Source organism: Streptomyces ficellus, from assembly GCF_030406405.1.
In the GTDB taxonomy this organism is placed as follows: Bacteria; Actinomycetota; Actinomycetes; order Streptomycetales; family Streptomycetaceae; genus Streptomyces; species Streptomyces ficellus_B.
Genome location: NZ_JAUEPL010000026.1, coordinates 1 through 57504, shown reverse-complemented (window position 1 = coordinate 57504; position 57504 = coordinate 1). Strand labels below are relative to the sequence as shown.

Genomic DNA, 57504 nt, shown 5'->3' with positions numbered 1-57504 from the left:
GTCACGTACCTGGAGGAAAACAACGGCGCCAAGACCGCATACTGCTACGACACGAAGACCGGCTACCCGCTGTGGCAGCGCGACGCCGAGAACAACAAGGCGGGCGTGCCCCCGGCGAGCGACTGCGCGCCCGGCAGCTACCCAACGAACGCGCAGAAGTTCGAGTACCAGACGAGGCTGGACGGTTTTTCGGCCGATCTGTACCGCAAGACTTCGCCTGAGGGCCGTACATGGCAATTCGGCTATGACTCGTTCGGCAACCTGAAGACGGTCACTGATCCGAAGGGTGTAGCCACCACCGGCACGGCCGGTGACTACACGACGTCGTACGAGTACGACGCCTACGGTCATATGACCAAGGCGATCGATGCCAATGGCAACGCAACGACGAACAGCGGCTTCGGTCCGACCGGCTACCCGGCGACCATCACCGACGCGCTGAACAAGTCCACGTCGTACGTGTATGACGCGCGCGGCCAGGTCACCGAGGTCACGGACGCGCTGGGCAAGAAGATCACCCAGACGTACGACACCTTCGGGCGTCCGCTCGTCCGCACCGTGCCGAAGGATCAGGCCGCGGGCGTCCTGATCACGGCGCCGGCACCGGAGTATGACGCCAACGACAACGTGACCAAGACGACCGCCCCCAACGGAGCGGTCTCGACGGCCGTCTACGACAGCGCGGACGAGGTCGTCTCGGCGACCGCGCCCGCAGACACGGCCACGTCGGGCGAGCGGAAGACGACCTACACCTACGACAAGGTCGGCAACCTCAAGACCACTACGCAGCCCAAGGGCTCGCTGACAACGACGGACGCCACCGATTACGTCACGACCAACAACTACGACGAGATCTACCAGCTGACGTCTGTGGTCAACGCGGTCGGCGACAAGGTCTCGTACGTGTACGACAGCGTCGGCAACGTCATCAAGGCGGTGGATCCGAAGAAGAACGCCACGGCCGACCCGGAGGACTTCACGACCAAGACGGATTACGACCTGAATCACCGACCCACGGTCTCTACCGATGCCGCCGGAAAGGTCACCAAGCGCTCCTACGACAAGGACTCGCTGGTCGTCTCGGCCACGGACGCGGAGAACAACACCACGCTCATCACCTATGACGAGCGGGGCAAGCAGGCCGAGATCAGGGCCCCGCACGACGGTACGTCCACGGTCCTCTACCGCTCGACGAAGTTCGAGTACGACCAGGTGGGCAATGTCACCAAGGTGACCACCCCACGGGGTACTCAGACGGCAGCCACGGACGACTTCGCTGCACGCACGGAGTACGACGTACTGAACCGTCCGGTCAAGCAGTACCAGCCGTACGACCCGGCGGACGTCCGCTACAACAAGGCCGATGTCTACAGCGAGACGCTCTACGACGCGGTGGGACGGGTCTCCAAGACCTCACTGCCGCCGTCGGACGGGCAGACAGTACGCAACGACACCTCCTACGCTTACTTCGACAACGGCTGGGTCAAGTCGACCACTGACCCCTGGGACATCGTCGCCTCGTACGACTACAACGAGCTCGGTCGGCAAACAGCCCGCACGCTCACCTCCGCCGGCGGTTCTTCCGACCGCACCATGGCCTGGACGTACTACCCGGACGGAAAGCTGAGGTCGAAGTCCGACGACGGCGTACCTGTGGGCAAGAGCGTGGTGCTCGTCGACAACTCCGACACCCAGCACACCTCCTCGACCGGCACCTGGTCGAGCGGCACCATCGCCGGGCAGCAGGGCTACGACCACCGGACCCATGTATCGGGTATCGGCACGGACGCATTCACCTGGACGCTCAACATTCCCAAGGACGGCACCTACACCGCGTACGTGAAGTACCCGAAGGTGACGGGGGCCGCGACAGCGGCGACGTACACGCTCACGCACGGCATCACCACCGAGCCACCGGTGACCAAGGACCAGAATGCCGGCACCGGAACGTGGGTGAGCCTCGGCTCGTACAGCCTCAAGCAGGGCAACAACGCGCAACTCAAGCTGGAGCAGAGCGGCACGGGCGCGGTCGTGGCAGACGGCGTCAAGCTGGTGCGTGACACGACTGGCGAGACGGACTCGGAGAAGAAAAGCTTCGCCTACGTCTATGACGTCAACGGCAACGTGACGACGATCGACGACACCTCGTCCGGTGCGAAGATCGACAAGTACACGATCGCCTACACCGGCCTTAACCAGGTTCAGACCATGTCCGAGGCGCTTACCGGCCAGGAGAAGAAGACCACCAGCTACACCTATGACGCGAACGGCCAGCCGGAGACGGTCACGCACCCCGATCAGTTCTCCCGGTATACCTACGACCTACGTGAGCTGGTCAAAACGGTCTCGGTCGGCAAGACGGCATCCGACCCCTCCCCGAAGGTGACGTCCTACACGTATACCGACCGGGGACAGAAGCTGAAGGAGACCAAGGCCAACGGGAACAGCGTCGACTACACCTATTTCCACGACGGTGCGCTGAAATCAACGGGGGAGGTGAAGGGAAACGGAACGTTGGTCGCCTCGCACACCTACGCCTACGACCCAAACGGCAACAAGGCGCAGGATGTCGCCAAGAAGATGAGCGCGGACGACCACTCGGCGTATCTCTCGTCGACCACCGACTACACCTACGACCCGGCTGACCGGCTGGCGAAGTCGGTGAAGACCGGTAACGGGGCGGCGACGGAGACGTATGTCCACGATGACAACGCAAACGTCATCAGCCAGTCGGTCCAGGGGAAGACCACCACGTATTCCTATGACCGCAACCGCCTGCTGTCATCGACGACGTCGGGAACGACGTTCTCCTACAACTACGACCCGTTCGGGCGGCAGGAGTCGGTCACCGGGGGTGGAAAGGTCCTCGAACGAAGCGTCTATGACGGCTTCGACCACGTCGTGGAGTCCATCAAACTGACCGACACTGGCGCTACCAGCACGACGAAGTACACCTACGATCCGCTGGATCGCACGTCGCAGAAGATCGTGGACGGCAAGGCCACCACGTTCAACTACCTCGGCATGACCAGTGAGGTCCTGGGAGAGGAAGTAGCGGGCACGCTGACGAAGTCGTATCAGTACAGCCCGTGGGGCGAGCGGCTGTCGCAGGTCAAGCACAACGGCGACGGAACGACGGAGGAGGGCTACTACGGCTACAACAGCCATACCGACGTCGAGACGCTGACGGGTGCAGACGGCGACACGAGAGCCACGTACGGCTACACCGCCTTCGGCAAGGATGACGAGTCGGAGTTCACCGGTATCGACAAGCCGAACGGCGTCGACCCGACGAAGGAGTCCTACAACCCGTACCGCTTCAACGCGAAGCGCTGGGATGCACAGTCCGGTACATACGACATGGGATTCCGCGACTACAGCCCGGGCCTGAACCGCTTCACCACTCGCGACATGTACAACGGCGCTCTCGCCGACATGAGCCTGGGCACGGACCCTCTCACGAGCAACCGGTACGCGTTCACCGGCGGCAACCCGACCAGCTTCATTGAGCTCGATGGTCATGCGCCATGCGCCGAGGGCATCCGCGACGTGTGTGGTGGCGGTTCGACCACCTCCGGGGCGTTCTGCTTCGTCTGCGCGACGAACTACAACCCGGGAATGGCCAAGCCCCGGGCGCACATGCCGAAGGTCGAGAGCGAGGGCCTAAGGAACATCATCAAGGAGCTCTACGCCAGGGACATCGTCGCCGACTCCGATGTCACCGGAGACGGCCGGACCGCCACGGCCCTGATCCACGAGTACAACACCGGCAAGCCGGTTGGTACGTGGCACGTGGAGAAGGCCTCCAATAAAATGGCCGGTCTCGCGAGCCTTCTCGAAAAGGACAGAAAGGCGAGGCTCGACGGCGGCAACGGTCTTCTTTCGGAGGCCGACCTCAAGGTGGCCAGGGCTGAGGCGACAGACCTCTGGAATGCGCTCAACTCGCGTGACGTTGCGGGTACGGTGACCGCTCATGTCCAGAACACCCCGGAAACTCTGAAGGCCGTGACGAGGAACAGGGAATCCATCCTCAAGTCGCAGGCCGTCTCGGATCTTACGGGGCAAGCATTCGAACAGCACCATCCCAAGGCTGCCCCGCGTGCGACCGGAGAGCCGACCAAGCTCAGCGGCGGTTTCAAGACGTTCGGAATCGGAATTGTCGGCGGCATCGGATCCGTGGCACAGGCCCCCAGCTACGTACGTGAGTATGGCTGGAAGCAAGGTGCCTGGGAGATGTTCAAGGACGCCTTCGACCCGTACGGCTTCACCGACCCGCCCGAGCCTCAGATAGCCTGACACAGCGTTTCGGGGCCGGGCGCAACGGCGTCCGGCCCCTCGTGCTCCCCAATGGAGGCATCAAGTGGAAAAGATCGAATTCAAGGACATCGTCCGTGTCTATCTGAGGACCGTACCTGGAGCCAAAAATGTGCTCCGGGGGCTGGATGACCCACCCAGGTCCAGCTTCGAAGTCTGGCCCGAAGAAGAAGCGGATCTTTTCGAGTTTCTCTCCCGGGCATTCACGAAGCCGATCCTCATCCCCAAGATGTGCGAAGAGCCCCTCGATCGCGAGGTCCTGACGGCGTGCTTCGACTTCGTTGAAGGGCTGGCGAAGAATCCGAATCCCTATGTACAGAACGCGTTGTACTTCGAGGTTTATGAGCAGTTCCTCGACGCATACGATCTCCTGTTGACGGCCCAAAAGTTCAGCGGTCCTGTCGCGCGTGCGAGTCTCCAGCAGATGCTGGCCGAGAATTATCCAGCAACGTGGAAGAGGCTGAAGGGCCAGGCGGACAGCTGACGTGTGCGTGTAATATGCGATCTTTTCTTCCGTGACGCGGCGGGGAGGAATATTAAACGGCACCAGTAAGCGCTAGCCGGGCTCGTCCCGGTACGCGGCGATCAGCGGCACCGGTCAATCAGCCGTCGGCTCCATGACCGGACTGTGCGCACAGGATCAATCCCCTCATGTTCAGCGCTGATCAATTTGCCGCCGGCTCGTCCGGCGGGCCGCGACGTGCGTCCGGGACTGATCCCCGACCGGCGTGTCGGCAAGGCTTCTTCCGTACCTGCTGCACCCGGTTGGGGACCACCGCACACCCGGGGCAGGCCACCCCGGCCTCCCGGGTTCTCGTCATCAGATGAATCGCTCCGCACTCGAGGAACATGTGCTCCACCAGCAACGCGCTGAGGAAGGAAACAAGTTGCCGAAGAGCTCATCACACCGAGCCACGGTCCCAGATGACGCAAGGTCGCCGAGACGGAACCCCGTTGATCGCAATCACGGAATTTGTGCCTGATCCTACTTCTGCTCGACAAAGCCAACTCGGCCACTGACAAGACCCTGCCTGCTTGGGCACGACTCCAGTGTCACAGCCGGGTGGTATCCATGGGCCCCATGAACGCCGAGCGCGCCGACCCTGCTGGCCTCGCCGCTCTTCGCGCGGCCTCGCTGTGGACGACGGCGGTAAATCCGCCCTGGGCTGGCAGGCCGGGCACGCCTTCGAGGCGGAACACGGCATCGTGCTGACCGAGCCGTACCGGACGTTCGTCGCCGAGATGACCGAAGGGTCCTACGCCGGGCCGCCGGACTACGGGCTTGGGCGGAGAATGCGGGGGAGCGGCGGCTGAACGGTCACGTCGGTCGCAACCCGGAATCGTCAGTCGGGTATGCCCTGGACGTCGCCGGGTGGTGTGACGTTTTTTGATCTCTCCACGCTCCTCTTGATGGGTCGGGAATCCCGGCTATCGATCGAAGAAGGAGCTCAAGTGCGTCTTTCGCACGTAGCGTTGTCCCTTGGAACCGCTTTTGTGATGAGTCTGCCGGTGGCGGGCACCGCACAGGCGGACGAAGCCGTGGGCACCGGCGGGTTGACCGTCACCGATCACAGTGCCGCTGCCCCGGCCATGCGGGTCATGGACCCGGTGACCGGCGCGGTCTCCGGCGTTCTCGCCGAAGGGGTGGATGGCGTTCTGTCCACCAAGACCGGCCAGGTCGCCTACATCCGCTACCGCGACGAGTGCGTGCAGGAGACCGAGGGTTGCGTGCGCATCCCGGATCTCGTGACAGCGGCTGTCGACGGCACCAACCAGCGCGTCCTCGTGGAGAGCGTCCAGGACGAGGGCGGTGACTACTACATCGGCCGCCCGGACTGGTCGCCCAACGGCAAGCGGGTGCTGTACGACACTCCGCGCGGCCTGGAGTGGATCGGGGCGGACGGCAGCGGGTCCGAGATTCTCGCGTCCGGGCGTGCCGGCACCTTCTCGCCCGACGGCAGCAGCATCGCCTTCATGGCCACCACCCAGTACGAGTCGTGGGACGGCTGGGAGTACAGCCAGGACGTGCACGTCATGGATCTCGCCACCCGCCAGGTCCGCCCCCTGACCAGGCAGCAGCACGCCACGGAGGCGCCCGACTGGTCCCCCGACGGGCAGCGCATCGTCTACGTCGCCGAGTACGGCGTACGTGTGGTCGAGGTGGCGACCGGCACCGTCACGGAGATCCCCACCCCCGGACTCTCGAACTTCCGGACCCCGGTCTTCTCCCCCGACGGCAGCGCGATCGCCTTCCACGCCCTCGACGACTCCACCGGTACGGGCGCCGTCTACGTCGTGGACGCCGATGGCGCGAACCTGCACGTGCTGACGGACCGGGCCGTGACCCTCACGGACTGGATCAGCAAGTAGAACGAAAGGGGCCGCCCGCCGATCCGGGCGGGCGGCCCTTCGTTCGCCGGGGGCAGGGCAGGCCGGGGTCATCGAGAAGAAGCTCTTGGAGGCCCCGCGCCCTGACCTGCCTGATCCGGCCTGAGCGGGGGACCCGGGTCGCAGGAGGGTGCAGGCCCGGGACGGTGGGAGGTCGGCGATGGTGAGGGGTCGGCGAGTGGATCCCGTGCAGATCCTCGCCCGGGTCGGCGACACCGACCCGGACGTCGGGGGGAACGAGGAGGCGTACCAGGAGTGGGTGTACCTGGCGCGCAAGGCCGGGTGGGAGGTGGTCGAGAGCCCGGGGTTCCAGGAGCCGAGGGATGGCGGTCCGGAGTGCGGGCTCGTGGAGATCGAGGGGCTCGCGTACCGCATTCACTACGGGCTCAGGGCCCGGCTCGACATGACGGACGGCGACTCGACGGTTCTCGCGTACGCCGCCTGGGCGGAGCCCGTACAGTGAGTAACTGTACGGGTGCGGAGGGTGGACGGTACGCGCGACCGCCTGTGAGCATGGGTGACTCGATAAACGGGGTGGACCACGAACGACCCGGGGGTCACCGGCATGACAGAAAGCATCATCGAACCCGAACGGTCCGAGAGCCTCAAGACCTTCGGCGCCGTGCTCCAGGCGTTCCGCGAGAACGCGCGGTACACGCAGGAGGAACTGGCGACGGAGCTGGGGTACTCGGTCCATTACCTCGCCTCCGTGGAGCAGGGCCGGCGTTTTCCCACACGGGAGTTCGTCGAGCGGGTGGAGGAGAAGCTCCAGGCCTTCGGCGCGCTGCGGAAGGCGTCACAGCACCTGACCCGGAAGCCGGGGCTGGCGGTGTGGTTCCGGAAGTGGGCGCTGCTGGAGGCGTCGGCGATCAGCCTGGACACGTACGAAACCCGGGTGGTCCCTGGGCTGTTGCAGACGGAGGCGTATGCGCGGGTGCTGTTCCGGGGCCAGTTGCCGCCGCTGAGCGACGAGCAGGTGGACGCGCAGTTGGTGGCGCGGCTGGAGCGGCAGAAGTTGCTGCGGGAGCGGCCGAACACGGCGTACAGCTTCGTCATTGAGGAGCACCTGTTCCACCATCAAGTGGGCGGGGTGGAGGTGACGCGGGAGCTGCTGGATCATGTGCTGGACGTGATGGAGCTGCGGAACGTCTCCGTGCAGGTGCTGCCGTTGGAGCGGGGGCAACATGCCGCCTTGGATGGGCCCATTCAGTTGGCGGAGACGCCGGAGCATCAGTGGCTCGGGTACTGCGAGGGGCAGCGGACCGGGCTGTTCATCGTCGACCCGAAAGAGATCAGCGTGCTTCATATGCGCTATGGGAAACTGCGAGCGCAGGCCCTCACTCCGGAGGACTCCAAGGGCCTGCTGTCGCGACTGCGAGGAGCGCTATGAGCACCAACGAACTGGCCTGGTTCAAGAGCAGCTACAGCGGAGGCGACGGCGACAGCTGCGTCGAAGTCGCCCTCTCCTGGCACAAGTCCAGCTACAGCGGCGGCGATGGTGACGACTGCGTCGAGGTCGCCACCTGCCCCTCCACCATCCACGTCCGCGACTCCAAGGTCCCCTCCGGTCCCCAGCTCGCGCTGACGCCCGCCGCCTGGTCCTCCTTCGTCCAGTTCACGGTGGCTCGTTGACCACCGCCCCCGTCAACGCCGATGACGTCCTGTCCGCCGTCCGCCTCGCAGCGTCCACCCTCCGCCTGGCGGACGGCGACGCCGACTGGGACGCGAAGGCCGGTCGCCTGGCCGACCCTTCTGTGGGCCACCGGCCGGGGCGAGATCCCCGGCCGTGAGCGGCTCACTGCGGGCTGGCGCTAGTACGGAGCCGTCGCAGACGACTGAGTCGTGCGAATGGTTGTACGGGTGGCGTGAAGTCGCCGTATGAGAAGCGACACGCTCCGTTTCGCGTGACGGTTGTGACGCGTGCGTCGCTGGGTCATGCATGGATGGGGACTTCAGAACACTGCCGGGCGCGCGGAACGTCCGCGCCTATGTGACGCAGTTCGTGGCGCGGGTGACCGAGCGGAACCGGTTGCCGCTCGACTACAGCGTCGCCAGCCTGCGACTCGTCGACCTCGTGGTGGACGGGCTCCGGCGTGACCAGCCCGAACGGTCGCGGGTCGAGCCGTTCCTGTGCGGGCTCGGTGCGTACACCGGCGAGGTGATCGTGCGGCGCGCCGGGGCGCAGTGGGTGGACTTCGACGCCGAGCAGCGGGCGTTCTTCGGGCAGCCCGTCGGCATCCGGATGCCGGACGGGCGCGCATGGAACCCGCTCGGCAAGGTCGTCAACCGGTTCGAGGCCGGGTCGGAGGAGTCCGTACAGCACTTCTACCTGATGCTGCACGGGCGGGCGGGACGCCAGGTGCTCCTGTGACGTTTTCGCGTGGGCGCACGCAGAACTGGTTGGGGGAACCGTGATGGGCGGCACGAAGAGGGAAACGTGGGGGCGTACGACGCGGAGCTCGGCGCTGCCGTCGAGCGCGCCCAGCAAGGTGACGAGGACGCGTTCGCGCGGGCGTACCGGCTGGTCCACCCGGGGCTGCTCGGCTACGTACGCGGGCTCGTCGGCGACGACGCCGAGGACGTGGCCGCCGAGGCGTGGCTGGAGATCGCCCGTGACCTGGGGCGGTTCCGGGGCGACGGCGCCGGTTTCCGCGGGTGGACGGCGACGATTGCCCGCCACCGGGCGCTGGACCATCTGCGCCGGCAGAAGCGGAGCCCCCGTACCTCTTTAATCGAACAGGACGTACTTGACCTGCCGGGCGGCCAGGACACGGCTGCCGCCGCGCTGGAGAGCCTGTCGACGGAACAGGCGCTCGCGATGATCCGCGGGCTGCCGCGTGAGCAGGCCGAAGCGGTGCTGCTGCGGGTGGTCGTGGGGCTGGACGGCCCCGCGACCGCCCGGGTGCTGGGCAAACGGCCAGGCGCGGTGCGCAGCGCCGCGCACCGAGGACTGAGGAAACTTGCCGGGCGACTGGCGCAGGGCGGAGCGAGGGGATGAGAAGGGACAGCGAGCCGCGAGATTCGCAGGGTCCACGGGACCCGGAGGGTCGGCGGGATTCGCAGAGTTCGCGGCAATCGCAGGGTGCGCGGGATTCGCGGGGCGCGCGGCAGTCGCGGGATCTGCCGGGGGCGCAGGGTCTGCGGGGATCGCGGGGTCTGTTGCATGCGCGAGGCGCCCCTGATCCGCAGGATTCGCGTGGGGCGCGGGATTCGCGGTCGGCGCGCGGCGGTGACCGTGGCGAGTCGGCGGCTGTCGTGTGGCGTGGTGAGATCGCCGTGCCCGCCGCGCTGCTGGCGGCGGCCGTGCGGGGCGGCGAGGTCGACCCGGTGGGCGAGGAGCGGGCGGTGGCGGCCTTCCGGGCGGCCCGTGACGAGGGCGCGCTCGCCGTACGCGGCACCCGGCGGCGCGACGACTGGCGGCCGGCCCGCGAGCGGCGTCGCAGGCGTTCGCTGCGGGCCGCGGCGATGGGGTTGGCGGCGACCGTGCTGCTCGGCGGTGTCGCGGTGGCGGCGCAGAGCGGCGCGATTCGCTCGCCGTTCGGCGGCGGCAACGGCGGTGGTGACGGCGGCGGCGCGGTTCCGAAGCCCGGCGTCTCGACGGCGGCCACGCCGTCCCGCGCCGTGCCCGCGGCGCCCCTCGCGGAGCGGCCGCGCGGCAAGCAGCACCGCCCCACGGCCCGGCCGACGCACTCGGTGCGCCCCTCCGATACGGGCACCAAGACGGTTGGGCGCCCGGAGGGGAAGCCGACGCCGAACACGCCGAACACGCCGAAGCAGGGCCCGAAGAGCGGTGGCCGGAAGGCGGGTACGGCGGGCGGTTCGGGCGCGCCCGGCGCGAAGCGGGGAGCGGAGCCTGGCGCCGGCGGCAACTCGGGCACGGGCGCGGGCGGTGGCGCGGCCACGGGCGCGGGCACCGGCGGGCATGCGGGCACCGGGAGGATGACGCCGGGCCCGAAGACCGGTAACGCCGGCATGAACCCGCCGCACACCAATGGCAACGGCGACGGCAAGGCAGAGGCAACGGCGCGGTGAAGGTCGACGACATGGGCCGGAACCACCGGGGCGGCACGCCATGAGCACCCGCGTGCGGGGCGGAGGACGACCGGGGCCGCCACCCCCCACAGGAGAGGCCCCGGTCGCCGTCCACGGGTCCGCGGTACGGCCCCGTACTCTTATCAGCGCCGCGCCTGCGTTTTCTGTCACACCGCACCCCGTCACCGTGATGTTGCAGCTTGTACAGGACATGGACGTGACGCCGGATGACCACGTAGCGTGCTCCTGCCCGCCGGGCGGAGCGACGGCGGTGACCAGCCGCGATGACGAACAGGTAGTGGGAGTGCTGGGGGACGACGCGGAGCTGACCACCGCGGTGCTCGCGGCTCAGGACGGGGACGAGAACGCGTTCCGTGCTGTGTACCGTGCCGTGCATCCGCGGTTGCTCGGCTACATACGCACGCTGGTCGGCGACGCCGACGCGGAGGACGTCGCGTCGGAGGCCTGGCTGCAGATCTCCCGCGACCTCGACCGGTTCAGCGGGGACGCCGACCGGTTCCGGGGCTGGGCGGCGCGCATAGCCCGCAACCGCGCCCTCGACCACTTGCGTATGCGGGGCAGGCGCCCCGCCATCGGGGGAGACGAGACCGAACTCACCGACAAACCGGCCGAGTCCGACACCGCGGACGAGGCCATGGAAGCGCTGGCCACCGGCCGCACCATGGATCTGATCGCACAACTGCCGCAGGACCAGGCCGAGGCCGTCATCCTGCGCGTCGTCGTCGGGCTGGACGCGAAGAGCGCCGCCAAGACGCTGGGCAAGCGGCCCGGCGCCGTACGCACCGCCGCCCACCGCGGACTGAAGCGGCTCGCTGAGCTGCTCGGCGCCGAGGACGCCGCGGGCCTGGATGGCCCGGGCGCGGACGGCGCCGGCGTGGACGGCGCGGGTGCCGATGGCGAGACCGCGCCCGGCGCGGGCGGCGTCGGCCGCACCGGCGAAACCGCGCCCGGCGCACTGGGTGGCGTACCGCCGCAGCCCAAGCGCCGCGTGGGTTCCGTGGCACGTACCGGTGTGACGCAATGGCGCTCGCGGACGCAGAAGGACATGTGATGGCCGACGAGCGGGATGAATGGCTCGACCAGGACGCGGCGGAGAGACTGCTGCGGGGTGAACCTGTCGGCCCTGTCGACGATCACGCGCGGGAGCAGGCCCGGCGGGTCGCGCGTGCGCTGGAGGCCATGCGCGCCTCCGTGGACCCCGCCGCGGGCGAACTGCCCGGTGAGGCGGCGGCGCTGGCGGCGTTCCGCGAGGCGCGCGCCGCGAAGGGCACCGGGCCGCGCGCGGCGAACGGTGCCGGGCCGCGGGGCGCGGTGACGGCCCCGGGCGCGTCGTCGGATCTCGGCACGGTGCGGATTCAGGGGGTGCCCCGCCGCCGTGCGCGCTGGGCGCGGCCCGTGCGCTGGGGCCTGGCCGCGTCGGTCGCCGGACTGGCGGTCGGGGGCGTGGCCGTTGCCGCCGGTACGGGTGTGCTGCCCGTCCTGGGCGGTGACCGCGAGCCGGTGCCCGCCTCGTCGGTGACCGCCGCCGCCACACCCACGTCGGGTGGTCAAACCGGCGGGACGGATTCCGCCACACCGGGGACGCCCAGCGCGCCGGGGAGCGTGGCGCCGTCCACGTCGGCGGGACAGGGTGCGGACGCGGGCGGTACGGAGCGCGTTCCGGGGCGGCCGGACCCCGAGCGGACCGGGAACGGCGACGACGGCTCGGGGCGGCCCGGGAGCGGCACGGGTGCCACCGATGGCGGCGCGCCGGGCTCGGACGACAGCGCCGTTACCGTACGGGCCTGCCGCGACTACCGCGCCGGCCGCCTCGACCGTGAGCGCCGCCGGCAGTTGGAGGCGCAGGCCCGGGGCGCGGCCAACGTCAAGAGCTTCTGCGACCGGGTGCTGGCGGGCGCCACCCGGCCGGGCACGGGCGGCGGCGCCGACACCGGGACGGGCACCGGGACCGGGACCGGCGGCAAGGGAACCGGTGGCAAGGGCGCCGATGGCGGCAAGGGCACCGGCGGCCAGGGTGACGACGGTGGCGGCGACAGCGGCGAGGACGGTGCGAAGAACGGCGGTGACCCCGCCGACTGGGACGCCACGCAGCCGTCCGCCTCCTGGAGCCTGGCCCCCGCCCTCTCCGTACCGCAGCCCGCCGCGGCCTCCTGAGCCCCCGGCTCCCTCTGCGGCCTGCCGGGCCCGCCCTTCCCTCTGCGGCCCCGCCGGACCCGCCCTTCCCTCTGCGCCCTCCTGGGCACGCCGGGCTCCCACTGCGCCCCTGCTCGCCCTTCCCGCCGCGTCCTCCTGGGCCCGCCGCCTCCCTCTGCGGTTTGCCGGGGCCGCCCCCTCCGCGGCGTTCCGAGCCCGCCCCTTCCTCCGCACGTGTGCGGCCCCCGGCACCCCCCGGCCCCCCCGCACCCCTCCCACCTGCGGAATCCAAATTTCTTCCGCAGGGGTGTGACGTTTTTCCACCCCGTGGCGCAGTAATGAGTGAGCCGACTGGTCATCGGCAGCGCGAAGAGCCGGGGTTCCCCCCGTACCTACGGCTCAGCGCACATGGCGCGGGCGGGACACGTTCCCCCGGTCCCGCCCGCGCCCTCTCCCCACCCATGAGCGCCGATGAGCGCCATGAGCGCCCTACCAGTGGACGACGACCTTGTCGCCGAGCTTCACCTGGTCGAAGAGCGCCGCGACCCTCCCCTTGTCCCGGACGTTGACGCAGCCGTGCGAGGCGCCGTTGTAGCCTCGGGCCGCGAAGTCGGACGAGTAGTGCACCGCCTGACCGCCGCTGAAGAACATCGCGTACGGCATCGGCGTGTCGTAGAGCGTCGACACGTGGTCACGGCTCTTGGAGTCGACCTTGAACGTCCCTTCGCGGGTCGGGGTGTTCTCCGAGCCGAAGCGGACGTCCATCGCCGAGACCACCTTGCCGTCGATCATCCAGGCGAGGGTCCGGCTCTCCTTGCTGATGCACAGCACGCGGCCCGTCAGACAGCGCGCGTCGGGCTTGTCCAACTCGTTGGCGGTCGGCGGCCGCAGCTCGGCGCCGGTCGGCTCGCGCGTCATCGCGGTCAGCTTCCGCCACGTGGTCTCGTCGACCTTGCCGGTCGTGGGCAGGCCGCGCCCCCGCTGGAAGGCCGAGACCGCCTCGGCGGTCATCGAGCCGTAGAAGGCGGTGGGGCTGCGGTGGAAGTGGCCGAGCTGCCGCAGCCGCGCCTGCAACTCGCGAACCTGCTCGTTCTCCGTACCCTCCGCCATCAGCACCTTCGCCGCCGCCGCGGCCGGCGTCGCCGTGGCCGTCACCGTCGCGGGAGGCGCGGTGGCGGACGGTTCGGCGTCCACCGGGGTGGCGGCGGAAGGAGATGACGAGACTCCGGTCGCCCCCACGGCCTGAGCGGTGCAGCCGGTGGCCAGGGCGACCGCTGCGACAGCCGGAAGGGATCGGCGCAAGGATCGGCGCAACGATCGGCCCATCGATCGGCGCAGCGATCTGCGTATGACGGACGTACGGTTCATATGAGCCCCCCGAAGTGAATGTGTGTACCTAAGGGATGCTTCGCAGGCGTGCTTGGTTGCGCACCGCGACGCATGCTGTGAGCAAGGTCCCAGCGCGTGGCTCTCCACCCGTCGCACGCCCGCCGCTACAGTCCGTGGCGAGGGTCGGTACCAGTGAGTAGGTTTCTCATCGGAAGGCACAAGGACATGGCGCGCGAGTCGGAGTCGGGACTTCCCATTGAGCCGGTGTACGGGCCGGACGCCCTCAGCGGGTGGGATCCCGACGAGAAACTGGGCGAACCGGGCTCGTACCCCTTCACGCGCGGTGTCTACCCGACCATGTACACCGGCCGGCCCTGGACGATGCGGCAGTACGCCGGTTTCGGCACCGCCGTCGAGTCCAACGCCCGCTACAAGCAGCTGATCGCCAACGGCACGATGGGCCTGTCGGTCGCCTTCGACCTGCCGACGCAGATGGGGCACGACAGCGACGCGCCCATCGCGCACGGCGAGGTCGGCAAGGTGGGTGTCGCGATCGACTCGATCGACGACATGCGGGTGCTGTTCGGCGGCATCCCGTTGGACAAGGTCTCCACGTCGATGACGATCAACGCGCCGGCCGCCCTCCTGCTCCTCCTCTACCAACTCGTCGGCGAGGAGCAGGGCGTCCCGGCGGACAAGCTGACGGGCACGATCCAGAACGATGTGCTCAAGGAGTACATCGCGCGCGGTACGTACATCTTCCCGCCCAAGCCGTCGCTGCGGCTGATCGCGGACATCTTCAAGTACTGCAAGGCCGAGATCCCGAAGTGGAACACCATCTCGATCTCCGGCTACCACATGGCGGAGGCCGGGGCCTCGCCCGCGCAGGAGATCGCCTTCACGCTCGCGGACGGCATCGAGTACGTCCGTACCGCTGTCGCAGCCGGCATGGACGTGGACGACTTCGCGCCCCGCCTGTCGTTCTTCTTCGTCGCGCGCACCACCATCCTCGAAGAGGTCGCCAAGTTCCGGGCGGCCCGGCGGATCTGGGCGCGGGTGATGAGGGAAGAGTTCGGCGCGAAGAACCCCAAGTCGCAGATGCTGCGCTTCCACACCCAGACGGCGGGCGTGCAGCTGACCGCCCAGCAGCCCGAGGTGAACCTGGTGCGCGTCGCCGTGCAGGGCCTGGCGGCGGTGCTGGGCGGCACGCAGTCGCTGCACACCAACTCCTTCGACGAGGCCATCGCGCTGCCGACCGACAAGAGCGCCCGCCTCGCGCTGCGTACGCAGCAGGTTCTGGCGTACGAGACCGACGTCACCGCCACGGTCGACCCGTTCGCCGGGTCGTACGTCATAGAGACGATGACGGACGAGGTGGAGGCCGCCGCCCTGGAGCTGATGGGCAAGGTGGAGGACATGGGCGGCGCGGTCAACGCCATCGAGCGCGGTTTCCAGAAGAACGAGATCGAGCGCTCCGCGTACCGCATCGCCCAGGAGACCGACTCCGGCGAGCGCGTCGTCGTCGGCGTCAACCGCTACACCCTCGACGAGGAGGAGCCCTACGAGCCCCTGCGCGTCGACCCCGCGATCGAGGCCCAGCAGGCGGAACGCCTGGCCAAGCTGCGCGCCGAACGCGACCAGGCGGCGGTCGACACGGCGCTCGCCGAGCTGAAGAAGGCGGCCGAGGGCACGGACAACGTCCTCTACCCGATGAAGGACGCCCTGAGGGCACGGGCGACGGTGGGCGAGGTGTGCAACGCGCTGCGGGAGGTGTGGGGCACGTACGTCCCGACGAACGCTTTCTGAGCCGAGGACGGTGCTCCCCCGCACGGGGGCGGGGCGCTTGACCCTGATGCCTCGCCATCGCGAAGCGATCGGAATGTTGCGCCCCGCCCGCCCAGGAACGGACGTACGCGCACGCCTCAGCGGCCGAGTGCCGCGCGCTGGAGGTGGCGGGCTCGGCGGGCCAGGCGGCGGGTCACGGCGTTGCGGGGGAGCGGGAGGCCGCCCGGGAGGCCGAGGACGGTGAGGCGGCGGCGCTTGAAGTAGCGGTGGGTGCGGGGGGACAGGTGCGCGGCGAGGTAGCGCTCGGCCGCCGGGCGCAGGTCCGGGCGGAGCCGGGGCTGCATCGCGAAGCCGACGGCGTCCAGGAGGCCGGCGGGGTCCGGGACCTCGCCGGACCGGTCGACGCCCTCCAGGTCCGGCAGCAGCGCGTCGGCGATCGTCACCGGCACCCGGTTGCTGTTCTGGTACGGGGCGAGGCGGTCCAGCAGCGGGGCGGTGCCCAGCCGGGCGACCGGCAGGCCGTAGAAGCCGCTCGCGGTGAACAGCGCGGTCGAGAAGCAGCCGGCGACCAGCGCGGGCCGCAGCCGCCGGAACAGCACCTCGGCGAGGACGGGCCGCCCCAGGACGGTCAGTTCGGCGCCCAGCGCCTCCGCCTCCCGCTCCAGGGCCCGCGACCAGGAGGCAGGCGCCACCGGGTGCGGCTTGAAGACGATCCTGCGGTGCCCGCGCGCCACGGCGCCGCGCACCATCCGCAGGTGAAGGTCCTCCTCCTCGGCGGGGGAGAGGATGCCGAGGGCGGACAGGTACTGGCCCAGGAGCAGCGCCGCGCCCTCCTCGGCCTCCGCCCGCGGCACGTCCTCCGCCCTCGGGTCGTCCTCGGCCAGCTCGTCGACGACCTTCCGGAACGCCTCCGCCGGCACCACCTCGGGTACGGCCCCGAACTCCGCCAGCAGCAGCGGCCGCAGCCCCGGCACCAGCTCCAGGTGCAGCAGCCGCCGCACCCGCTCGCCGACCAGTGGGTCGAGCTTGTCGCGGGTGGGGCCGTAGCTCATCAGCCCGTCCGCGTACACATCGATCGGCGCGTCCGGGAACAGCTGGACGACCGTGAGCGCGGGCGCGACCTGGAGCGATTCGACAACCAGCTCGACCGGCTCCTCGCCCAGGCCCCACAGCAGCCGCAGATGGCGCTCCCACAGCGGCACGTCGTCCGGCCGGGGCGCCCAGCCGGCCGGGTGGAGCGGCGCGATGGTGTCGTTCCAGGACAGTACGGCGTCGAAACGGCCGCGCAGCCGCTCGAAGCCGGGCATCCGGTCGAGCGGGACGGCCGTCTCCGGGACGGCCGCGGTGGTGGCGACCAGCAGCAGCCGGCGGTCGGCGGGCGCGAAGCAGCCGCTGTCGAGGGCGGCGGCGAGCGTGACCGCGCCGTACAGCGTGGAGGCGTAGAAGATCTGCGTGCTCATGCGGCGGCCCCCACCCGCACCGGGCGGCGGCGCAGCCTGCGCAGCCGGGACGCGCGCTGGGCGTCCATCGTGTCGAGGGCTTCCGTCAGCACGTCCTGCGGCATGCGCCGCAGCGCCGCCGCGCTCATGGCGCGCAATTTCCGGGCGACCGGCGCCTCGAACCGTTCCACGGAACTCAGATGGTGCGCGATGATCGCGCAGTAGGTGCGTACGGCTTTCGGCAGCAGCCTTTCCGCGTCCGTGTCCTTCGCCGTTTCTTCCAGAACCTGGTCGAAAGCGCGGATGAAATCCAGCTGCCGAATGTCGCCGATTTGTGTGAGCGATGAGGAGATGCCGCGCCGGTAGAAGATTCCGAGCGCACTGATCGCCGCGAAGGAATCCGCCTCCCGGTGCAGCCGCCATATCCACGGCCGGTCCTCGGCGGTGCGCAGCCCGTCGGTGAAGCGCAGCAGGCCCCGGTCGGCGAGCCGCCGGTGGTACATCCCGGCCCAGGCGTACGGGTAGTCCACCGAGGTGGACCGCGCGGCCGGCAGGATCGCGTCGCGCGGCCGCAGCACCACCCCGCGCCGCCCCACCGGCACCCGGTGCACGGAGCGGGAGGTGCCGGTGCACCGCACATGGTCGGTGCGGACGAAGTCGCAGCCCAGCGCCTCGATGGCGGCGAGGACCCGGGCGAGGTGGCCCGGCGCCAGCCAGTCGTCGCCGTCGAGGAACGCGAGGTACTCGCCACGGGCAGCGTCGATACCGGTGTTGCGGGCGGTGGCCAGCCCGCCGTTGCGTTCACGGGCGATCAGCACCGCCCCCGGCAGTTCGCGCGCCGCGCGCCGCAGGACGTCGGCCGTCCCGTCCGTCGAGCAGTCGTCGACGAGCAGGAATTCGAAGTCCTCACGGGCGTTGGCACGCAGGCTCATCAGGGTGTCGGGCGCATATGTGTGCACGTTGTAGAACGGCACGACGACGGAGAGCTTGACCACCCGGAAGACGCTAGGGGCAGCCGCCGTCATTCGGGCCGACCGGGGGAGGGATGCGCGATGAACACTGAGCGGCGCGCTCATTAACCTCATTGCCGCAGGCCGCTGTTCACCCTTTGTTGCGGCCGAGTTGGGCCGCGCGGACGGATGCCTTCCTAACGTCCTCGGCGTGCCATCACGCAACAGTGAAGCGGTGCGGGTCGCGGTACTCGCGGACTCCGACACCCGATGGAAATGGGGCGCCCTGACGGCGCGCCGCATCACCCCTTCCGGCGCCCGGCCGACCGGCTTCCTCCTGCGCGGCCGGGCCACCCCGACCGCGCGGCAGCTCGCCGAGGTCGGGGTCGCCGGGGCGGAAAGCGCCCGCGAGGTGACCGGGGCGGAGTTCCTGCGGGCGGTGCGGGACGAGGCGTACGACGTGGTCGTCCTCGCGCTCGTCGGCGGCACCGTCCAGGCGATGCTGCACGGCCTGGCGGGCCTGGCGCTGCCGCGCCGCCCGGTCATCGTCACCGGCTATGTCGGCGTCGTGTACGAGAAGCTCGCCGACGGGCTGCTGCTGCGGCACGGGGCGGATGTCGTCCTCGCCAACTCACCGGCCGACGCGCGGCGTTTCCGTGCCGTGTACGAGGGCGTCGGCGCCGACGCGTCGGCGGTGGTGGAGGCGGCGCTGCCGTTCCTCGGCGGGGCGCGGTACGCGCCGGTGGAGGGGCGCGACACGGTGGTCTTCGCGGCGCAGCCGTCCGTACCGGCGTCGCGGGCGGACCGCGCGTACCTGCTGCGCAGGCTCGTCGAGCACGCCCGGCAGCACCCGCACCGCGAGGTCCTGCTGAAGCTGCGCTCCAAGCCGGGCGAGCACACCACGCACGTCGAGGAGTTCCCGTACCAGAAGCTGGTACGCGGCCCGCTCCCGCCCAACCTGCGGCTGGTCCACGGCCACATGGGCGAGGTCCTCGACCGCACCGACCTGCTGGTCACCGTCTCCTCGACGGCCGCGCTGGAGGCCCTGCACCGGCGTATCCCGACGGCCGTCCTGACCGACCTGGGCGTGCGCGAGGCGCTCGGCAACCACCACTTCATCGGCTCGGGCCTGCTGACCTCCTGGGACCGGCTGGACGCCGGCCACCGTCCGGAGCCGGACGCGGGGTGGCCCGCGGACCACGGCGTGGCGCCGGACGGCGCGTACGAGACGCGCTTCGACGCGGCGCGCGAGCGGGTGCTCGGCCTGCTGGCCGCCCCCGCGCTGCCCCCGGTGGAGCCCTATTACACGCCCACGACCGCCCCCGGCTACCTGCCCGGCGTGCTGGCCCGCCACCGCCTGGACGCGACCGAGCCGCCCTCCACCGGCGCGCTACGGCGCGTGCTGCGTGAGGCGGCGCGGGGCGTGTACCGGCACGGGGTGCAGCGCGTGGCCCCGGTGATCCGCCGCCTGGGGGAGCTGTGAACGACCGGCCGATACCCGCGACGCCCGCCCCGCGCCCCACCGTCCTCGCCGTGATCCCCGCCCGCGGCGGCTCCAAGGGCGTCCCCGCCAAGAACCTCGCCCCGGTGGGCGGCGTGCCCCTGGTCGCCCGCGCGGTACGCGCCTGCCTGGGCGCCCGCCGGGTGACGGACGTGGTCGTCTCGACGGACGACCCCGCGATCGCCGCGACCGCCCGCGCGGCCGGCGCCGAACCCGTCCACCGCCCGGCCGCCCTCTCCGGCGACACGGCCACCAGCGAATCGGCCGTGCTCCACGCGATGGACGCGCACGAGGCCCTGCACGGCCGCCGCGTGGACGTGGTCCTCCTGGTGCAGTGCACCAGCCCGTTCCTGACCGCCTCGGAGGTCGACGCCGTCGCCGCCCGCGTCCTGGATGAGGGCGCCGACACGGCCCTCACCGCCGCCCCCTCGCACGGCTTCCTGTGGCGCGGGGCCGGCGACGCCCACGGGGTCAACCACGACAAGGCCCACCGCCCCCGGCGCCAGGAACGGGAGCCCGAGTACCTGGAGACGGGCGCCGCGTACGCGATGGACGCCGCCGGCTTCCGTACCCACCGGCACCGGTTCTTCGGCCGTACCGCGCTCGTCGTCACCGACCCCGCCCGCGTCCTGGAGGTCGACGACCCCCATGACCTCGCCCGCGCCCGCGCGCTCGCGCCCCTGCTGGACGAGCCGGGCACGCCCGCCCTCCACGACGTGGACGCGGTCGTCCTCGACTTCGACGGCACCCAGACCGACGACCGGGTCCTCGTGGACCGCGACGGGCGCGAACTCGTCGCCGTACACCGGGGTGACGGGCTCGGCGTCGCCGCGCTGCGCCGCGCCGGTGTCCCGCTGCTCATCCTGTCCACCGAGAAGAACCCCGTCGTCGCCGCCCGCGCCCGCAAGCTCGGCGTCCCGGTCCTGCACGGCGTCGACCGCAAGGACCTCGCGCTCAAGCAGTGGTGCGACGAGAACGCCATCGACCCCCAGCGGGTGCTGTACGCCGGCAACGACGTCAACGACCTGCCCTGCTTCGGCCTCGTCGGCTGGCCCGTCGCCGTCGCGACCGCCCACGACTCGGTACGGGCCGCCGCCCGCGCCGTCACCGCCACCCCGGGCGGCGCCGGGGCCATCCGCGAGATCGCGGCCTGGCTGCTCGGCCCCGAGCTCACCGCCCTCCCCACGGCGTAAGCCCACCACGCAAGCCCACCCCGCACGCCCACCACGCAAGCCCACCCCGCACGCCCACCACGCAAGCCCACCCCGCACGCCCACCCCGCAACCCCACCGCACAAGCCCACGCGGACCGCTCAGCCCCACCACGCGACCCCACGTACACCGCTCACCCCACCACGTAAGGAACCCGCACCATGAACCCCCGCCTGCGCACCCTCGGCCGCAAGACCGCCGGGCCCGGCCGGCCCGTCTACATCACCGGCGAGATCGGCATCAACCACAACGGCGACCTCGACAAGGCCATCGCCCTCATCGACGCCGCCGCCGACGCGGGCTGCGACGCCGTGAAGTTCCAGAAGCGCACCCCCGAGATCTGCACCCGGCGCGACCAGTGGGACATCGAGCGCGACACGCCCTGGGGGCGGATGACGTACATCGACTACCGCCACCGCGTCGAGTTCGGCGAGAGCGAGTACCGCGCCATCGACGAGCACTGCCGTGAGCGCGGCATCGACTGGTTCGCCTCCCCGTGGGACACCGAGGCCGTGGCCTTCCTGGAGAAGTTCGACGTCCCCGCCCACAAGGTCGCTTCGGCGTCCCTCACCGACGACGAGCTGCTGCGCGCGCTGCGCGCCACCGGCCGCACCGTCATCCTCTCCACCGGCATGTCCACGCCGCGCCAGATCCGCCACGCCGTCGAGGTGCTCGGCAGCGACACGATCCTGCTGTGCCACGCCACCTCCACGTACCCCGCGCGGGCCGAGGAGCTGAACCTGCGGGTGATCGAGTCCCTGCACCGGGACTACCCCAACATCCCGATCGGCTACAGCGGCCACGAGACGGGCCTGCAGACCACCCTCGCCGCCGTCGCCCTCGGCGCCTGCTTCGTCGAGCGCCACATCACCCTCGACCGCGCCATGTGGGGCTCCGACCAGGCCGCCTCCGTCGAACCGCAGGGCCTCACCCGCCTCGTACGCGACATCCGCACCATCGAGACCGCGCTCGGTGACGGCGTCAAGAAGGTGTACGAGTCGGAGCTCGGCCCCATGAAGAAGCTCCGCCGCGTCCCGGCCACCGTATGAAGCCGCCGACCCCCCTCAAGCCGCCGAGCCCCCGGAAGCTCCTGACGACCCCGAGGCCGCGTATGACGACCGCGAACCTGGCCTTCGTCGAGAGCCCGGTCCAGCTCCTGAACGTCCTGGAGTGGGCCCACGCCTCGCGCACCGGCCAGGATCTGACCTGCGTCGTGCTGTCCCCGACCGACCCGATGTCCCGGGGCCAGCTGCGCCGCATGGCCCAGCTCGCCCGCGACGAGGGGTTCACGGTCCGCTGGCAGGAGGCCCGGGGCGGCCGTGGCTCCCTGGCGCGGGCGCTGCGGGACCTCGCGCCGGCCCTGGCCCGCGCCGAGCGCGTGATCGTCGGCGATCCGTTCTCGCGTTACGTACAGCTGCTGCTGACGCTCTTCGGCCCGCGCAGCCTCACGGTCGTCGACGACGGCACGGCCACCATGGAGTTCGCCGCCCAGCTCTCGCGGGGCGAACGGCTCGTGCGCTGGCACCGCCGTGGCGTGCGGGGCCCGCGCGAACTGGCCCTCGCCCCGGTCACGGCGCTGGCCCGCCGCCGGCTCGCGCCGGGCCGCGACCGTACGGTCGAGGTCTTCACCGCCCTGCCGGTCGAGGCGCCGGCGGGCACCACCATCACGCCCAACCGGTTCGACTGGACCCGCGGCCGGTTCGGTCCGCCGCGCCTGACGCGGGGCGCGGACCTGGTCGGCACCTCGCTGGTGGAGACGGGTGTGCTGGACGCGGACCGCTACGTCGACGCCGTCGCCGCGCTGGCCGCCGCGCACGGCGCCACCCGGTACTTCGCGCACCGCCGGGAGGCCGTCGAGAAGCTGCACCGCATCGCGGTCGGCACGGGTCTGGAGATCGTCCGGCCCGACCTGCCGCTGGAGCTGATAGCCCGGCGGGGCCCGATCGGCCGTACGGTGGTGAGCTTCCCGTCCACGGTCGTGCACACCCTGCCGCAGGCGCTGGCGGGCACCGGCGTGGCGATCACCGTGTGCGCGATAGCGCCGGAGTGGCTGCGCGACACCGTCCCGCCACGGGCCAGGGGCTTCCTGGCGGGCGTGGCCGAGTCGGCACGGTCCGCGCATGGGCTGTCACTCACCGGAGCGTGACGTGGACGCGAAGGCGGCGGCCGGGACAGGACCGGCGCGGATCGAGAAGGACCGAGAAAGATCGACAAAAGGGCGAAAACGCGTGAGCTTACCCACTTCACCTGGCCTTCAAGCCCACCGTCCCGGGTTTCTTTCCCCTATCGGGCTGAAGTTTTGTAGATCACACGTTAGTTGAGGGCAAAACGCGCCTACCCTTTCATGGGTGAACAAGTTGATGTCCCGCGACTCCGAAACAGACGTTCCCGGCGATACGCCTCTCCTCGGCACGCTGCCCGAGTCCCTGCGTGCCGAGCTGATCGCCTTCCGCCGGGATCTGCACATGCACCCAGAGCTCGGCAACCAGGAGTTCCGTACCACCGCCGCGCTCAAGACCCGCCTCGAAGCGGCCGGGCTCAGCCCCAAGGTCCTTCCCGGCGGCACGGGGCTGATGTGCGACGTCGGTACGTGGGACGGCGTACGCCCCATGCTCGCCATCCGCGCGGACATCGACGCGCTGCCCATCCCGGACACCAAGACGGACGTGCCGTACCGCTCGACCGTGCCGGACCGCGCGCACGCCTGCGGACACGACGTGCACACCACCGTCGCCCTCGGTGCCGGCCTGGTGCTGGCCGCGATGGACCGCGAGGGGCTGCTGCCGAACGCCGTGCGCCTGATCTTCCAGCCCGCCGAGGAGGTACTGCCCGGCGGCGCCGTCGACGCCATCGAGGCCGGCGTGCTGGACGGCGTCGGGCGGATCATCGCCGTGCACTGCGACCCGCGCGTGGACGTGGGCCGTATCGGGCTGCGCACCGGAGCGATCACCTCCGCGTGCGACCGCCTGGAGGTCACCCTCGACGGGCCCGGCGGCCACACCGCCCGCCCGCACCTGACGACCGACATGGTCACCGCCGCCGCCCGCGTCGCCACCGACGCGCCCGCGCTGCTGTCCCGCCGGATCGACGCCCGCTCCGGGCTGGTCCTGACGTGGGGCCGCATCGAGGCGGGCCACGCCCCGAACGTCATCCCGCAGCGCGCGGAACTGGGCGGCACGGTGCGCTGCCTGGACCTGGCGGCCTGGCGCGACGCCCCGGACCAGGTCTACGCGGCGATCGACGAGGTGGCGACGCTGCACGGCGCCAAGTGCCAGATCGAGTACGTACGCGGTGTCCCGCCGGTCATCAACGACGCCTCCGTCGCGCAGCTGCTCCACGACGCGATGGCGGCGCGCTGCGGCGCGTACGCGATCGAGGACACGGAACAGAGCCTTGGCGGCGAGGACTTCTCCTGGTACCTGGAGCACGTCCCGGGTGCGATGGCCCGCCTCGGCGTCCGCCGCCCGGGTGACACGACGCGCCGTGACCTGCACCGCGGTGACTTCGACGTCGACGAGGCGGCGATCAAGGTCGGCGTCGAGCTGTTCACCGCCGCCGCGCTGCTCGACTGACCGCCGCCGCGCCGCCCGCCCCACGCCCGCCGCCCGCCCCACCCCGGCGTAAACGGGCCCCGTGCCGTCCGCCACGTACCCCGTGACGGGACCAACTCCTCACCGCCCGCCGCCCGGCACGGACCCCCGTGCCGGGCGGCGGCCGTTCCGGCGCCCCCCTCGCGCCTCTGCTGCCCCCTTCACGCCCCTGCCGCCCTGTACGCTCCGTGGTATTCCTGCCACACAGCGCCCCTGTTCCGGCTGGTTCGCGACGATCCGATAACGACTGATGAACAGGTCTTTAACTGACATCTACGCGCGTTACGATCGCCGCGAAACCAGCGCCGGAAGAGGCGCTTTCGGTCAGTCTCGAAGGGACCCTCCTCTTGCGCCGGGTATCCAAGATCGCTGCCGCGTCCGTCGCGACCGCGGCCCTCGCTTTCACTGCCACCGCCTGCGGCGAGTCGTCCACCGAGTCGTCGGGTGCCGGTAACGGCAAGCTCAGGATCGGCATGGCCTACGACGTCGGCGGCCGTGGCGACAACTCGTTCAACGACTCCGCCGCTCGCGGCCTCGACAAGGCCAAGGCCGAGCTCGGCGCCGAGACCAAGGAGCTGACCGCCAAGTCCGGCGAGACCCCCGCCGACCGCGAGCAGCGCCTCGCCTCGCTCGCCGAGGGCGGCTACAACCCCGTCATCGGTGTCGGCTTCGCGTACAAGGACTCGATCGACAAGGTCGCCGCCAAGTTCCCGGACACCACGTTCGGCCTCATCGACTCGGTGTCGAAGCACAAGAACGTCGACTCGATCGTCTTCACCGAGGAGCAGGGCTCCTACCTCGCCGGTGTCGCCGCCGCGCTGAAGTCCAAGGACGGCAAGATCGGCTTCATCGGCGGCGTCGACCTTCCGCTGATCAAGAAGTTCGCCGCGGGCTTCCAGCAGGGCGTCAAGGAGACCGACCCGAAGGCCTCCGTCCAGATCCAGTACCTGTCCACCGGCTCCGACCTCTCCGGCTTCGGCTCCCCGGACAAGGGCAAGGCCGCCGCCAAGGGCATGCTGGACAAGGGCATCGACGTGATCTTCGCCGCCGCGGGCGGCTCGGGCGCCGGCGCCATCGAGGCCGTCGCCGCCAAGCCGGGCACGTGGGCCATCGGCGTCGACTCGGACCAGGCCAAGGACCCGGCCCTCGCCAAGTACGCGGGCTCGATCATGACCTCGGTCGTCAAGAACGTCGACACCGGTGTCTTCGAGCTGGCCAAGTCCGTCAAGGACGGCAAGCCGCTGACCGGCACGCACGCCTACTCGCTCGCCGAGAACGGTGTCTCCCTCACCACCACGGGCGGCCACCTCAAGGACATCCAGGCCAAGCTGGACGAGGCCAGGAAGAAGATCGTGGACGGCCAGATCAAGGTCAAGACCACCCTCTGACACCTTGTGTCGCGGGGCCCGGCGGGTGGCTTCGGCCGACTCACCGGGCCCCGATTCACGTACGCCTTCGGGCAGTTCAACAATTTGGCGGCGCTACGCGCGTAGCAAGCCGCCCACGCGGTAGTTTTCGCCACCTCACCGCCTCTGCTCCTCCGCTCCCTGCCTAGGAGAGTGCGCCATCAAAGCCTCCAGCAGTCCCCCCAGCAGCACCCCCAACGCCGTGGAGCTCCGCGGCATCACCAAGCGGTTCCCCGGCGTCGTCGCCAACCACGACATCGCCATCACCGTGCGCCGCGGAACCGTGCACGCCCTCGTCGGTGAGAACGGCGCCGGCAAGTCGACCCTGATGAAGATCCTGTACGGCATGCAGAAGCCGGACGAGGGCACCATCGCGGTCGACGGTGAGCAGGTCACCTTCCACAACCCCGGTGACGCCATCCGCCGGGGCATCGGCATGGTGCACCAGCACTTCATGCTCGCGGACAACCTCACCGTCCTGGAGAACGTCGTCCTCGGCTCCGAGAAGCTGTACGGCATCGGCGACAGGGCCCGCGCCAAGATCCGTGAGATCTCCGACGCGTACGGCCTCAACATCCGCCCCGACGTCCTCGTGGAGGACCTCGGTGTCGCCGACCGCCAGCGCGTGGAGATCCTGAAGGTCCTCTACCGCGGCGCCCGCACCCTCATCCTCGACGAGCCGACCGCCGTGCTCGTCCCGCAGGAGGTCGAGGCGCTCTTCGACAACCTGCGCGAGCTGAAGGCCGAGGGCCTCACCGTCATCTTCATCTCGCACAAGCTGGGCGAGGTGCTGTCCGTCGCCGACGAGATCACCGTCATCCGGCGCGGTACGACGGTCGGCACCGCCGACCCCGCCTCCACCACGCCCAAGCAGCTCGCCGAGCTGATGGTCGGCACCGAGCTGCCGTCGCCGGAGACCCGTGAGTCCACGGTCACCGACGTGCCGATGCTCCGGGTCGAGGACCTGTCGCTGAGCGCCACCGACCCGGACGGCGTGGTCAGGGCCGTTCTGGCCGGCATCACCCTCACCATCCACAAGGGTGAGGTGCTCGGCATCGCCGGTGTCGAGGGCAACGGCCAGTCGGAGCTGGTCGACGCCATCATGGGCATGCGCCGTCCCGACAGCGGTGTGATCACCCTGGACGGCGCCGACATCTCCCACGTACCGACCCGCAAGCGCCGCGAGAGCGGCATGGGGGTCATCCCCGAGGACCGCCACCGGCACGGCCTGCTGCTGGAGGCCCCCCTCTGGGAGAACCGCATCCTCGGCCACGTCACCGAGCGGCCCAACTCCAAGGGCGCCATCCTCGACCTGAAGGCCGCCCGCGCCGACACCGAGCGGATCGTGCGCGAGTACGACGTCCGCACCCCCGGCATCGACGTCACCGCCGCGTCCCTGTCCGGCGGCAACCAGCAGAAGCTGATCGTCGGCCGCGAGATGAGCCACGACCCCAAGCTGCTGATCGCCGCGCACCCCACCCGGGGTGTGGACGTCGGCGCCCAGGCGCAGATCTGGGACCAGATCCGCGAGGCCCGCCGCGAGGGCCTGGCCGTGCTGCTGATCTCCGCCGACCTGGACGAGCTGATCGGGCTCTCCGACACCCTGCGGGTGATGTACCGGGGCCGGCTCGTCGCGGACGCCGACCCGGCCACCATCACCCCCGAGGAGCTGGGCTCGGCCATGACCGGCGCCGCCACCGGCCACCTCGAGCACCACGATGACAGCAGCGCCCCGGAGGACGAGGCCCGATGAAGAAGATCGACAAGGAGCGGCTGCTCCTGGGCATCGCGGCGCCGCTGCTCGCGGTCGTCGCCGCGTTCCTGGTCACCGCCCTGGTGCTGGTCGCCACCGGCAAGGAGCCGTTCAGCGCCTTCGGGATCATGTTCGACTACGGCATCAAGTCGGACAGCCAGGTCTACATCATCAACAAGGCGACGACGTACTACCTGGCGGGCCTCGCGGTGGCCATCGGCTTCCGCATGAACCTGTTCAACATCGGCGTCGACGGCCAGTACCGCCTCGCCGCCTTCTTCGCCGCCGCACTCGGCGGCGCGCTGACCCTGCCCGGCTTCCTCCAGATCCCGCTGATCATCCTCACCGCGATGATCGTCGGCGCGATGTGGGCCGGCATCGCCGGTGTCCTCAAGGTCACCCGCGGCGTCAGCGAGGTCGTCGCCACGATCATGCTCAACATGATCGCCACCGCGATCATCGGCTACCTGCTCCAGCCGGGCCGCCTCGGCCACCTGGACGAGGCCGGTACGAAGGTGTCGACCACCCCGCTGCCGGAGTCCTCGCGCTTCTTCGACTTCCCCACGCAGCCCGACCAGATCTGGGGCTTCCTCGTGATCGCCGTGATCGCGGGCGTCGCCTACTGGTTCGTGCTCTCCCGCACCCGGTTCGGCTTCGACCTGCGCACGGTCGGCCAGTCCGGCTCCGCCGCCGAGGCCAGCGGCGTGGACGTCAAGAAGATGGTCGTCACGTCGATGCTGATCTCCGGCGCGACCGCCGGCCTGATCGGCATGCCGACGCTGCTCAACGACAGCTACGAGTACAGCGGCGACTTCCCGACCGGCATCGGCTTCACCGGCATCGCCATCGCCCTGCTGGGCCGCAACCACCCGGTCGGCATCGCGCTCGGCGCCCTCCTGTGGGGCTTCCTGGAGCGCGGCACCGGCAAGCTCGAATTCGAGGGTTACGACAAGGAGATCGTCGGCGTGATCCAGGGCGTCATCGTCCTGTGCGTCGTCATCGCCTACGAAGTCGTCCGCCGCTACGGCCTCAAGCGCCAGCAGCGGAAGGTCGGCGAGAAGCTCGCCGCCCAGGCCCGTACCAACGACACGCAGGAGGTGTCGGCGTGAGCGCCACGGCGACTTCCACCCCGCCGCCCGCGGCCCCCAAGGCGGCCGGCGGCAAGGGCGGCCGCACCCGCCTCTCCCTTCCCGTCATCCTGCTGATCGTCGCGGGCGCGCTCATCGCGCTGTCCGCGGTACGCGCCATCACCGGCGCGCAGGACATCACCTCCGCCGGCCAGATCAGCGCCGCGCTCTCCATGGCCGTACCGATCGGCCTGGCCGGTCTGGGCGGTCTGTGGGCCGAGCGCGCGGGCGTGGTCAACATCGGCCTCGAAGGCATGATGATCCTCGGCACCTTCTTCGGTGCCTGGGCGGGCTGGCAGACCAGCCCCTGGCTCGGTGTCCTCGCGGGCATCGTGGGCGGCATGTTGGGCGGCCTGCTGCACGCGGTCGCCACCGTCAGCTTCGGTGTCGACCACATCATCTCCGGTATCGCGATCAACATCCTGGCGCTCGGGTTCACCACCTACTTCGCCAAGCTGTGGTTCAACACCGGGGAGGCGGCGGAGCGGGGCGGCAGCCCCAAGCAGTCCCCGCCGGCCGAGGAGATCACGTCGGTCACGGTGCCGGGAGTCTCCGACTGGCTCCACTCGGTCGAGGCGCACCACTGGTTCCTCGTCTCCGACGTCGCGGGCATCCTCGGCGGCCTGGTCACCAACCTCTCGCTGCTGACGATCGTCGCCATCCTGCTCTTCATCGGCACGTTCCTGCTGCTGTGGAAGACGGCCTTCGGCCTGCGGCTGCGCTCCTGCGGCGAGAACCCGATCGCCGCGGAGTCACTGGGCGTCAACGTCTACACGTACAAGTACATCGCCGTGATCGTCTCCGGCGGCATGGCCGGGCTCGGCGGCGCGTTCCTCTCGCTGGTCACCTCGCACATCTACAACGAGGGCCAGACCGGCGGCCGGGGCTTCATCGGCCTCGCGGCCATGATCTTCGGCAACTGGCGGCCCGGCGGGCTCGCCATGGGCGCGGGCCTGTTCGGCTTCGCCGACGCGCTCCAGCTGCGCGCGGGCGGCGAGTCCGTGCACGCGCTGCTGCTGGTGCTGGTGGTCGTCCTCGCCGGCCTCGCGGCCTGGAAGGCGTACCGCAAGCGCTATGTGACGGCGGCGATCAGCGGGGTCATCGCGGCCGGTGTGCTGGTCTGGTTCCTCGGTACGGACACGGTGCCCACCGAGTTCGTCAGCGCCACGCCGTACGTGGTGACGCTGCTGGTGCTGTCGCTGTCCGCGCAGCGGCTGAGGATGCCCAAGGCGGACGGCATGCGCTACCGCAAGGGCCAGGGCAAGTGACGCCCCCCGCCTGGGAAGCGCTGCGCGAGGCGGCCCGGGAGGCCATGTCCCACGCGTACGCGCCGTACTCGGGCTATGCGGTGGGCGCCGCCGCGCTCGTGGACGACGGGCGCACGGTCACCGGCTGCAACGTGGAGAACGCCTCGTACGGCATCGGCCTGTGCGCCGAGTGCGGTCTGGTCTCCCAGTTGCAGGCCACCGGCGGCGGCCGGCTCACGCACTTCGTGTGCGTGGACGGGCACGGCCAGGTCCTGGTGCCGTGCGGCCGCTGCCGGCAGCTGCTGTACGAGTTCGGCGGCGACGAGCTGCTGGTGGACACCCCGCACGGGGTGCTCACCCTCGCCGAGATGCTGCCGCAGGCGTTCGGCCCGCAGCACCTCACGTAAGACGGGGCCGCCCCTTCCGCGCTGTCCGCGGAAGGGGCGGCCCCTCCCCCTTCTCTATGCGCGTAGAGTCACCGCGTAGGACTGTCCCCTCCCGCTGGAAGGAACCCTCAAGGCCATGGACGCGATTTCCGTCATCCGCACCAAGCGGGACCGGGGCGAGCTGAGCCCCGAACAGATCGACTGGGTCATCGACGCCTATACGCGCGGCGAGGTCGCCGACGAGCAGATGTCGGCGCTGGCCATGGCGATCCTGCTGAACGGCATGAACCGTACGGAGATCGCCCGCTGGACCGCCGCGATGATCGCCTCCGGCGAGCGGATGGACTTCTCCTCGCTGTCCCGCCCGACCGCCGACAAGCACTCCACCGGCGGCGTCGGCGACAAGATCACCCTGCCGCTCGCGCCGCTGGTCGCCGCGTGCGGCGCTGCCGTGCCGCAGCTGTCGGGCCGGGGCCTCGGCCACACCGGCGGCACCCTCGACAAGCTGGAGTCCATCCCCGGCTGGCGGGCCCTGCTCTCCAACGAGGAGATGCTGCACGTCCTGGAGACGACCGGCGCGGTGATCTGCGCGGCGGGCGACGGCCTCGCCCCCGCCGACAAGAAGCTGTACGCCCTGCGGGACGTCACCGGCACCGTCGAGGCCATCCCGCTGATCGCCTCCTCGATCATGTCCAAGAAGATCGCCGAGGGCACCGGTTCGCTCGTCCTGGACGTGAAGGTCGGCTCCGGCGCTTTCATGAAGAACATCGCCGACGCCCGCGAACTGGCCTCCACCATGGTCGGCCTGGGCACCGACCACGGCGTGAAGACCGTCGCCCTGCTCACCGACATGTCGACCCCGCTGGGCCTCACCGCCGGCAACGCCCTGGAGGTCCGCGAGTCCGTCGAGGTCCTCGCGGGCGGCGGCCCCGCCGACGTCGTCGAACTCACCATCGCGCTCGCCCGCGAGATGCTCGACGCGGCCGGCGTCAAGGACGCCGACCCCGCGAAGGCCCTCGCGGACGGCTCCGCGATGGACGTCTGGCGCCGCATGATCGCCGCGCAGGGCGGCGACCCGGACGCCCCGCTCCCGGTCGCCCGTGAACAACACGTCGTCACCGCCCCCTCCTCGGGCGTCCTCACCCGCCTCGACGCGTACGGCGTCGGCGTCGCCGCCTGGCGCCTCGGCGCCGGCCGCGCCCGCAAGGAGGACCCGGTCCAGGCGGGCGCCGGCGTCGAACTCCACGCCAAGCCGGGCGACACCGTCACGGCGGGCCAGCCCCTGCTGACCCTCCACACGGACACCCCGGAGAAGTTCGACTACGCCCTGAAGTCCCTGGAGGGCGCCTACGACATCGCGGCCGAGGGCACGGCGTACGAGCCGGCCCCCGTCGTGCTGGGACGTATCGCCTGACCTCGTACGGGTGAACGGGACCGGTGGACCCCCACCGGTCCCGTTCGGCATGCTGGGATCGCCTCCGTGAGCGAGTGCTGGGCCGCCGGTGAGCCGGATGCGGAGTGGGGGGACCTTGTCAGCCTCTGGGAGCAGGTTGAGGCGCCCAAGGACTGCAGGGTGGAGATCGTTCAGGGCGTCATCACCGTGTCGAGCAGGCGGGTCACCAGCCACCACTTCATCGCCGACTCCATGACACGCTGCCTGTACCGCGTCATCCCCGAAGACCGGGGCATCCACCAGACCCTTGCTGTTGCCATCCCGTCCCGTCTGGGGATGTACATCCCGGATCTGGTCGTGGCCCCCGATGCGGCCCTCCGTGAGGAGGGCAACTACATCCCGGCTGCCGCTGCCGAGCTGGTTGTCGAGATCACTTCCAAGTCCAACGCTCGGCATGATCGCATCAGCAAGCCCGCAGGCTACGCGGCGGCCGGTGTGCCGCTCTATCTGCTAATCGACGCCCACGCCCCTGGCGGCCCGACTGTCACGCTGTACGGCGAGCCGAAGGGGGACGTCTACCGGCTGCTGTCAGCGGGCAAGTTCGGCGACGAGGTCACCCTCCCTGCCCCCTTCGACCTCACCCTCGACACTGGCGAGTTTCCCGTCAGCTGACCCCCCGGCCCGCGTCACCGATGAGTTCCTCCCGAGAGGCGGGTCTCTTCCCCATGGACACCACGGATCCGAACGTCTTCCTCGTCGTCGGCCCGATCGAACCCGCCGACGTGCCGCGCCTGTGCGAGGAGCTGGCCGAGCTGCTCGGTGAGAGCGGCGACGGTGACGTCATCTGCGACGTCGGCGGGGTCATCCGGCCCGGCCTCGCCGCCGTCGACGCCCTGGCCCGGCTGCGGTTGACCGCGCAGCGGCTCGGGCGTCCGATGGTCGTGCGGAACGCACAGCCGGCCCTGCGCGTGTTGATCGAGTTGGTCGGGCTGGCCGACCTGCTCACGCCTCCAGCCGGTCCGGAAGGCCGAACAGCGGGAACCACCGCTTCACGTCCAGGAACGACGTGATCCCGGAGACCTTGCCGTCCACGATCTCGATGACCATGAGGGCCCACGGGCTGAAGCCGCCCTCCGGGTCCGGGTGGTAGTGCGCGAACGCGGGCGTGCCGTTGGCGATCACCGGCACCAGCCGCGAGCCCCGGCACACCTCCCCGACGCCCAGCATCCAGCCGGTGATGTCGTCGTGGCCCTGGAGCCACAGGTCGTAGGGCGGCATGGAGAGCGTGGCGTCCTCGTGGAGCAGCGCGGTCAGGGCCTCCATGTCGTAGCCCTCGAACGCCGCCACGTACCGGTCCAGGAGTCTGCGCTGCTCCTCGTCGAGGGGGTCGGCGGGGTCCGTGTGGGCGGGCGCCGACGCGGCGAGCGTCGCCCGGGCCCGCTGAAGGGCGCTGTTGACCGACGCGACCGAGGTGGACAGCAGCTCCGCCACCTCGCTCGCCTTCCACGCCAGCACCTCCCGGAGGATCAGCACCGCTCGCTGCCTGGGCGGCAGGTGCTGGAGCGCGGCGACGAACGCGAGGCGCACCGTCTCCCGCGCCACCGCCGTCTCGGCCGGGTCCGCGACCGACGGCAACACCCGCGCGTCCGGCACCGGCTCCACCCAGGTGACCTCCGGCCGGGCGTTCAACCGCGCCTGCGCCACCGGTGTCGCCGCCGTCAGGTCCATGGGGCGGGCCCGGCGGTTGCCCGCGTTCAGCGCGTCCAGGCAGACGTTCGTCGCGATGCGGTACAGCCACGAACGCACCGATGACCGGCCCTCGAAGGTGTCGAAGCTCCGCCAGGCGCGGACCATCGTGTCCTGGACGGCGTCCTCCGCCTCGAAGGCCGATCCCAGCATGCGGTAGCAGTACCCGGTCAGCTCGGTCCGGTACTCCTCCAGTGGCGCCACATCGCTCATCGCGTCCACCCCTGTCGCGCTTCCGATCTCACTCTCGGAAGCTACAGCAGGGCACTGACCGGGGGTCACGTCCCGGGCTTGCGCCCGTAGACGTACACGTCGTCGCCGTTCCTGAGCATGTTCCAGTACGTCTTCGCGTCCGCCGGCCGCATGTTGACGCAGCCGCCCGAACCCGGCGGGTTGTACATGGACTTGGTGACGGAGTGGAAGGCCTGCCCGCCGTCGAAGAACTGCGAGTACGGCATCCGCACCTTGTATATCGTCGACCAGTGATTGGCGCTGCGGTAGTAGATCTTCTTCGCGCCGGTACGCGTCTCGGCGCCGTCCCGGCCGGTCCGCACGGGCACGGGCCCGTACGCCAGCTTCGCGCCGTCCTGGATCCAGCTCAGCTGCCGCGTCAGGTCCACGCACGCGATACGGCCCTTGTTGGTGGGGCACGTGCCCGCCTTGTTGGGGTTCTTCCCGGCCGCCCGCTGCTGGAGGATCGTGTTCATCGTGCGCCAGGTGAGAGGCCCGGCGTATCCCATGGTCGGCGTGATTCCGTGCGTCCGCTGGAACGACTGGATCGCCCGGCAGTCGGCCGGCGACTGCCTGCCGTCCACCGGCCGCCCCAGGAACTTCTCCACCTGCTTCTGGTACGGCCCCGTCTGCGTCGTGCACGACGCGGCCTGTGCCGGTGCGGAGCCCAGGGCCACCGTCAGCGGCACGACCAGCGCGGTCATGCCGAGCGCGGCCCCGGCTCGTTTGCCTGTCCCACCCACGTATACCAACTCCCCCTGGAGCCCAATGCGGTAGTTATGCCCGTAGGACGCTCGGGGAAGCGGTGTGGTTGTACGTTTCCCGGAACCGGCGCTCCTGGACGCGCGCGCTGTGCGTTCCGTACAGGGTGATGGAGACGACTCCGAGGACGGCGACCAGCCCCAGCAGGACCGTGCCCGCCCAGCCGCCGGCGTGGAAGGCGATCGCGCCGAGCGCGCCGCCCGCGCTGCTGCCCAGGTAGTACGCCGACTGGTACAGCGCCGACGCCTGCGCCCGGCCCGTCTTCGCGGTACGGCTCACCGAGGAGGAGGCGACCGCGTGCCCGGCGAAGAACCCGGCGGTGATCAGGACCAGGCCGAGGAGGACGCCGGCCAGCGCGTCCGACAGTGACAGCAGCAGCCCCGCCGTGGTCGTGCCCACCGCGAGGTACAGCGCCCCGCGCCGCCCCAGCCGGCCGACCAGCTTGCCGGCCGCCGCGGACGACGCCGTACCCACCAGGTAGACCAGGAAGATCGAGCCGATCACGCCCTGCGGGAGCGAGAACGGCTCCTCCACGAGCCGGTAGCCGATCACCGTGTAGACGGCGCCGAAGACGGTCATGAACAGGGCGCCGATCGCGTACAGGCGCATCAGCAGCGGGTCCGACAGGTGCGTGCGGACGGTCTTGCCCAGCGCGCGGGGGTTCAGCGAACCGGGGGAGAAGTGCCGCGCCTTGGGGATCATCAGACGGAACACCACCGCGCACACCAGCGCCATCAGCCCGACCGCGGCGAGCGCCGCCCGCCAGCCCCACAGCTGGGCCGCCCAGCCGGTGACGATCCGGCCGCTCATCCCGCCGATGCTGTTGCCCGCGACGAACAGCCCGATCGCCGCGACGAGCGCCTTGGGCCGGACCTCCTCCGCCAGGTACGCCATCGCCGACGCCGGCAGCCCCGCCAGGGCGGCGCCCTGCACGGCGCGCAGCGCCACCAGCCACTCCAGGCTCGGCGCGAACGGCACGAGCATGCCGATGGCGACGGCGATCGCGAGGGACGCGGTCATCATGCGACGGCGGCCGAACCGCTCCGACAGGGCGCTCAGTGGCAGTACGCACAGCGCGAGCGCGCCGGTCGCGGCGGAGACGGACCAGCTGGCGGCGGACGCGCTCACGCCGAAGTCGGCGGTGATGGCCGGCAGGAGGGCCTGCGTCGCGTAGAGGAGGGCGAAGGCGGCGACTCCGGCGGCGAAGAGCGCGAGGCTCATCCGGCGGTAGCCGGGGCGGCCGGGGCAAAGACGCGTGTCGGCGTCCACGGGTGCGGTGGACGCCTTGGTACTGGCGGAAGGCATACGACGACCGTAGGCACCCCCGTTTCATGCGTCCAATGCATGGAACCGCTTTAATCGTTCCCATGGTGCATCACTACAGTTCACGAGAGTGGCTGTCACCGAACAGTAACGAAGAAGACATGGGGCTGCTGCTCGCGCCGCGTCTCGCGTACTTCGCGGCGGTCGCCCGCCACGAACACGTCACCCGCGCCGCACACGATCTGGGTGTTCCCCAGTCCACGCTGTCGCGGGCGGTGGTCCGGCTGGAACGGGACCTCGGCGTGACGCTGTTCGCCCGCAAGGGCCGCACGGTCTGTCTGACCCCGGCCGGGCGGACCTTGCTGGCCTCCGCCGAACGCGCCCTGGCCGAGGTGGAGCGGGCCGCCGACGCCGTACGCGCGGACGCCGACCCCTCGGCGGGCCGGGTGGCGTTCGGCTTCCTCCACACCATGGGCTCCGAAACCGTGCCGGGCCTGATCCGCGCGTTCCGGGTCGACCACCCCAAGGTCCGCTTCACGCTCGTCCAGAACTACGGCGAGGCCATGATCGAGCGCCTGCGCGCCGGCGAACTGGACCTGTGCCTGACCTCCCCGGTCCCCGACGCCCCCGACCTGGTCGCCCGCCGCCTGGACGAACAGCGCCTGCGCCTCGTCGTCCCGGACGACCACCGGCTCGCCGGCCGCAAGCGCGTCCGGCTCGCCGAGGCCGCCGACGAAACGTTCGTCACCCTGGAGCCGGGCTACGGCCTGCGCCGCATCACCGACGACCTGTGCGAGGAAGCGGGCTTCACCCCGCGCGTGGCCTTCGAGGGCGAGGAGGCCGAGACGCTGCGCGGGCTGGTCGCGGCGGGCCTGGGCGTCGCCCTCCTCCCGCCCCCCGCGGTCCCCCGCCCCGGCGTCGTCGAGCTGACGGTCACGGCCCCGCGCGCGGCGCGCGAGATCGGCGTGGCCTGGCTGGACGGCCACCCGGACACCGCCCCGGTCGCGGCGTTCAAGCGGTTCCTCCTCTCCCGGCGCGGCCGCCTGCTCTCCGAGTCGGGCTGATTCCCCGCCGCCCGCTCACCGCGGCCTGCTCACCGCAACCCGCTCACCTTCGCCCGCTCACCGCCGCAGCGCCCGGCCGAAGCCGCCCGCCAGGGGCATCCGCAGGCCCAGCGGCGGCGGGGCCGCCAGCGCGTCGGCGACCGGGCGGGAGAAGGGCCGGGCGAACAGCGCGCCCAGCACGAAGTCGGCCGCGAGCGCGAGGACTTCGCCGTGGTGCTGGCGCAGCGCGTGGCCGTCGGAGTGCACCTCGAACCGGCACGTGTCCCGGTTGGCCTTCTTCGCGCGCTCGGCCAGCCGGTACGACAGCTCAGGATCGGTACGCGCGTCATTCGTGCCGTGCACGATCAGCACCTGGCGGCCGACGAGCTGTTTCACCGGTTCGGGGGTCGCCGCCACGTCGTCCTCGGGCAGCCAGGGGGCAAGCGCCAGAACGGAGTTGACGGCCGTGTGGCCCGCCGCGCGCAGCGCCGCCCGGCCGCCCATGCCGTGCCCGGCCAGACAGACCGGGACGTCGCCGTACCGTCGTACGACCTCCGAGGCCGCCCAGGCCGCGTCCGCCGCGAGCCGCGCGTCCGCGCCGTTCCACCCGCGCCCCCGGTAGCGCACCACATGCGCCACCATGCCCTCCAGCCCCTCCGCGCGCCCGGCCCGGACCAGGCCGCGCGCCAGCGGCAGGGCCGCCGCGTGGGCGAGGGGTGAGGGCCCGCGCCCCGACTCGGGCTCCCCGTCCGGGAGGAGCAGAACCACCCCGTTCACCGCCGGAACGGACGTCCCGACGGGCCGGCCCAGCCGGGGCGCCCGCGCGCCCCCCGTACCTACGAGTGCGTGGAGTGCCATGGCAGAACAGTCTCAGAAGACGAGGTGTACGCCAGCCGTACGCGCGGTCACTGTTACGTATCGACAGCCCTGGGAAGAGGGTTGCCTCTACGCGCGTAGGGCGTACAGTTCGAAAATGACGAGCCAGACACCCGACATCCCCACCTCGGACCAGATCCGCCGCGCCCCCAAGGTGCTGCTCCACGACCACCTCGACGGCGGTCTGCGCCCCGGCACGATCATCGAACTCGCCCGGGAGACCGGCTACGGAGCGCTCCCCGAGCAGGAGCCGGACAAACTCGGCATCTGGTTCCGCGAAGCCGCCGACTCCGGCTCGCTGGAGCGCTATCTGGAGACCTTCGCGCACACCTGCGCCGTCATGCAGACCCGAGAGGCCCTCGTCCGGGTCGCCGCCGAATGCGCCGAGGACCTCGCCGCGGACGGTGTCGTGTACGCCGAGGTGCGCTACGCGCCCGAGCAGCACCTCGAAAAGGGCCTCACCCTCGAAGAGGTCGTCGAAGCCGTCAACCAGGGCTTCCGCCAAGGCGAGCGGCGCGCCCGCGAGAACGGTCACCGCATCCGCGTCGGCGCCCTGCTCACCGCCATGCGGCACGCCGCCCGCGCGCTGGAGATCGCCGAACTCGCCAACCGCTACCGCGACAGCGGCGTCGTCGGCTTCGACATCGCGGGCGCCGAGGCCGGCTACCCGCCCACCCGGCACCTGGACGCCTTCGAGTACCTCAAGCGCGAGAACAACCACTTCACCATTCACGCGGGCGAGGCCTTCGGCCTGCCGTCCATCTGGCAGGCGCTCCAGTGGTGCGGCGCCGACCGCCTGGGCCACGGCGTCCGCATCATCGACGACATCCAGGTCGCCGACGACGGCACCGTCACGCTCGGCCGCCTCGCCGCGTACGTACGCGACAAGCGCATCCCGCTGGAGCTGTGCCCGACCTCCAACCTCCAGACCGGCGCCGCCGCCTCGTACGCCGAGCACCCGATCGGGCTGCTGCGCCGGCTGCACTTCAGGGCCACGGTCAACACCGACAACCGGCTGATGTCCGGCACCAGCATGAGCCGGGAATTCGAGCTGCTGAGCGAGACGTTCGGCTACACGCTCGACGACATGCAGTGGTTCACGGTCAATGCGATGAAATCAGCATTCATTCCTTTCGATGAACGCCTGGCGATGATCAATGACGTGATCAAGCCCGGGTATGCAGAGCTCAAGTCCGAATGGCTGTTCACGCAGACCGCCGCCACCAGCGACTTCTCGCCGAAAAAGCGCTGAGCGACGGCCTCGGTAAACGGCCGGTAATTGCGTGACGTGGCCGCCCGGGTGTTTGCAGGTCTCGCTGATCGATGACTAGGTTGCGGAGCCGCTCATCTTCCCCCGAGTGTTTCCAAGGACGAATTTCGATGAAGCAGTCTGCCGCCAAGACCCTCGGTGTCGCCGCCCTTGGCGCCGCGTTCGCCGCCACCGCCGCCGGCACCGCCTCCGCGGCCAACCACACGCCCGTCAACGGTGCGCTGGGTACCGCCACCGCCACCGCGCTGCCGGTCATGCAGTCCGCCGTCGAGCGGGCCCCCGGCACCGCCGCCGAGGTGGCGAACGCCGCGCCGGCAGTGGTCGGCTCCGTCGCCAAGAACGCCTCGGTGCAGGGCGTGCCCCTCGACCCCTCCGCCGCGGCCGGCCTCCTCGGCGGCCTGCCGGTCGGCGGCAGCCTCCCGGTCGCCGGCCTCGGGGCCTGAAGCGGGCGCCGGCGCGTACGCGGAAGGGGCGCACACCCGGGAGGGTGTGCGCCCCTTGCGCTGTGCCCGCGTGCCCGGGGTCCTACCAGGCCGGCTTGGCGGACTTCTCCGAGGGCAGGAATATCCACAGCGCCACGTACAGCAGGAACTGCGGGCCGGGCAGCAGGCACGAGGCCAGGAAGATCACGCGCATCGTGGTCGCGGAGGTGCCGAAGCGCTGTGCCAGCGCTGCGCACACTCCGCCGATCATGCGTCCCTGACGAGGGCGGACAAGTGCGGCCATGGTGGGCTCCTTCGCGAGTCGAGTCGTTTCGATCAGTCGTTCCGGTCGAATCGTTCGGTCGAATCGTTCGGTCGAATCGTTCTGTTCGAGTGATTCCATACTCACCCGGAAACCCAGGACAAAACGTCGGACTACGGGGCGATACCGACCCTGGGAATCCTCGGGGTCGCACCCTGGGGGGCGTCATCCCGCAGTACCCCCGCGCCCCGGCCCCGGCTCCCCCCTCCGGCCGACGGCCGCCGCCGGCGGCGCAGCCGCCCCCGCCAGGCCGGCACCACCGCCAGGTGCGCCAGCGCCACCCCGGTGGTGTTCAGCAGCAGCGCGTCCACGTCCACCACCCGCCCGGGCACGGCGGTCTGCAACAGCTCGATGCCCAGCGACAGCAGCGCGGCAGCCAGGACCGTACGGGCCAGCGAGACCCACGGGGAGACGTCCAGCCGTCCGCCCGCCATCGGCAGCAGCACGCCGAGCGGCGCCAGCAGTAACAGCCCCTCGCCGATCCGCACGGCCGCCTCGACCGGGCCCAGCGCCAGATCCGCCCTGATACCGGCGAACGGCTCCAGATTGGCCGCCGTCACCCACATCACGTCCAGCGGCCGGAGCGTCAGCCACCCCACGAGTAGCAGATGGGCGATGAGGAGGATGAGCCCCGCCGCGCGGAGGCGGATGGCGGCACTGCCGCCCGAACCATGACGCTGCACGCCCCCCAAGACGCGCCGACCGGCACGATCGGTTCCGGCACCCGGCCGGCCCTCGCGAGCCGCCTCAGGGAGAACGCGTCGGGGCGGCCGACTCCGGCCGCTCCCTCAGCTGGGCCGTGCAGGCGTAGCGGCGCACCGGGTAGGCGCCCGGGCCGCCCAGCAGCACCGTGCCGCCATCGGCCGTCGTGCCGTTCTCCGCGTACGTGCACACGATCTGCGACAGCGCGGCGGCGGGCAGGTCCTCCGGCTGGCGGCTCAGCCGCAGCGCCCCCGCCGGGTCGCCCGCGCGGCCCGCCGACACGGTCAGCGGCTCCTGGACGTACGTGGTGAAACCCGCCTCCCGCTCCTCGGCCGCCGGCTCGGCCCGCAACTGGGCCAGCAGCTCCCGGGCCACCGCGACCCGGCCGTCCCGCGGGTTCTTCTCGCCCGCCGCCGGCACCGTGCGGCTCACCGCCTCCAGACCCGAGGCGCACACCAGGTACACCCTCACCGGCACCGACCGCCGCGCCTGCGCCGTGACGTCCCCACCGGGCAGGCTGCACGGCAGCCGCGAGGGCGCGGCACCCGCGTCGACCGGCACCGACGTCGTCCGGATCCCGCAGCCGGCGGCGAGGGCGGCGACCAGGGCGACCCCCGCGAGCGCCACCGCGCCCCGCCGCTCACGCACCCTCATCCCCGTCACCTTCCCGCTCCTCTCCCCGGCCGTCCGCCGTCCGCGAGGCGTCGCGCGGCAGCCGCAGCACGAACACCGCCCCGTCACCGTCCGGCGAGTTGGCCGCCGTGATGTCGCCACCGTGGATCAGGGCGTTCTCCATCGCGATCGACAGGCCCAGCCCCGAGCCCTCCGAGCGCGGCCGCGACGCGCTGGCCTTGTAGAACCGGTCGAAGACGTGCGGCAGTACGTCCTCGGGGATGCCGGGCCCGTGGTCGCGCACCTCGATGAACAGGTCGGCGTCCGCCGTGCGCACCGAGACCCGCACCGGCGAGCCGCCGTGCTTGAGCGCGTTGCCGATGAGGTTCGCAAGGATCACGTCCAGGCGGCGCGGGTCGAGCCGGGCCATGATGCCGCGCTCGGCGTCCAGCTCGACCGCGTCCAGCCAGGCACGCGCGTCGACGCAGGCCGTGACCTGGTCGGCGACGTCCACGTCGTCGAGGACCAGCCGGGCCGTACCCGCGTCGAAGCGGGTGACCTCCATCAGGTTCTCCACCAGCGTGTTCAGCCGCCGCGTCTCGCTCACCACCAGCTTGACGGCAGGCGCGATCATCGGGTCGAGGCTGTCCTCTTCCTCCTCCAGCACCTCCGTCACGGCGGTCAGCGCGGTCAGCGGCGTACGCAGCTCGTGCGACATGTCGGCGACGAAGCGGCGGCTGGACTCCTCCCGCGAGCTCATGTCCGCGACCTTCTTCTGCAGGCTCTCGGCCGCGCTGTTGAACGTCCGCGACAGCTCGGCCAGTTCATCGGTGCCCGACACCCGCAGCCGGGTGTCCAGCTCGCCCTCGCCCAGGCGCCGCGCCGCCTCCCCGAGCCGGTGCACCGGCTTCAGCACGGTCGTCGCCGCGGCCTGCGCGAGCAGCGCGGAGCCGATCAGCGCCAGCGCGGTGGCGATCCCCAGCGACCAGGCCAGCGAGTTCAGATCCTGCCGCTCCGCCTCCAGCGACTTGAACATGTAACCCGTCGGCCCGCCACCGACGATCCGCGTACCGCCCACGAGATAGGGGGTGCCGTCACGCGTGGTGCGCTGCCAGAACAGGTGGTACGGGTAGGCGTTGTTGGAGGTCACCTCCTGCCGCTTGTTCACCGCGGCCCGGAGCTCCTGGGGTACGTCGTCCATCGTGAACCGGTCCGGGTCGGACACCCCGGCGATCGGCTTGCCCTTGGCGCGCTCGCCCAGCAGCACCACGCCGTACCCGACACCGCCGGACGACATCTGCTCGGCGGTCCGCCGCAGCTCCTCCTCCGTGGGCCGGGGCGGCAGCGCGGCCGCCCGGTTCTGCATCTCCTGCCGGAAGTCGTTGAGCGCCGAGTCCTGCGTACGCGTGAGCACGGCCTCACGGTTGAGCCAGTACGCGATCCCCGACGCCGACACGGCGGCCGTCAGGGCGACGAGCGCGAAGACGACGACGAGCCGCAGCCTGAGACTCGTCCAGCGAGGCCCCGCGCCCGGCACCGCGCGCGCGGCGCGTCTCGCGGCACCGCTCACGCGGGCACGTCCAGCCGGTAGCCCACACCCCGGACCGTACGGATCAGGGTCGGCGAGGACGGCACGTCCTCCACCTTGGCCCGCAGCCGCTGCACACACGCGTCCACCAGCCGTGAGTCGCCCAGGTAGTCGTGCTCCCACACCAGCCGCAGCAGCTGCTGCCGCGACAGCGCCTGCCCCGGCCGGCGGCTCAGCTCCAGCAGCAGCCGCAGCTCCGTGGGCGTGAGCTGGAGATCCTCACCGTTCTTCGTCACGGTCATCGCCGACCGGTCGATCACCAGCGACCCGAAGGTCGCCGAGTCCGTCGACTCCCGCTCCCCGCGCCGCAGCACGGCCCGGATGCGCGCGTCCAGCACCCGGCCCTGCACCGGCTTGACGACATAGTCGTCCGCCCCCGACTCCAGGCCGACGACCACGTCGATGTCGTCGCTGCGCGCCGTCAGCAGGATGATCGGCAACTGGTCCGTACGCCTGATCCGCCGGCACACCTCGAAACCGTCGATGCCGGGCAGCATCACATCCAGCACGATCAGATCCGGCCGCTGCTCGCGCAGCAGTTTCAGGCCGTCCTCGCCCGTCGCCGCGGTGGCCACTTTGTGGCCCTGGCGGGACAGCGAGAGTTCGAGGGCCGTGCGGATGGAATCGTCGTCCTCGATCAGCAACAGGAAAGGCACGGCGACATTCTGTCCCATGGGGGCGGGACAGTTCGACCGCCGAGCCCTGTGACAGGTCTGTGACAGTCGGCGGACACCGCTATGAAGTCGCCCCGGCAAGCTCGTTGGCACACGGACCGAAGCAGACTCCAACCGACGGGGGGCGCGAGATGAACGCACTGCACAGCACCACTTCAAGCGCAGTTGTCACGCGTCTCCACGACGTCGCGCGGAGCACGGAGAAGTCCGGCGCGGTGAACCCGCGGGGGTGTGTTCGCAGCGCCGGGCGTCAGCACAAGTCGCCGTACATGGCGGCCGTGCCTGACGGGGGAGCGGCGTACGGGGAGGCTCAGGGGGAGCGGACGAACCCCACGGAGGCCGTGAACGCCGAAGCGGCGTTCACCGCCTACGTACGGGAACGCCGCGCCTCCCTGTACGCCACCGCCTACCACCTCACCGGCGACCGCTTCGAGGCCGAGGACCTGCTGCAGAGCGCGCTGTTCTCGACGTACCGGGCCTGGGACCGCATCAGCGACAAGGGGGCGGTCGGCGGCTACCTGCGCCGCACCATGACCAACCTGCACATCAGCGCGTGGCGGCGGCGGAAGATCGACGAGTACCCGACCGGGGAACTCCCCGAGTCCGCAGGCGACACCGACGCGATGCGCGGCACGGAGCTGCGCGCCGTGCTCTGGCAGGCGCTCGCCCGGCTGCCCGAGGCGCAGCGCACGATGCTCGTCCTGCGCTACTACGAGGGCCGTACGGACCCGGAGATCGCGGAGATCCTGGACATCAGTGTCGGCACGGTGAAGTCGAGCATCTGGCGCTCCCTGCGCCGGCTGCGGGAGGACGAGGTCCTCAGCTTCGGCCGTGACGAGGAGGAGTCCTTCGGCCAGCTCGTGGCCTGAAGGCAAGGGGGGCCGGCCGCGGTTGCGGGGGGAGACGGCGGCCGGTGACGGGGAACGGGGGGCCACGGGGGAACGGGGGAAACGCGCGGGCCGGACAAGCCGGGGGGGCTTGTCCGGCCTCTCGCGGGTTACACCGCTTCCCGCGCCATGGGCATGCGGTGGCGGCCCGCCGCCGCGGCGGCGAGGCGGCCCAGGGCTTCCGCCTTGTCACAGGGGTGGGCGCCCAGGGCGCTCTGCCGGGTGACGATCGAGCGCTCGGCGCGCATCAGGCGCCAGCCCCGGCGCAGCAGGAACGGCACCGACTTGCGGCCCTCGCGCAGGTCGCGCAGCAGCCGGCGGCGGAAGGTGGTGGAGGGGCGGCCGCGCAGGCACAGGGCGTCGGCCAGGACGCCGAGGTCCTGGCACCGCGCGACGATGTCGGCCGCGAAAATGCCCTCCGCCACGAAGAGCGGGGTGCGTTCGATGTCGAGGGTCTCGCGGTCGACGCGCGTGCTGGTGGCGATGTCGTACACGGGGACGGTGGTGCGTCCCGTGGCGCACAGTTCCACGATGGCGGCCACCGCCGCGTCCGCGTCCCAGGACAGCGGGGAGTCCCAGTCGACGTCCGCGCTCCCGGGGACGAGCGGGAGCGTCGGGTCGTGGCCCTCCTTGTAGAAGTCGTCGAGGCGCAGCACGGGCAGGCCGGTGCGGGCCGCGAGGGAGGACTTGCCGGAGCCGGAGGGGCCCGCGAGCAGCACGACACGGGTCGGGATGGGGTGGGGACTCACGGGACACCAGTCTGGACCATTGATCCGGTAGGGGAACCCCATCCGCAGCCCCTTGGTAGTGAGCGTCACATCTCATCCACCGTGCGTGCTCGGCTGGTTACGCCTTTCCGTGTTCCGGCGGGCGCCGGGCCCCGCGCTGCCGGTGGGGACGCCGCCCGGATGTACGAGAACGGCTCCGCTGCCCCCGGACGGAGGGGAAGCGGAGCCGTTCGGTCGGGTGGCGCCTCAGTACGCGCGACTCAGCAAGCGGCGCTCAGTGCGCGCCTCAGTACGCGGAGCCGGACGCGCCCAGGGAGCCGGTCGGGTGCCAGACCGTCTTGGTCTCCAGGAACGCGGTCAGGCGGTGCGTGCCGGGGTCGGCGGTGAAGTCCTCGCCGTCCACAGCCTGGGGGCGCAGGACGCGCTTGAGGTTGTCCGCGGCGGCGATCTCCAGCTCGCGGGCCAGTTCCTGGTCCGCGCCCGTCAGGTCGATGGCGTTGACGTCCTGGTGCGCGGCGAGCGGGGCCGCGATCTCGGCCGCCTTGCCCGACAGGACGTTCACGACACCGCCCGGCAGGTCGGAGGTGGCCAGCACCTCGCCCAGGGACAGGGCGGGGAGCGGGGCCTTCTCGGAGGCGATGACGACCGCGGTGTTGCCGGTGGCGATCACCGGGGCGACGACCGAGACCAGGCCCAGGAAGGACGACTCGCGCGGCGCGACGATCGCGACCACGCCCGTCGGCTCGGGCGTCGACAGGTTGAAGAACGGGCCCGCGACCGGGTTCGCCCCGCCCACGACCTGGGCGATCTTGTCCGTCCAGCCCGCGTACCAGACCCAGCGGTCGATGGCCGCCTCGACGACCACGGCCGCCTTGGCCCTGGACAGCCCCTCGGCGTCCGCCACTTCGCGGACGAACTGGTCCTTGCGGCCCTCCAGCATCTCGGCGACGCGGTAGAGGATCTGGCCGCGGTTGTACGCCGTCGCGCCCGACCAGCCGCCGAACGCCTTGCGCGCCGCCACGACCGCGTCCCGCGCGTCCTTGCGCGAGGAGAGCGGGGCGTTCGCCAGCCACTTGCCCTTCGAGTCGGTCACTTCGTACACCCGGCCGCTCTCGCTGCGGGGGAACTTGCCCCCGACGTACAGCTTGTAGGTCTTGAGGACACTGAGCCGATCAGACATCGAGGTACGCCTCCAGGCCGTGGCGGCCGCCCTCGCGGCCGAAGCCCGACTCCTTGTAGCCGCCGAAGGGCGAGGTCGGGTCGAACTTGTTGAACGTGTTGGCCCAGACGACACCCGCGCGGAGCTTGTTCGCCACCGCGAGGATGCGGGAGCCCTTCTCCGTCCAGATGCCGGCGGACAGGCCGTACTGGCTGTTGTTGGCCTTGGCGACGGCCTCGTCGGGCGTACGGAAGGTCAGCACCGACAGGACCGGGCCGAAGATCTCGTCGCGGGCGATGGTGTGCGCCTGGGTGACGTTGGTGAAGAGCGTCGGGGCGAACCAGTAGCCGGAGGACGGCAGCTCGCAGGCCGGGGACCAGCGCTCGGCGCCCTCCGCCTCGCCGGTCTCCGCGAGGGCCTTGATACGGGCCAGCTGCTCGGCGGAGTTGATCGCGCCGATGTCGGTGTTCTTGTCCAGCGGGTCGCCCAGGCGCAGCGTCGACAGGCGGCGCTTGAGGGCGTCCAGCAGCTCGTCCTGGATGGACTCCTGGACGAGGAGGCGGGAGCCCGCGCAGCAGACCTGGCCCTGGTTGAAGAAGATGCCGGTGACGATGCCCTCGACGGCCTGGTCGATGGGCGCGTCGTCGAAGACGATGTTGGCGCCCTTGCCGCCCAGCTCCAGGGTGAGCTTCTTCCTCGTGCCCGCCACCTGGCGGGCGATGGCCTTGCCCACGGCGGTGGAGCCGGTGAAGGCGACCTTGTTGACGCCCCCGTGCTCGACGAGCGCGGCGCCGGCGTCCCCGTAACCCGGGAGGATGTTCACGACACCCTTCGGCAATCCCGCCTGGCGGCAGATGTCCGCGAAGAAGAGGGCCGACAGGGGGGTGGTCTCGGCGGGCTTGAGCACCACCGTGTTGCCGGTGGCGAGCGCCGGGGCGATCTTCCACGCGAGCATCAGGAGGGGGAAGTTCCACGGGATGACCTGGCCCGCGACGCCGAGCGGGCGCGGGTTGGCACCGCTGTGCCCTTCTGTCGTCCTCCGGCCGAACCCGGCGTGGTCGAGCTTGTCGGCCCAGCCCGCGTAGTAGAAGAAGTGCGCGGCGACCAGCGGGAGGTCCGCGTCGCGGGTCTCCTTGATCGGCTTGCCGTTGTCCAGGGTCTCCAGGACGGCCAGCTCGCGGCTGCGCTCCTGGATGATCCGGGCGATACGGAAGAGGTACTTGGCGCGCTCGGCGCCGGGCAGCGCCGACCACTTCTCGAACGCCTTGCGGGCGGCCTGCACGGCCCGGTCCACGTCCTCGGCGCCCGCCTGGGCGACCTCGGAGAGCACCTCCTCGGAGGCGGGGGAGACGGTCTTGAAGACCTTGCCGTCCGCGGCCTCGGTGAACTCGCCGTCGATGAACAGGCCGTAGGACGGCGCGATGTCGACGACCGAGCGGGACTCGGGGGCGGGTGCGTACTCGAACTTCGTCATCGTGATCAGTCCACCGTCACATAGTCGGGACCGGAGTAACGGCCGGTGGCCAGCTTCTGACGCTGCATCAGCAGGTCGTTCAGCAGGCTCGACGCGCCGAACCGGAACCAGTGGTTGTCCAGCCAGTCCTCGCCGACCGTCTCATTGACCAGGACCAGGAACTTGATGGCGTCCTTGGTGGTCCGGATGCCGCCCGCGGGCTTCACCCCGACCTGTACCCCGGTCTGGGCGCGGAAGTCGCGCACCGCCTCCAGCATGAGCAGCGTGTTGGCGGGGGTGGCGTTGACGGAGACCTTGCCGGTGGAGGTCTTGATGAAGTCCGCCCCGGCGATCATGCCCAGCCAGGAGGCGCGGCGGATGTTGTCGTACGTGGAGAGCTCGCCGGTCTCGAAGATGACCTTCAGGCGCGCGGCGCCCGAGGCCTCCTTCACGGCCCGGATCTCCTCGTACACCTTCAGGTAGTCGCCCGCGAGGAACGCCCCGCGGTCGATCACCATGTCGATCTCGTCCGCGCCCGCGGCGACGGCGTCACGGGTGTCCGCGAGCTTGACGTCGAGGGCGGCGCGGCCGGCCGGGAAGGCGGTCGCGACGGAGGCGACCTTCACGTCCGTACCGGCGAGGGCGGCCTTGGCGGTGGCCACCATGTCGGGGTACACGCACACCGCCGCGGTGCGCGGGGTGGTGCGGTCGGTCGGGTCGGGATGGACGGCCTTGGCGGCGAGCGCCCGGACCTTGCCCGGGGTGTCCGCGCCTTCCAGCGTCGTCAGGTCGATCATCGAGATGGCCAGGTCGATGGCGTACGCCTTGGCCGTCGTCTTGATCGAACGCGTACCGAGAGACGCGGCGCGCGCTTCGAGGCCGACGGCGTCCACGCCGGGCAGCCCGTGAAGGAAGCGGCGCAGGGTGCTGTCGGACGCGGTCACGTCAGCGAATGCGGGGGTGGTGGGGGCACCACCCTGCTCCAGCGGAGCCGAGAGCTTGGGGGAGGTGGGCATGGTCACCAGGGGAGCATATCTACGCGCGTAGCGACCTGTACAGCCCCCGGTTCGCAGCGGGCGGCGAAACCGCTGGTGGGCCGGTGGTGGTGAGCTCCGTCACGCGGCGGGCCCGTGCCCATGGGCAGGCGCGCGGGTCTCATCGCGTGAGCCCGGGGGCCGTGAGGCAGAATCGGCCGCATGACGAGCCGCCAGCAGCCCGAGTACGCCGACCGGTCCTTCCGCTCGCCCCTGGGGATCGTGGGCGGCCTGCTGCTGCTCGGCTTCGCCGCCTGGATCGGCGGGGACGGGCTGGTCAACGGCGAGGGCCGGACACCCTGGATCACGCTGGCCTCGCTGCTGATCGCGGTACCGCTGGTCGTCGCGTTCACCTTCCGGCCCGTGGTGTACGCCAACGAGGACCGCATGCGCGTCCGCAACCCCTTCCGCACGATCGACCTGCCCTGGGCGGCGGTCGCCGACGTGCGCGCCGGGTACTCCAGCGAGGTCCTCACCCAGGACGGCACCCGGTACCAGCTGTGGTCGGTGCCCGTCTCACTGCGGGAGCGCAAGCGCGCCGCACGCCGGCAGGCCAGGGCCGGCAGCCCGGGGGACCCCGCGGCGGCCCCCTCGGCCGGCGCCGACCAGACCATCGCCGACCTGCGGGAACTGGCCGAGCGGTGCGCGGCGCGGCCGGGCGCGCAGGGTGCGCCGCGGGTCCGCTGGGCGTACGAGATCATCGGGCCCGTGGCCGCCGGAGTCATCCTCCTCGTGGTCCTCCTGGTCGCCTGAGTCATCGTGGTGCTCCTGGCCACCTGAGCTGTCGTGGTCCTCCTGGCGAGCTGAGTCCTCGCGGTCCTGCGGCTGCTCGCCTGAGTCGTCGTGGTGCTCCTTGGCCGCCTGAGGCTCGTGGTCCTCCCGGCGAGCTGAGTCCTCGCGGTTCTCCTCCTGCTCGCCTGAGTCGTCGTGGTGCTCCTTGGCCGCCTGAGCCTCGTGGTGCTCCCGGCGAGCTGAGTCGTCGTGCGCTCCCGGCGATATGAATCCTCGCGATCCTCCCGGCGGCCCGGGGCTCACGGCGGCCCTTGCCACACCAGGAGCATGTAGCCGCCCAGCCACGCCGACGACAGCACCGCCCCGCCCAGCACCAGCGCCGCCACCACCCGCCTGGCCCGGCACACGGCCACCGCGAGCGGCAGCAGCAGCGGGAAGCCCGGCAGCAGGAAGCGGGCGCGCGGGAAGTACACCCCGCCGCTGCCCAGGACCACCGCCAGCAGGACCCCGCTGAACACCAGCAGCGCGAGCGGCTGCCGGTCCGCCAGGCACAGCACGTACAGCGCGGCCGACCCCACCAGCACCGCCGAGACGGCGACCAGGAACAGCTGCGGAGCCGTGTCGTACGCCAGCAGCGCCCGCATCTCGCGCAGCGTGCCCGCGCCGCCGTCCCACGCGTTGCGCCACAGCCGCTGCACGGCGAAGTAGCCGTCCCAGCGCCCGACCCGGGCGCCCACCCACGCCACGTACCCCAGCCAGCCCAGCGGGGCGGTGAGCGCCGCCACCAGCGGCGCCCGCTCCCGTGTCCGGGCGGTCGCCATCAGGCCGGTCACCGTGACCGCCGCCGCGACCGCGATGCCGGTGGGGCGCGTCAGCCCGGCCGCCACGGCGAGCGCGGCCGCCGCGTGCCAGCGGCCGGTCAGCACCGCGTACAGCGACCAGGCGGCGAGCGCGGTGAACAGCGACTCGGTGTAGCCCATCCACTGCACGATCCCGACCGGCAGCGCACCCCACAGGACGGCCAGCACGGTCCCCTCGCGACGCCCGCGCAGCCGGTCGCCGACCGCGAAGATCCCCCACGCCGCGACCAGCGAGAAGCCGACCGCGAGCACCAGCGCCACCGACGCGCGCGAGCCGGGCGTGACGCCCGCGACCGCCTTGACCAGCACGGGGTAGAGCGGGAAGAACGCCAGGTTGTTGGAGTTGACCCGGGTACCCAGGCCGTCCTGGTACCCGTGGTCGGCGATGCCCAGGTACCAGTCGGAGTCCCAGGAGGTGGCGAGCGTCGGCCAGACGCCATGGCCCTTCAGGTGCGCCCAGCGGGCCAGCACCAGCAGCCCGAAGAGCCGTACGGCCAGGTAGCCGAGCAGCGCGGGCGCGGCGTGGCGCAGCGAACGGGCGGCGCGTTCCAGCGAACGGGCGGTGCGTTCCCGTACCCGGCCGCCCGCCGGGGACGGCGGCCGCCGGGACGCGGGGACGGTCGGGCGGACGGTGATCACCGGCGGCACGGGGCGCTCCAGGGCTCGGCTGCGATACCGGGGTCACCCTGCTCGGCGCGTGGGGAACGTACCCGGGCCGTGCGTCACGTGCCGTACCGGATTCACCCGGACGCGGCATCCCGTGCCGTGATCAGATGATCAGATACCGGCGGCCGCCGCCAGGTCCCGCTTGATCGCGGCCAGGGTCTGCGAGCCCTTCGCCCGCGCGTCCGCCAGCTCGCTCGCCTCACCGACCGGTACGACGACCTCCAGGTAGCACTTGAGCTTCGGCTCGGTGCCGCTGGGCCGGACGATGACACGGGCCTTGAAGGCGCCGTCCAGGTAGTACCGCAGCCCGTCCGTGGGCGGCAGCTTGCCGCTGCCCTCCGTCAGGTCCTCGGCGGACGTGACACTCAGCCCGGCGAGCGAGGTCGGCGGCTGCTCGCGCAGCCGGCGCATGGCGTCGGCGATGACGCTCAGGTCCTCCACCCGGACGGAGAGCTGGTCGGTGGCGTGCAGGCCGTGAGCGATGGCCAGATCGTCCAGCAGGTCGCGGAGCGTACGGCCCTGCTCCTTCAGTTCCGACGCCAGCTCGGCGACGAGCAGCGCCGCCGTGACGCCGTCCTTGTCGCGTACGCCACCGGGGTCGACGCAGTAGCCGAGCGCCTCCTCGTACCCGTACCGCAGGCCCTCCACGCGGGCGATCCACTTGAAGCCGGTCAGCGTCTCCTCGTACCCGAGCCCGGCCGCCTCCGCGATCCGGCCCAGCAGCGACGACGACACGATCGACTCGGCGAAGGTGCCCGTGGCGCCCTTGTGGACGAGGTGGGCGGCCAGCAGCGCCCCGACCTCGTCGCCGCGCAGCATCCGCCAGCCGCCTTCGGCGGAGTCGTCCGGGACGGCGACGGCGCAGCGGTCGGCGTCCGGGTCGTTGGCGATGACGATGTCCGGCCGGGCCCGCCGGGCCGTGGCGAACGCCAGGTCCATCGCGCCCGGCTCCTCGGGGTTGGGGAACGCCACGGTCGGGAAGGCCGGGTCGGGCTCGGCCTGCTCCGCCACCAGCACGGGCGCGGGGAACCCGGCCCGCTCCCACGCCGCCAGGACGACGTCCTTGCCGACGCCGTGCATGGCCGTGTAGACGACGTTCGCGGTGCGCGGCGAGCCGGGGGTCAGGACGGCGTCCGTACGCGCCAGGTACGCCTCCAGGACCTCGTCCCCGAGCGTCTCCCAGCCGCTCTCGGCGCGCGGTACGTCGTCGAGGCTCGCGACGGCCGCGATCTCGGTGGCGATCTCGGCGTCGGCGGGCGGCACGATCTGCGAGCCGTCACCCAGGTAGACCTTGTAGCCGTTGTCGCGGGGCGGGTTGTGGCTGGCGGTCACCTCGACACCGGCGACGGCGCCCAGGTGCCTTATGGCGTACGCGAGGACGGGCGTCGGCAGCGGGCGCGGCAGTACGGCCGCGCGCAGGCCGGCGCCGGTCATCACGGCGGCGGTGTCCCGCGCGAAGTCGGCCGACTTGTAGCGGGCGTCGTACCCGATGACGACCAGGCCGTCACCCTGGCCCTTGCCCTTGAGGTACGCGGCGAGTCCGGCGGCCGCGCGGATGACCACGGCCCGGTTCATCCGCATGGGGCCCGCCCCCAGCTCGCCGCGCAGCCCGGCCGTACCGAACTGCAGCGTGCCGCTGAACCGGTCGGCGAGCGCGTCGAGGTCCCTGGCCTCGATGAGCTTGGCCAGCTCGTCGCGGGTCTCGCTGTCCGGGTCCTCGGCCAGCCACGCCTCGGCCTGCGCGATGAGGTTCTGCTGCACGGTGTCTGCCTCTCTGGGTGTCGTACGACTGGTTCTGCGCTTACCGGTACCCCGGCGCTCGGCCCCCGTCCCGGCGCGGCGCGTCGGCCGGCGCCGGTGGGCGGGGACGGGCCCGACCGCCCGCCACCGGCTCGCACCCGGCGTACGGCCGGGCTGGGGCCGTGCAGGGTCGTCCCCGCAGAGGCCGCCGGCCTTGAGGAGGCGAGCCCGGAGGGGCCACGCCCCCACCCACCGGCCTCCGCCTCCGCCCGGCACCGCGCCGGTGGGCACCGAGAAAGGGCACCGCCCCGGGGCGAACCGAGAAAGAGCGCCGCCCCGTTCCGGGGACGGCGCGACGGCTGGACGGTCCCGTCAGATACGGTCCAGGACCCGCGTCAGCAGCTCACCCATCCGGGCCGCCGAGTCGCGGCCCGCCTGGAGGACCTCCTCGTGGTTCAGCGGCTCGCCCGAGAGGCCCGCCGCCAGGTTGGTGACCAGCGAGATGCCCAGGACCTCGGCGCCCGCCTCGCGGGCCGCGATGGCCTCCAGGACGGTCGACATGCCGACCAGGTCGCCGCCGAGCACACGGACCATGTTGATCTCGGCCGGGGTCTCGTAGTGCGGGCCGGGGAACTGGACGTACACGCCTTCCTCCAGCGTCTCGTCCACCTCCTTGCACAGGGCGCGCAGCCGGGGCGAGTACAGGTCCGTGAGGTCGACGAAGTTCGCGCCGACGATCGGCGAGGCGGCCGTCAGGTTGATGTGGTCGCTGATCAGGACCGGCTGGCCGGGGCGCATGCCCTCGCGCAGCCCGCCGCAGCCGTTGGTCAGCACGACGGTCTTGCAGCCGGCGGCGACGGCGGTGCGTACCCCGTGGGCGACGGCGGCGACGCCCCGGCCCTCGTAGAAGTGCGTACGGCCCAGGAAGACCAGCGCGCGCTTGTCGCCGATCGTGTACGAGCGGATCTTGCCGCCGTGGCCCGCGACGGCCGGCGGCGGGAAGCCGGGGAGCTCGGTGACCGGGAACTCGGCGTCGGGGGCGCCGAGCGCGTCGACGGCCGGCGCCCAGCCGGAGCCCATCACGAGGGCGACGTCGTGGGTCTCGGCGCCGGTCAGCGCGCGCAGGCGCGCGGCGGCGTCGGCGGCGGCGGCGTAGGGGTCGCCCTGGAGGTGGTCCGGGGTGGCAGTTGCGTTCACAGAGTCTCTCGCCTCGCGAAGGAACAGTCGCCCCGGCCCGCTCACTGACGGCCGGGGGTCCGGGGGCGGGCCCCGGAAGAAAGCAGTACGCCCAAGAGCGTAGCCGGAGATTGCCTACGCGCGTAGATGACGATGCTCACGGACCTGGGATCGTTGTCTTGTCGTTTCCGACAAAGGCGCTAGCAGGGTCGCTTGCGCAGCTCCATCACGTAGTCGTGCGGGGCGCCCGCCGACTCGGCGGCGTCCGCGATCTCGCCCAGGTAGCGGGCCGAGGGCAGGCCGCCCTCGTAACCGTTGAGCACGTACAGCCAGGCGGGTTCCTCGCCCTCCAGGGTGTGTACCCGGACCCGCATGCGCCGGTAGATGTCCAGCCCGACGCCCTCCCAGCGGTCCATGGAGTCCTCGTCCATCGGGGCGATGTCGTACAGCGCGACGAACACCTGGGAGCGCGGGGCCTCCACGATCGTGGGGAGCGCGCCCTCCCAGCCCATCTGCTCGCCGCCGAACGTCAGCCGCCAGCCGTTGAGCCAGCCCGTGCCGCGCAGCGGGGAGTGCGGGGCGCGGCGGGTCATCAGCCGCGCGTCGAGGTTGCCGGCGTACGCGGCGTAGAGCGACATGGGATCGAGGGTACGGGAGGGCCGGGGGTGCGTCCTGTTTCCACCGTGGAGGGCCCCGGCGGGAAGCTCTTCGAGCCGTGCGGGACAATGGGGTACGTACTTGCATCCCTGCCGTGACGAGAGCGCGAGGCCTAACCCCAGTGACCCGGATCGTGATCATCGGTGGCGGACCCGGCGGATACGAGGCGGCCCTGGTGGCCGCCCAGCTCGGCGCGGAGGTGACCGTCGTCGACACCGACGGCCTCGGCGGAGCGTCCGTCCTGACCGACTGCGTACCCTCGAAGACCCTCATCGCCACGGCCGAGGTGATGACCACGTTCGACTCCTCCCACGAGGAGCTCGGCATCATCGTCGCGGACGACACCCCGCACATCGACCAGGCCGCCCGGATCGTCGGCGTCGACCTCGGCAAGGTCAACCGGCGCGTCAAGCGGCTCGCGCTCGCCCAGTCCCACGACATCGCGGCGTCCGTGACCCGCTCGGGCGCGCGGGTGCTGCGCGGCCGGGGCCGGCTCGACGGCCGCCAGGCGATGGACGGCTCCCGCCAGGTGATCGTCACGGCCGCGGACGGCACCGAGGAGGCCCTCACCGCCGACGCCGTACTGATCGCGACCGGCGGCCACCCGCGCGAGATCCCCGACGCCCTGCCGGACGGCGAGCGCATCCTCAACTGGACGCAGGTCTACGACCTCGACGAACTCCCCGAGGAGCTCATCGTGGTCGGTTCGGGTGTGACCGGCGCGGAGTTCGCGGGCGCCTACCAGGCGCTCGGCTCGCGCGTCACGCTCGTCTCCTCCCGCGACCGGGTGCTGCCCGGCGAGGACCCGGACGCCGCCGCCGTCCTGGAGGACGTCTTCCGGCGCCGGGGCATGAACGTCATGGCCCGCTCGCGCGCCGCCTCCGCCAAGCGCGTCGGCGACCGTGTCGAGGTCACCCTCGCGGACGGCCGGGTCATCTCCGGTACGCACTGCCTGATGGCCGTGGGCGCCATCCCGAACACCGCCGGGATGGGCCTGGAGGAGGCCGGCGTACGGCTCAGGGACTCGGGCCACATCTGGACGGACAAGGTCTCGCGTACGTCCGCGCCGGGCGTGTACGCGGCCGGTGACGTCACCGGGGTCTTCGCCCTCGCGTCGGTCGCGGCCATGCAGGGGCGGATCGCGATGTACCACTTCCTCGGGGACGCGGTCGCCCCGCTGAACCTCAAGACCGTCTCGTCCAACGTCTTCACCGACCCGGAGATCGCCACGGTCGGCTACACGCAGGCGGACGTGGACGCGGGCAAGATCGACGCCCGGGTCGTCAAGCTGCCGCTGCTGCGCAACCCGCGCGCCAAGATGCAGGGCATCCGGGACGGCTTCGTCAAGATTTTCTGCCGTCCGGGCACGGGCATCGTGGTCGGCGGCTGTGTCGTCGCGCCCAAGGCCAGCGAGCTCATCCACCCGATCTCGATCGCGGTCGACAACAACCTGACGGTCGAACAGATCGCAAACGCCTTCACCGTGTACCCATCCCTGTCGGGCTCGATCGCCGAGGTGGCACGACAGTTGCACACCCGGAAGACGACGGCCGAGGCGTAAGCCCCGTCCGACGGTATCGGGGCGTACGGACAACACCCGGCAACCCCCGGCAAGTCGGGACATCGATCGGTCAAGGAACGTTCCTGGACGGGCCCGCCTATACCACTTGGCGGGCCCGTCTGTTCGCAACTTCGCGTAATAGGCGCATACCGCTGCAAAGAAACGGTCGCTGGGGTTACTGTCAGTTTCGTGTTCGCTGCAGAACGTCGTCAGTTGATCCTTGAAATGGTGCGCGCCAATGGGGCGGTATCGCTCCGAGAGCTCGCCCGCGTCGTCCAGACCTCCGAAGTGACCGTGCGGCGCGACGTGCGGGCACTGGAGGCAGAAGGACTCCTCGACCGCCGGCACGGCGGTGCGGTGCTGCCGGGCGGTTTCACGCGAGAGTCCGGCTTCCCGCAGAAATCCCATCTCGCGACCGCCGAGAAGACGGCCATCGCCGACGTGGCCGCCGGCCTCGTCGAAGAGGGCGAGGCCATCGTGGTCGGCGCCGGGACCACCACGCAGGAGCTGGCGCGCCGGCTCGCGCGCGTCCCCGGGCTGACCGTCGTCACCAACTCCCTGCTGGTGGCGCAGGCGTTGGCCCACGCCAACCGCGTGGAGGTCGTCATGACCGGCGGCACCCTGCGCGGGTCCAACTACGCGCTGGTGGGCAGCGGGGCGGAGCAGTCCCTCCAGGGGCTCAGAGTCTCCCGGGCGTTCCTGTCCGGGAGCGGTCTGACCGCCGAGCGGGGCCTGTCCACGTCCAACATGCTCTCCGCGAGCGTGGACCGCGCGCTGGTCCAGGCGGCGGCGGAGGTCGTCGTGCTGGCCGATCACACCAAGCTCGGTACGGACACCATGTTCCAGACCGTGCCGACGGACGTGATCACGCGGCTGGTCACCGACGAGCCGCCCGCGCATGACGAGCGGGCGGGCATGGAGCTCCAGGCGCTGGCGGACCAGGGCGTCCAGATCACGGTGGCCGGTACGGGCGCCGGGGCGTCCGGCGCGGAGGGAGCCCCCCCGGGGCGGCAGTCCCGCCGCGACGTCCCGCTCCCGGGCCAGCGGGGCCGCCACCCGGGCGGCGGGCAACTGCGCAGCGCCTCCCTCGCGGGCGACGGCCCCCCGGAGCGGACAGCCCGCGTCGCCGACCTCCGCCGCCGCTGAGCCCTCCGGGCGTGTCAGTGGCCGGCACGGCCCCCACCACCGCGCAGGCCGCCGCGCCCCGCGCCCGGGCCGCCGGAATCCCGACCCGTTCCAGCGCCTCGGCCGCCTTCACGCGCGCGTGCCGCCGGGAAAGGCCCTGGACGGACCGGACGGCGGCGGCCAGCTGGTCACCGACCGGGTGCACGGGTG

54 protein-coding genes (1 of these 54 only partly in view) are annotated in these 57504 nt (G+C 71.3%); 34 read left to right on the top strand and 20 right to left on the bottom strand.

Annotated features, from left to right (window positions below; genetic code table 11):
- The 13 genes from QWM81_RS18110 to QWM81_RS18050 all read left to right on the top strand — a co-directional run.
- Positions 1–4296, top strand: the 3' end of a protein-coding gene (locus QWM81_RS18110; protein WP_290113088.1) for a DNRLRE domain-containing protein. The gene continues 4419 nt to the left of window position 1, outside the view; the window shows 4296 of its 8715 coding nt (coding positions 4420–8715); its start codon lies beyond the left edge, outside the window; it ends in the stop codon at positions 4294–4296.
- A 64-nt stretch (positions 4297–4360) separates the two neighbouring features.
- Positions 4361–4798 carry a hypothetical protein gene (locus QWM81_RS18105; RefSeq protein WP_290113087.1) on the top strand — a complete coding sequence of 146 codons (438 nt, stop codon included), beginning with the start codon at positions 4361–4363 and terminating at the stop codon, positions 4796–4798.
- A gap of 653 nt (positions 4799–5451) precedes the next feature.
- Positions 5452–5628, top strand: coding sequence for a hypothetical protein (locus QWM81_RS18100; protein ID WP_290113085.1), 177 nt, complete (start codon positions 5452–5454; stop codon positions 5626–5628).
- Positions 5629–5811: 183 nt separating this feature from the next.
- Entirely contained in the window at positions 5812–6684 is an 873-nt protein-coding gene (locus QWM81_RS18095) for a TolB family protein (RefSeq protein ID WP_290113083.1), read from the top strand.
- 196 nt (positions 6685–6880) lie between these two features.
- Complete coding sequence (locus QWM81_RS18090; RefSeq protein ID WP_290113082.1) at positions 6881–7165, top strand: hypothetical protein; 285 nt, start codon at positions 6881–6883, stop codon at positions 7163–7165.
- 102 nt (positions 7166–7267) lie between these two features.
- A complete protein-coding gene (locus QWM81_RS18085; protein ID WP_290113081.1) occupies positions 7268–8092 on the top strand; it encodes a helix-turn-helix domain-containing protein in 825 nt (274 codons plus the stop codon).
- Entirely contained in the window at positions 8089–8334 is a 246-nt protein-coding gene (locus QWM81_RS18080; RefSeq protein ID WP_290113080.1) for a DUF397 domain-containing protein, read from the top strand. Before QWM81_RS18085 ends, QWM81_RS18080 begins: the two co-directional genes overlap by 4 nt.
- Entirely contained in the window at positions 8331–8492 is a 162-nt protein-coding gene (locus tag QWM81_RS18075; RefSeq protein ID WP_290113079.1) for a hypothetical protein, read from the top strand. The genes QWM81_RS18080 and QWM81_RS18075 overlap by 4 nt, the downstream gene beginning before the upstream one ends.
- A 149-nt stretch (positions 8493–8641) precedes the next feature.
- A complete protein-coding gene (locus tag QWM81_RS18070; protein WP_290113078.1) occupies positions 8642–9073 on the top strand; it encodes a hypothetical protein in 432 nt (143 codons plus the stop codon).
- A gap of 66 nt (positions 9074–9139) precedes the next feature.
- Positions 9140–9700, top strand: a complete 561-nt coding sequence (locus QWM81_RS18065; protein ID WP_290113077.1) for an RNA polymerase sigma factor — start codon at positions 9140–9142, stop codon at positions 9698–9700.
- A 278-nt stretch (positions 9701–9978) separates the two neighbouring features.
- Positions 9979–10734 carry a hypothetical protein gene (locus tag QWM81_RS18060; RefSeq protein ID WP_290113076.1) on the top strand — a complete coding sequence of 252 codons (756 nt, stop codon included), beginning with the start codon at positions 9979–9981 and terminating at the stop codon, positions 10732–10734.
- 304 nt (positions 10735–11038) lie between these two features.
- Positions 11039–11806 (top strand): RNA polymerase sigma factor, encoded by a 768-nt coding sequence (locus QWM81_RS18055; protein ID WP_290113125.1) that lies wholly within the window; start codon positions 11039–11041, stop codon positions 11804–11806.
- A complete protein-coding gene (locus tag QWM81_RS18050) occupies positions 11806–12909 on the top strand; it encodes a hypothetical protein (protein ID WP_290113075.1) in 1104 nt (367 codons plus the stop codon). Before QWM81_RS18055 ends, QWM81_RS18050 begins: the two co-directional genes overlap by 1 nt.
- Positions 12910–13377: 468 nt before the next feature.
- On the opposite strand, the gene QWM81_RS18045 is transcribed toward QWM81_RS18050, so the two are convergent.
- On the bottom strand, positions 13378–14214 hold the full coding sequence (locus QWM81_RS18045) for a L,D-transpeptidase family protein (protein WP_290113124.1): 837 nt from the start codon (positions 14212–14214) through the stop codon (positions 13378–13380).
- A gap of 228 nt (positions 14215–14442) precedes the next feature.
- Here QWM81_RS18045 and QWM81_RS18040 point away from each other — a divergent pair, with 228 nt between their 5' ends.
- Entirely contained in the window at positions 14443–16023 is a 1581-nt protein-coding gene (locus QWM81_RS18040; RefSeq protein WP_290113074.1) for an acyl-CoA mutase large subunit family protein, read from the top strand.
- Between the two features lie 116 nt (positions 16024–16139).
- Here the strand turns inward: QWM81_RS18040 and QWM81_RS18035 are convergent, their stop codons facing one another.
- Together QWM81_RS18035 and QWM81_RS18030 are read right to left on the bottom strand one after the other, a co-directional pair.
- Complete coding sequence (locus QWM81_RS18035) at positions 16140–17462, bottom strand: polysialyltransferase family glycosyltransferase (protein WP_290113073.1); 1323 nt, start codon at positions 17460–17462, stop codon at positions 16140–16142.
- Entirely contained in the window at positions 17459–18436 is a 978-nt protein-coding gene (locus tag QWM81_RS18030; RefSeq protein WP_290113072.1) for a glycosyltransferase family 2 protein, read from the bottom strand. The genes QWM81_RS18035 and QWM81_RS18030 overlap by 4 nt, the downstream gene beginning before the upstream one ends.
- A gap of 166 nt (positions 18437–18602) precedes the next feature.
- On the opposite strand from QWM81_RS18030, the gene QWM81_RS18025 reads away from it, so the two are divergent.
- From QWM81_RS18025 to QWM81_RS17965, 13 genes are all read left to right on the top strand, one after another.
- Complete coding sequence (locus tag QWM81_RS18025) at positions 18603–19874, top strand: DUF6716 putative glycosyltransferase (protein WP_290113071.1); 1272 nt, start codon at positions 18603–18605, stop codon at positions 19872–19874.
- Positions 19871–21085 (top strand): acylneuraminate cytidylyltransferase, encoded by a 1215-nt coding sequence (locus tag QWM81_RS18020; protein WP_290113069.1) that lies wholly within the window; start codon positions 19871–19873, stop codon positions 21083–21085. The genes QWM81_RS18025 and QWM81_RS18020 overlap by 4 nt, the downstream gene beginning before the upstream one ends.
- A 179-nt stretch (positions 21086–21264) precedes the next feature.
- A complete protein-coding gene (locus QWM81_RS18015) occupies positions 21265–22152 on the top strand; it encodes an N-acetylneuraminate synthase family protein (protein ID WP_290113067.1) in 888 nt (295 codons plus the stop codon).
- Between the two features lie 62 nt (positions 22153–22214).
- Positions 22215–23249, top strand: coding sequence for a hypothetical protein (locus QWM81_RS18010; RefSeq protein ID WP_290113065.1), 1035 nt, complete (start codon positions 22215–22217; stop codon positions 23247–23249).
- A 214-nt stretch (positions 23250–23463) separates the two neighbouring features.
- Positions 23464–24675, top strand: coding sequence for a M20 family metallopeptidase (locus tag QWM81_RS18005; protein ID WP_290113123.1), 1212 nt, complete (start codon positions 23464–23466; stop codon positions 24673–24675).
- A 365-nt stretch (positions 24676–25040) separates the two neighbouring features.
- A complete protein-coding gene (locus QWM81_RS18000; RefSeq protein ID WP_290113063.1) occupies positions 25041–26081 on the top strand; it encodes a BMP family lipoprotein in 1041 nt (346 codons plus the stop codon).
- 220 nt (positions 26082–26301) lie between these two features.
- Positions 26302–27852 (top strand): ABC transporter ATP-binding protein, encoded by a 1551-nt coding sequence (locus QWM81_RS17995; protein ID WP_290113061.1) that lies wholly within the window; start codon positions 26302–26304, stop codon positions 27850–27852.
- On the top strand, positions 27849–28961 hold the full coding sequence (locus QWM81_RS17990; protein WP_290113060.1) for an ABC transporter permease: 1113 nt from the start codon (positions 27849–27851) through the stop codon (positions 28959–28961). Before QWM81_RS17995 ends, QWM81_RS17990 begins: the two co-directional genes overlap by 4 nt.
- Entirely contained in the window at positions 28958–30247 is a 1290-nt protein-coding gene (locus QWM81_RS17985; RefSeq protein WP_290113059.1) for an ABC transporter permease, read from the top strand. Before QWM81_RS17990 ends, QWM81_RS17985 begins: the two co-directional genes overlap by 4 nt.
- Positions 30244–30633 (top strand): cytidine deaminase, encoded by a 390-nt coding sequence (locus tag QWM81_RS17980; RefSeq protein WP_290113058.1) that lies wholly within the window; start codon positions 30244–30246, stop codon positions 30631–30633. The genes QWM81_RS17985 and QWM81_RS17980 overlap by 4 nt, the downstream gene beginning before the upstream one ends.
- A 115-nt stretch (positions 30634–30748) precedes the next feature.
- Complete coding sequence (locus QWM81_RS17975; RefSeq protein ID WP_290113057.1) at positions 30749–32026, top strand: thymidine phosphorylase; 1278 nt, start codon at positions 30749–30751, stop codon at positions 32024–32026.
- Positions 32027–32185: 159 nt separating this feature from the next.
- Positions 32186–32677, top strand: a complete 492-nt coding sequence (locus QWM81_RS17970) for a Uma2 family endonuclease (protein ID WP_353938314.1) — start codon at positions 32186–32188, stop codon at positions 32675–32677.
- Between the two features lie 53 nt (positions 32678–32730).
- Positions 32731–33075 carry an STAS domain-containing protein gene (locus QWM81_RS17965; protein ID WP_290113055.1) on the top strand — a complete coding sequence of 115 codons (345 nt, stop codon included), beginning with the start codon at positions 32731–32733 and terminating at the stop codon, positions 33073–33075.
- On the opposite strand, the gene QWM81_RS17960 is transcribed toward QWM81_RS17965, so the two are convergent.
- The 3 genes from QWM81_RS17960 to QWM81_RS17950 form a co-directional block, all read right to left on the bottom strand.
- Positions 33008–33964 carry a sigma-70 family RNA polymerase sigma factor gene (locus QWM81_RS17960; protein WP_290113054.1) on the bottom strand — a complete coding sequence of 319 codons (957 nt, stop codon included), beginning with the start codon at positions 33962–33964 and terminating at the stop codon, positions 33008–33010. The two genes, QWM81_RS17965 and QWM81_RS17960, sit on opposite strands and share 68 nt — an antisense overlap.
- A gap of 65 nt (positions 33965–34029) precedes the next feature.
- On the bottom strand, positions 34030–34686 hold the full coding sequence (locus tag QWM81_RS17955) for a L,D-transpeptidase family protein (protein WP_290113122.1): 657 nt from the start codon (positions 34684–34686) through the stop codon (positions 34030–34032).
- A gap of 73 nt (positions 34687–34759) precedes the next feature.
- The gene (locus QWM81_RS17950; RefSeq protein WP_290113053.1) at positions 34760–36049 is read right to left on the bottom strand and encodes an MFS transporter; all 1290 of its coding nucleotides are present in this window, start codon (positions 36047–36049) and stop codon (positions 34760–34762) included.
- 119 nt (positions 36050–36168) lie between these two features.
- On the opposite strand from QWM81_RS17950, the gene QWM81_RS17945 reads away from it, so the two are divergent.
- On the top strand, positions 36169–37071 hold the full coding sequence (locus QWM81_RS17945) for a LysR family transcriptional regulator (protein WP_435372390.1): 903 nt from the start codon (positions 36169–36171) through the stop codon (positions 37069–37071).
- Positions 37072–37128: 57 nt separating this feature from the next.
- On the opposite strand, the gene QWM81_RS17940 is transcribed toward QWM81_RS17945, so the two are convergent.
- Positions 37129–37908 carry an alpha/beta hydrolase gene (locus QWM81_RS17940; RefSeq protein ID WP_290113050.1) on the bottom strand — a complete coding sequence of 260 codons (780 nt, stop codon included), beginning with the start codon at positions 37906–37908 and terminating at the stop codon, positions 37129–37131.
- Positions 37909–38023: 115 nt separating this feature from the next.
- On the opposite strand from QWM81_RS17940, the gene QWM81_RS17935 reads away from it, so the two are divergent.
- Together QWM81_RS17935 and QWM81_RS17930 are read left to right on the top strand one after the other, a co-directional pair.
- Positions 38024–39178 (top strand): adenosine deaminase, encoded by a 1155-nt coding sequence (locus QWM81_RS17935; protein ID WP_290113049.1) that lies wholly within the window; start codon positions 38024–38026, stop codon positions 39176–39178.
- Positions 39179–39306: 128 nt separating this feature from the next.
- The gene (locus tag QWM81_RS17930; protein WP_290113048.1) at positions 39307–39639 is read left to right on the top strand and encodes an ATP-binding protein; all 333 of its coding nucleotides are present in this window, start codon (positions 39307–39309) and stop codon (positions 39637–39639) included.
- Positions 39640–39721: 82 nt separating this feature from the next.
- Here the strand turns inward: QWM81_RS17930 and QWM81_RS17925 are convergent, their stop codons facing one another.
- From QWM81_RS17925 to afsQ1, 5 genes are all read right to left on the bottom strand, one after another.
- Positions 39722–39922 carry a PspC domain-containing protein gene (locus tag QWM81_RS17925; protein ID WP_290113047.1) on the bottom strand — a complete coding sequence of 67 codons (201 nt, stop codon included), beginning with the start codon at positions 39920–39922 and terminating at the stop codon, positions 39722–39724.
- Between the two features lie 131 nt (positions 39923–40053).
- Positions 40054–40623, bottom strand: coding sequence for a VanZ family protein (locus QWM81_RS17920; RefSeq protein WP_290113046.1), 570 nt, complete (start codon positions 40621–40623; stop codon positions 40054–40056).
- A gap of 64 nt (positions 40624–40687) precedes the next feature.
- Entirely contained in the window at positions 40688–41296 is a 609-nt protein-coding gene (locus QWM81_RS17915) for a hypothetical protein (protein WP_290113045.1), read from the bottom strand.
- Positions 41283–42824, bottom strand: a complete 1542-nt coding sequence (locus QWM81_RS17910; protein ID WP_290113044.1) for an ATP-binding protein — start codon at positions 42822–42824, stop codon at positions 41283–41285. The genes QWM81_RS17915 and QWM81_RS17910 overlap by 14 nt, the downstream gene beginning before the upstream one ends.
- Positions 42821–43498 (bottom strand): two-component system response regulator AfsQ1, encoded by a 678-nt coding sequence (gene afsQ1, locus QWM81_RS17905; protein WP_179166385.1) that lies wholly within the window; start codon positions 43496–43498, stop codon positions 42821–42823. The genes QWM81_RS17910 and afsQ1 overlap by 4 nt, the downstream gene beginning before the upstream one ends.
- A 149-nt stretch (positions 43499–43647) precedes the next feature.
- Between afsQ1 and QWM81_RS17900 the strand changes: the two genes are divergently transcribed.
- Positions 43648–44385 carry a SigE family RNA polymerase sigma factor gene (locus QWM81_RS17900; protein ID WP_290113043.1) on the top strand — a complete coding sequence of 246 codons (738 nt, stop codon included), beginning with the start codon at positions 43648–43650 and terminating at the stop codon, positions 44383–44385.
- Positions 44386–44513: 128 nt separating this feature from the next.
- On the opposite strand, the gene QWM81_RS17895 is transcribed toward QWM81_RS17900, so the two are convergent.
- From QWM81_RS17895 to deoC, 4 genes are all read right to left on the bottom strand, one after another.
- On the bottom strand, positions 44514–45152 hold the full coding sequence (locus QWM81_RS17895; RefSeq protein ID WP_290113042.1) for a uridine kinase: 639 nt from the start codon (positions 45150–45152) through the stop codon (positions 44514–44516).
- 265 nt (positions 45153–45417) lie between these two features.
- Positions 45418–46311: an aldehyde dehydrogenase family protein gene (locus QWM81_RS17890; protein ID WP_290113041.1), complete on the bottom strand. Its 894-nt coding sequence runs from the start codon at positions 46309–46311 to the stop codon at positions 45418–45420.
- A complete protein-coding gene (locus tag QWM81_RS17885; RefSeq protein WP_290113040.1) occupies positions 46304–47764 on the bottom strand; it encodes an aldehyde dehydrogenase family protein in 1461 nt (486 codons plus the stop codon). The genes QWM81_RS17890 and QWM81_RS17885 overlap by 8 nt, the downstream gene beginning before the upstream one ends.
- A 5-nt stretch (positions 47765–47769) precedes the next feature.
- Positions 47770–48759, bottom strand: coding sequence for a deoxyribose-phosphate aldolase (gene deoC, locus QWM81_RS17880; RefSeq protein WP_290113121.1), 990 nt, complete (start codon positions 48757–48759; stop codon positions 47770–47772).
- A 180-nt stretch (positions 48760–48939) separates the two neighbouring features.
- Here deoC and QWM81_RS17875 point away from each other — a divergent pair, with 180 nt between their 5' ends.
- Positions 48940–49530, top strand: a complete 591-nt coding sequence (locus QWM81_RS17875; protein ID WP_290113039.1) for a PH domain-containing protein — start codon at positions 48940–48942, stop codon at positions 49528–49530.
- Positions 49531–49808: 278 nt separating this feature from the next.
- Here the strand turns inward: QWM81_RS17875 and QWM81_RS17870 are convergent, their stop codons facing one another.
- From QWM81_RS17870 to QWM81_RS17855, 4 genes are all read right to left on the bottom strand, one after another.
- Complete coding sequence (locus tag QWM81_RS17870) at positions 49809–51017, bottom strand: putative hexosyltransferase (protein WP_435372389.1); 1209 nt, start codon at positions 51015–51017, stop codon at positions 49809–49811.
- A 129-nt stretch (positions 51018–51146) separates the two neighbouring features.
- Entirely contained in the window at positions 51147–52796 is a 1650-nt protein-coding gene (locus QWM81_RS17865; protein WP_290113038.1) for a phospho-sugar mutase, read from the bottom strand.
- 351 nt (positions 52797–53147) lie between these two features.
- Positions 53148–53972: a purine-nucleoside phosphorylase gene (locus QWM81_RS17860; protein ID WP_290113037.1), complete on the bottom strand. Its 825-nt coding sequence runs from the start codon at positions 53970–53972 to the stop codon at positions 53148–53150.
- 179 nt (positions 53973–54151) lie between these two features.
- Positions 54152–54589: a gamma-glutamylcyclotransferase family protein gene (locus QWM81_RS17855; protein WP_290113036.1), complete on the bottom strand. Its 438-nt coding sequence runs from the start codon at positions 54587–54589 to the stop codon at positions 54152–54154.
- Positions 54590–54729: 140 nt separating this feature from the next.
- On the opposite strand from QWM81_RS17855, the gene QWM81_RS17850 reads away from it, so the two are divergent.
- Both QWM81_RS17850 and QWM81_RS17845 read left to right on the top strand, forming a co-directional pair.
- Positions 54730–56169 carry an NAD(P)H-quinone dehydrogenase gene (locus QWM81_RS17850; RefSeq protein WP_290113035.1) on the top strand — a complete coding sequence of 480 codons (1440 nt, stop codon included), beginning with the start codon at positions 54730–54732 and terminating at the stop codon, positions 56167–56169.
- A 189-nt stretch (positions 56170–56358) separates the two neighbouring features.
- Positions 56359–57315, top strand: coding sequence for a DeoR/GlpR family DNA-binding transcription regulator (locus QWM81_RS17845; protein WP_290113034.1), 957 nt, complete (start codon positions 56359–56361; stop codon positions 57313–57315).
- Positions 57316–57504: the final 189 nt, after the last annotated feature.

What these genes read in the sequence shown, in the direction of transcription:
- QWM81_RS18095 (WP_290113083.1), top strand. Translation starts at nt 5,812, where the DNA reads ATGAGTCTGCCGGTGGCGGGCACCGCACAGGCGGACGAAGCCGTGGGC.
- QWM81_RS18085 (WP_290113081.1), top strand. Translation starts at nt 7,268, where the DNA reads ATGACAGAAAGCATCATCGAACCCGAACGGTCCGAGAGCCTCAAGACC.
- QWM81_RS18080 (WP_290113080.1), top strand. Translation starts at nt 8,089, where the DNA reads ATGAGCACCAACGAACTGGCCTGGTTCAAGAGCAGCTACAGCGGAGGC.
- QWM81_RS18070 (WP_290113078.1), top strand. Translation starts at nt 8,642, where the DNA reads ATGGATGGGGACTTCAGAACACTGCCGGGCGCGCGGAACGTCCGCGCC.
- QWM81_RS18050 (WP_290113075.1), top strand. Translation starts at nt 11,806, where the DNA reads ATGGCCGACGAGCGGGATGAATGGCTCGACCAGGACGCGGCGGAGAGA.
- QWM81_RS18045 (WP_290113124.1), bottom strand. Translation starts at nt 14,214, where the DNA reads ATGGGCCGATCGTTGCGCCGATCCTTGCGCCGATCCCTTCCGGCTGTC.
- QWM81_RS18040 (WP_290113074.1), top strand. Translation starts at nt 14,443, where the DNA reads ATGGCGCGCGAGTCGGAGTCGGGACTTCCCATTGAGCCGGTGTACGGG.
- QWM81_RS18035 (WP_290113073.1), bottom strand. Translation starts at nt 17,462, where the DNA reads ATGAGCACGCAGATCTTCTACGCCTCCACGCTGTACGGCGCGGTCACG.
- QWM81_RS18015 (WP_290113067.1), top strand. Translation starts at nt 21,265, where the DNA reads ATGAACCCCCGCCTGCGCACCCTCGGCCGCAAGACCGCCGGGCCCGGC.
- QWM81_RS18010 (WP_290113065.1), top strand. Translation starts at nt 22,215, where the DNA reads ATGACGACCGCGAACCTGGCCTTCGTCGAGAGCCCGGTCCAGCTCCTG.
- QWM81_RS18005 (WP_290113123.1), top strand. Translation starts at nt 23,464, where the DNA reads ATGTCCCGCGACTCCGAAACAGACGTTCCCGGCGATACGCCTCTCCTC.
- QWM81_RS17990 (WP_290113060.1), top strand. Translation starts at nt 27,849, where the DNA reads ATGAAGAAGATCGACAAGGAGCGGCTGCTCCTGGGCATCGCGGCGCCG.
- QWM81_RS17975 (WP_290113057.1), top strand. Translation starts at nt 30,749, where the DNA reads ATGGACGCGATTTCCGTCATCCGCACCAAGCGGGACCGGGGCGAGCTG.
- QWM81_RS17965 (WP_290113055.1), top strand. Translation starts at nt 32,731, where the DNA reads ATGGACACCACGGATCCGAACGTCTTCCTCGTCGTCGGCCCGATCGAA.
- QWM81_RS17960 (WP_290113054.1), bottom strand. Translation starts at nt 33,964, where the DNA reads ATGAGCGATGTGGCGCCACTGGAGGAGTACCGGACCGAGCTGACCGGG.
- QWM81_RS17955 (WP_290113122.1), bottom strand. Translation starts at nt 34,686, where the DNA reads ATGACCGCGCTGGTCGTGCCGCTGACGGTGGCCCTGGGCTCCGCACCG.
- QWM81_RS17950 (WP_290113053.1), bottom strand. Translation starts at nt 36,049, where the DNA reads ATGCCTTCCGCCAGTACCAAGGCGTCCACCGCACCCGTGGACGCCGAC.
- QWM81_RS17945 (WP_435372390.1), top strand. Translation starts at nt 36,169, where the DNA reads ATGGGGCTGCTGCTCGCGCCGCGTCTCGCGTACTTCGCGGCGGTCGCC.
- QWM81_RS17940 (WP_290113050.1), bottom strand. Translation starts at nt 37,908, where the DNA reads ATGGCACTCCACGCACTCGTAGGTACGGGGGGCGCGCGGGCGCCCCGG.
- QWM81_RS17935 (WP_290113049.1), top strand. Translation starts at nt 38,024, where the DNA reads ATGACGAGCCAGACACCCGACATCCCCACCTCGGACCAGATCCGCCGC.
- QWM81_RS17930 (WP_290113048.1), top strand. Translation starts at nt 39,307, where the DNA reads ATGAAGCAGTCTGCCGCCAAGACCCTCGGTGTCGCCGCCCTTGGCGCC.
- QWM81_RS17925 (WP_290113047.1), bottom strand. Translation starts at nt 39,922, where the DNA reads ATGGCCGCACTTGTCCGCCCTCGTCAGGGACGCATGATCGGCGGAGTG.
- QWM81_RS17915 (WP_290113045.1), bottom strand. Translation starts at nt 41,296, where the DNA reads ATGAGGGTGCGTGAGCGGCGGGGCGCGGTGGCGCTCGCGGGGGTCGCC.
- QWM81_RS17900 (WP_290113043.1), top strand. Translation starts at nt 43,648, where the DNA reads ATGAACGCACTGCACAGCACCACTTCAAGCGCAGTTGTCACGCGTCTC.
- QWM81_RS17890 (WP_290113041.1), bottom strand. Translation starts at nt 46,311, where the DNA reads ATGTCTGATCGGCTCAGTGTCCTCAAGACCTACAAGCTGTACGTCGGG.
- QWM81_RS17885 (WP_290113040.1), bottom strand. Translation starts at nt 47,764, where the DNA reads ATGACGAAGTTCGAGTACGCACCCGCCCCCGAGTCCCGCTCGGTCGTC.
- deoC (WP_290113121.1), bottom strand. Translation starts at nt 48,759, where the DNA reads ATGCCCACCTCCCCCAAGCTCTCGGCTCCGCTGGAGCAGGGTGGTGCC.
- QWM81_RS17875 (WP_290113039.1), top strand. Translation starts at nt 48,940, where the DNA reads ATGACGAGCCGCCAGCAGCCCGAGTACGCCGACCGGTCCTTCCGCTCG.
- QWM81_RS17855 (WP_290113036.1), bottom strand. Translation starts at nt 54,589, where the DNA reads ATGTCGCTCTACGCCGCGTACGCCGGCAACCTCGACGCGCGGCTGATG.